This window comes from Aeromicrobium wangtongii, from assembly GCF_024584515.1.
Classification (GTDB): Bacteria; Actinomycetota; Actinomycetes; order Propionibacteriales; family Nocardioidaceae; genus Aeromicrobium; species Aeromicrobium wangtongii.
In genome coordinates, this window is record NZ_CP102173.1 from 502,775 (window position 1) to 558,379 (window position 55,605).

Below are 55,605 nucleotides of genomic sequence, written 5' to 3' on the forward strand. Positions count from 1 at the left end.
TCGGCTGACGTCCTCCGGTCCGCCCTACTCGGCCCGGATGTGCTCAGGATCGGGGCGAGCCGTGGTGCCCAGCGTGGTGATCCAGGCGAGCAGCATCGAGCCTCGTTCATTGTCCGGGCGGGCCTGCGGAGGTCAACCGAGCGGGTGGCGCGCCTGCTGCAGGTTGCGGATGAGCTCGTCGCGACTCTGTCCGTCGACGGCGTGGCTCCACATCGGCGTCCCGGGAGCGCTGCGCCACGACTGGCTGAGCGGGCTGTTGTCGACGATGTCGAAGCCGAGGTCGTCGTACAGGCGGGTCACCAGCTCGACGGCCTCCGGGTGGTCGCTGGACGCGACCAGCGCCTTGCGCTCGGGGTGCCCGGCGGGCCGGGCCAGCCGGACGATGGCCGGCTGCCGGTCCTCCGGGACGCGGATCGGATGCCGCTCGTGGAACTGGACATGGGTGAATGCCTTCACGATCTTGGAGTCCGGCAGCTGCTCCTGGCGCAGCTCGTGGATCGTCTTGCGCCCCGAGTCGACCTCGGGGAAGTGGCCGTCGCGCCACACCATGTAGTTGTTGTTGTCGATCACGACCTTGCCGGCCAGCTCCTCGACCGGCAGCCGGTGGTCCGGTGCGTACGGGAAGGCCAGGATCGCGAAGTCCGCCTCCGCCGCCGCGTCGGACGCCGACGCGGCCCGTGCCCTCGGGCCGAGCTCGCGGACCAGATCGTGCAGGGTCTGCGGGCCGCGCGAGTTGGCGATGACGATGTCATAGCCCGCCGCGACCGCGACCCGCGCGAGCGTGGTCCCGACCTGACCGGCGCCGAGGATGCCGAACGTGCTCACGCAACGTCCTGGTGATGCGTCGTGGATGTCATGACCACAGCATGCGGGCTGAGGAGCCCTGGTGAGGAGGCCCTGTCGCTCCCAGCCCTGCCGGGGCCCCGCTGGTGCCCTGTGGTCTCGGAAGCCCCCGGTAGATGGGATACTGGGTGTCACCGATTCCTTGAGCGACCAGGGGCCGACCGGGATGAATCGAAGGATCGAATGTGTCTGAGACCCGTCTGCGAGTAGAGCGCGGCGGCGAGGTCACCCAGCTCCTCGTCGCGATCCGCGAAGACCTCGAGGCCGACTCGTCGGTCATGCTGCTGCTCGACGCAACCCGCTCCGTGCTCGAGCCCGTCGCGGCCTGCGGGCTGGACGAGACGCTGCGGACGTCCGCTCGCGTGCCGCTGGGTCAGGGGTTCGCCGGCACGATCGCCGCGACGGCGGTGCCCCTGGTGCTGGACGAGGTGCGATCGGACAACGTCGTCAACCCGATGCTGCACCGTCGCGGTATCCGTTCGCTGGTGGGCGTCCCCCTGCTCTCCGACGGCATGGTCATCGGCGTGCTGCACGTCGGCTCGCTCACGCCCCGGACCTTCACGCAGGACGACATCGAGCGGTTGGCGGCGCGGGCCGAGGACCTGGCGGTGTTCGTCAAGGACCGCGCCCTCGTCGAGGAGCACGTCGCGGCCCTCGTCCTGCAGCGCAGCCTGATCCCGACGGTCCCGCCGAGGATTCCCGGCCTGGACATCGCCGGGCGCTACCTGCCGGCCGAGGGTGACCTCGGCGGTGACTGGTACGACGTGTTCTCGCTGCCGGGCGGCCGCGTCGGCATCGTGATGGGCGACGTGCTCGGGCACGGTCTCGGATCGGCCGTCATCATGGGACGCGTCCGAAGTGCCCTGCGCGCGTACGCCCTCATCGAGGAGAGCCCTGCGCGCGTCCTGGAGATGCTCGACCACAAGATCGACCACTTCGAGGCCGGCATGCTGGCCACGGTCGTCTTCGCGGTGGCGTCGGCCCCCTTCGACACATTCACGGTGAGCAGCGCCGGCCACTGGGCCCCGCTGCTGGCCGGCGACGGCGCCGTGGCCCAGGTGGACGTCCCGCACGACCCACTGCTGGGGGTGGAGCCCGCGACGCGCCGGACCGAGGTGCAGGTGTCCGTCGAGCCCGGCGAGGTGCTGTGCTTCTTCACCGACGGGATGATCGAGCAGCGCATCGATCCCGGTGCGGCGATCGATCCCGACCGGGGGATCGCGCTGGTCGCGGCGAACCTGTCGGCGGCCTTGACCGCGGAGGCCAACTGCATCTCGATCCTGGCCGGCGCGATGCCGGCGGAGCGCAACCGGGACGACATCGCGCTGCTGGTCGTCAGGCGCGACCCGGACGCCTGAGTCGTCCTGAACTGTGCACCTGCCGGGCACGATGAGACATGAGCAACCGAACGCCACGCTGCGGCCGCGTCACTAGGCGGCGGTTTCGGGAGGCGCCGCGCGGGCGGTCGGATTAGCGTGACCGGATGACGGAGAACGTGGTGCTGCTGGACGAGCACGGGCACGGCATCGGGACGGCGGCCAAGTCCGAGGTGCACCACGCCACGACGCCGTTGCACCTGGCGTTCTCCTGCTACGTGTTCGACGCCGACGACCGGCTGCTGCTGACCCAGCGCGCGGCCTCGAAGGCGACCTTCCCGGGGCTGTGGACCAACACGGTGTGCGGCCATCCGGCACCCGGTGAGGACATCGAGACCGCGGTCCGCCGACGGGCGATGGACGAGCTCGGCCTGGGGCTCGCGGACCTCCGGCTGGTCCTGCCCGATTTCCGGTACACCGCGACGATGCACGGCATCCAGGAGAACGAGATGTGCCCCGTGCTGGTCGCGCGGCCGGCCGGCGAGATCGCACCGAACCCCGACGAGGTCGGCGACGTGAGGTGGCAGCCGTGGGAGCAGTTCCGCAGTCAGGTGCTCGACGGGACGCTCGAGGTCTCGACGTGGTGCCGGCTGCAGGTGGCCGCGCTGTCCGGCCTCGGGCCGGACCCGGCGTCCTGGCGAACAGGCGATGCCCACCTGTTGCCGCCGGCGGCCCGCGCCGCGTGAGCCGTGGCTGGATCCGGCGGGGCCGCCTGAGCCGGTGCTAGCGTGAGCCAGATGATGCCGGGACGTCGCCGCCCCGCCCGGCGGCCGTCGGCCGACGAGGCGGTGGCCCGCGAGCAGTGGTCGACTGCCCACGGCGGGGTGGATCCCGAGGCATCGGTGTGGATCGCCGGCTGGCTGTCAATCGTGCACCGCCTGACCGGACGCCTCGCCGGGCGGCACATCCCGCCGGGCTGGATCACGGCCACCGGACTGGTCGTCTCGCTGCTGGTGCCGCTGCTGGCCTGGGCCGGCGACGGCTGGCCGCTCGCGGCGGCTGCGTGTGCCGTGGCGGCAGCAGTGCTCGACGGCGTCGACGGCGCCCTCGCCCGGTGGGAGGGCACGGAGTCGGCCTGGGGACGTGTCCTGGACGATGTCGCGGACCGGTGCTCGGACCTGCTGATGCTGGCGGCACTGGCATTGCTGGGGGCGCCCGTTGCGCTGTGCGCCGCCGCGGGGATCGTGACGCTGTTGCTGGAGTCGGCACGCGCATCCGCTCGCGCGGCCGGGCTGCCCGGGATCGGCGCCGTCACCGTGTGGGAACGCCCGTCGCGCGTCATCGTGGCCGCATTCGGCACGGGCCTGTGCGGAGTGGCCGGGCTCGTGTCCGCGACCGATGATGCCGTCCGGTGGATCGCGACGGCGGCCGCGGCGATCGCCGTGCTGCTGTCCGCGGCGGGACTGCTTCACCTGCTCGTCGCGCTGCGCCGCGCCCTGCGATGACCGGCTCAGGCCGGTCCGACCAGGCCGCTGACGATGCCCGCCGACATCATCACCAGCGGCAGCCCGCCGCCGGGGTGTGACGAGCCGCCGACCAGGAACAGTCCCGGCACGGGGGAGCGGTTGCTGGGTCGCAGGAAGGCCGAGCGGGCGCCGTTCGAGGACGATCCGTAGATCGCCCCACCGCCGCTGAGGGTGGCCCGCTCCAGGTCGGCCGGTGTGCGGATCTCCCGCCAGGCGATGTCCTGGCGCACGTCCAGCCCGCGTGCCGCCATGGTCGACAGGACGTGATCGGCGTACGTCTCGGCCAAACCCGGGGCGTCCCAGTCCATGCCGCCGGCGGGGTCGTGGGCGGGCGCGTTGACCAGGACGAACCAGCCCTGCGAGCGTCCGTCCGGGCTCATCGCCGGATCGTCGGGGGACGACACGTAGACCGTCGGCCCCGTGACGGGACGACGCTGGGCGCGCGGGCCGAGCACGGCGTCGAACTCGGCGTCGTAGTCATCGGTGAACAGCACGCGGTGCGGCCGGGGTTCGTGCGGCACGTCGGTCAGCGCCAGCATCAGGACGAATCCGGACAGCGAGCGGCGACGCACCAGACGCGCGGTGGTGCGCCGGGTCCATGCGCTCGGCGGAACCAGGTGGCCGTACAGCTGGGCGGCGTCGACCCCGGCCACGACGACATCGGCCGGGAGGTGGGTGCCATCGGCGAGGCGCACGCCGCTGGCCCGTCCACCCGCCGTCACGATCTGGGTCGCCGGCGTCGACAGCCGCAGCTCTGCCCCCCGCTCGGTGGCGCGGTCGCGCACTGCCTCGGCGACCCGGTGCAGCCCGCCGGCCACGTGCCACGAGCCATAGGCCTGCTCGGCGTACGGCACCGCGGCCAGTGCTGCGGGTGCCCGCCGCGGGTCCGACCCGGTGTAGGTGGCGTAGCGGTCGAGGAGCTGCCGCAGCCTCGGATCGTCCAGGTACGACGCGCCCAGGCGGCGCAGGCTCTGCCACGGGGCGACGTCCCGGACGTCCGACAGCCGCCGCGACATCCGCAGCATGTCCGCGATCGTGACGGGTGACTCCAGCACCGGCTCCCGGGTGATGCCCCAGATGCGGGCCGCCCGGGCCATGAAGCGTTCCCACTGGTCCCCGCGACCGGTGCCCAGGGCGGCGTCCAGCGCCGCCGGTATCGCCGCGAACTCGTCGGGCAGGTCCAGGATCGTGCCGTCGGGGAACCGGTACCGGCACGCCACGGGGAGCCGCTGCAGGTCGAGCACGGTCTCCACGGGGTCGCCGGTCGCCGCGAAGAGGTCGGCCAGGACGTGCGGCATCGTCAGCAGCGACGGGCCGGTGTCGAAGGTGAAGCCGCCGCGGCGCAGGACGCCCAGCTTGCCGCCGATGTCGTCGGACTGCTCGAGCACCGTGACGGTGTGCCCGAGCGCGGACAGCCGCGCGGCCGCGGACAGCCCGCCGAGCCCGGCGCCGATGACGATGACGCGGCTCATGCGCGCCCGGGCGCGACCGCCCGCCCCTTCCACTGCAGGGTGCCCCGGCGTCGGCGGCGGAACGAGTCGACCACCAGTGCCTCCAGGAGCAGGACCGACGCCGGGTGCGCCCAGGCGTCGGTGACCCGGCCACCGGTCCGCCGCGCCACGAGCGCCCGTGCGGCGACGCTCGCGGCGTAGCCGACCAGCCCGGCCCGCGACCCGCGCAACGCGGCGACCGGTGGGCCGACATGGACCAGCATCAGCAGGGCAAGCACCCCGGCCGCCGCGCCCGGCGACCCGAAGGCCGACCACAGCGACTTGCCGTATCCGTCGCGCAGCGCCGGCCAGCCGTCGTACATCCGGCAGGTCGCGACCGCGGTCCCGTCCGCCACGACACCGCGTCCGCCCGATCGCTTGACCGCTCGCAGCAGCGCGATGTCCTCCAGCACCTCGTCCCGGACAGCCGCGTGACCCCCGGCCAGGCGGTACGCAGCGGCGTCGACGCACAGCAGCTGCCCGTTCGCGGCGGACATCGACGGCCGGCCGGAGCGCTCGGCCGGGCGCAGCGGCAGGGTGCTCATCCACGACCACTGCAACAAGGGCTGGACGAGCCGTTCGGACCAGGTCGTCGCGAGCTGGCGCGGATAGGGGCACACCAGGTCCAGGCCGGACGAGCGCAACAGGTCGACCGTCGCGGACAGGGCTGCGGGACGGAGCGTGACGTCGGCGTCCACCAGCACGAGGACGCGGGTGTCGGGTGCCGCCGCCGCGGCGAGCTGGTGGCACGCCCACGGCTTGCCGAGCCAGCCCGGTGGCAGGGGCGCCCCGGTCAGCACCGTGAGGCGCTCGTCGGACGCGGCCAGGTCGGCGAGGATCTCGGCCGTGCCGTCGGTCGAGCCATCGTCGAGCACGAGCACGTCGACCGGTCCGGCGCAGGAGTCCGCGGCCCGGAGGACGGCCTCGACGCAGGTGCGGACCTGCGACGCCTCGTCACGCACCGGCAGCAGCACCGCGATGTGCTCGGTGGGTGCGGGGGCGTCGAGGTCGGGGGTGCGGATGACGCGCAGGTTGTGCGCGACCAGCCCCAGCGAGGCGAGCGACAGTGCCGCCCCGGCGCGCGCCAGGACGTCCGGGCCGCTCATCGCTGCCGCCGGTGACGCCACAGGTCGACAGCCAGCGGGATCGCGACGACCCCCATCACGATCGCGCCCACCAGCGCGACGGGTGGGCGGCCGAAGAAGGCCAGGTGGGCCAGCACCGAGGAGGCGTAGACCCACAGGAACACCGTGAAGGGCAGCGCATCACCCGGGCCGCGGCGCGGTGGGCCCACCAGCCGGTCGAGCAGCACGCACATGACCAGCGAGACGACCAGCCAGCCGGCGAAGTTGGTCAACGGGATGTCGTCGACGCCCGGCAGCGACGGAGTCGGATGGGCCCACCGCCAGTGCCCGGCGTCGACCATCTGCGGGTCCAGGAACACGTCCCACGACGTCAAGGCCCACGCCGCGACGACGGGGACCGCGGCCCGGTGCCGACCGATCAGCCGGCGCGCCACGAGCAGGGCCGGGTACGCCATCATCAGCCACGCCAGCGGCACGACTGCGGGCACGCCGATCACCTGCGGGCCCAGCGTGCCGGCATAGGCGTACGACCCGAACGGGACGCCTGTGTGCACGCCGACGGCCTCGGCGACCAGGCCTCCGCCGCCGGCGACGACGACCAGCGCGAGCAGAGCGACCGGGCCGCGGGTCACCGTGACGTGGACGAGCGAGGCGGTGGCCAGCAGCATGACGCTCAGGATCGTGAGCGTCGGCGTGCCCCCGTCGGTGAACGGGAAGATCATCTGCGCGACGATCCCCGTGGCCCCCGCGGCCCAAGCTGCCAGGACGCCGCCGGACCGGTGGTGCGGCACATGACGCGTGGACGCCGCGGCGCTCATGGCGACACTCCCCGGTACGTCCCGTGCAGGTCGAGCACCGCGAACCGGGCGAACAGCTCCTCGGCGTACCAGCCGACCGTGGCGGTCCGCCGCACGACGTCCAGGTGCGCGGGCCGCCGGTACGCGAAGTCGACGAGGGAGTCGGAGGAGTCCCACAGGCTGAACGTGCCCTGCAGCCCGATGGGTGCCTCCCCGATGCCCAGCGACATCCGCAGCCCCGGCGATCCCTGCAGATCGGTCGACACAGCAGGCACGGCGCGCCAGAACTGCAGGGCACGGGCGGTCCGGATGCGGGCCCGGGTGATCGCGACGACCGGGCCGTCGTGGTGCCCGGGCTGCGCGGTGCCGAACGGATCGGCCCCGGCCCACCTGCCCCGCGACGACAGGGCCGACATCGAGACGCGCAGCCGTTCGTGGGCGATCTCGTCCCAGGCGCCGACGAGTCGTCCGGACTCGAACGAGGTGGCCGAGGCAGCGTCGTCCCACACCGTCAACGCCGCCCAGTGGCCCGGATCGGCATCGCGAGGCGTGAACGTCTCGCCGGACCCGGTGCCCAGCAGCTTGGCGAACCGCAGCCCCGGGGTCCGGCGCAGGCCGAAGCGGTCGCGCGCCATCCGCCACAGAGCCGACGGGACGGACCGGGTGCCCCACACGTGCAGCACGACGACGGGCGCGGCGCTGCTCATGCCGGCTCCGCGTCGGGCCTGCGCAGCCGCTCGTCGACCTCGACCGTGACGACCCAGCCGACCAGCAGCACCAGGTGCAGCAGGAAGAGCCAGAACGCCGCCGCCACCGTGCCGCCCACGACGTCCAGGCCGCCGAACGGCACCCCCACGTCGACCGGGATGGACAGGAACAGCAAGAAGCCCTGCAGGAACCCGGCCAGGAACGAGGCCGTCGCCAGGCCACCCAGCGCGGCGGACGTCCACGGCAGGTACCCCGGCGCGACCTGGCGGTAGGTCCAGGCCAACGGCAGGGCCAGCGCGAGCCAGGTGATCGTGAACGAGATGACGATGCGGGCCAGGTGCGGCCACACCCCGTCGCGGGCCGCGAGGTCGACCAGCGTCGACGACAGGTGCACCGATGCGATCGCGAGCGGTGGTGCGATGACCAGCAGCGGCAGGATCGCCGCGCGGGCCCGCCATCCCGTGAAGCGATCGCTAGCGGGCAGCAGCGAGAGGCATCCTCGGCGGATGCCCTCGCCGTAGAACGTCGCCGGGATCAGCGCGGCCAGTGCGCCGACCCAGCCGAGGCCCACGCCTGCCTGCACGAGCTGCCGGAACGGTTCCCGCGCTCCCATGTCCGGCGGCACGAGCACCTGCAGGTCGAGCAGCCACGTCTCGCTCGCGGAGGCGCCGCCGAACCAGGTCGTCGACCAGCAGGCGAGCAGCAGCCAGGGGACGATCGCGATGCCGCCGAAGTAGGTCAGCTGGGCGGCGGCCACGTTGACGTCGCGGCGCCCGATCGCCCGCATCGCCGTCCCGAGGGCCTCGCGCGTCCTCGCGACGACGCCGGACCAGGACGCGCGCGCGTTCCGATCTCCCGTCGCCACGCGTCCATCGTGACCCAGCGTGGCGCCTCCTGCACCTCGTCGGCTCGACTCGCGGTGTCCGCCCGCCGCGGCCAGACTGGGACCCGGGCCGGTCGGGACGAGGAGTGGCGCATGAGGTCGTGGGTGTACGCCGCGATGCTCCTGTTCGTCCTGGTGGCGACCCTGCCGCTGGAGATCTTCCTGCGGACGCGGGTCTACGCACGAGCCCGCCGCCTGGGTGCCGTCCTGCTGTGCGTCGCCCCGCCGTTCATCCTGTGGGACGTGCTGGCGACCCGGGCGGGCCAGTGGTCGTTCGACCTGTCCCAGACGTGGGGAGTCGAGGTCATCGGGCTGCCGGTCGAGGAGCTGATGTTCTTCGTCGTGGTCCCGATCGCCTCGATCATGACGCTCGAGGCGGTCCGGTCGGTGCGCGGCTGGACCGTCGGTGACGAGCCGGGGGAGCGTCGATGACCCACACGGAGGTGTCGCTGCTGGCGATCGTGGCGACGGTCGTGCTGGACCTGTGGGTGCTGCGGACGCGGCTGCTGACCCGGCGCGTGTACTGGGTGTCGTACGCGATCGTGCTGTTCTTCCAGCTGCTGACCAACGAGTGGCTGACGTCGCGCGGGGTGTTCCGGTACGACCCCGACGCGATCCTGGGCTGGCGGATCGGTCACGCACCGGTCGAGGACTTCTGGTTCGGCTTCGCGCTGGTCACGTGGTCGATGTGCTGGTGGACGTGGTGGGGCCGCCGTGGCCTGCAGGCGGGGCCGTTCGCCGAGCCCGGGCCGCCGCGAGCAGCCGGGGTGCCGCGATCAGCAGACGACGAGGACGGGACACCGCCACCCGCTGGTTGAGGACGTCGTACCCGGCGCGCTCGACCTCGTCCAGGATGCCGCCGTAGAGCTCGAACGCGGTCCGTACGCAGTCGCGGCTCGTCCGGTGCAGCATCCCGATGCCGGGTGCCGCCCGGGCGTACAGCTCGCGGGCCCGGAGCACCTCGAAGCGCACCAGGTCACGGACCCGTTGGCTGACCGGTCCGGGCGCCAGATCGTCCGGGGTGACGCCGAAGCGGTCGAGATCCTCCAGCGGCAGGTAGACCCGCCCGCGCTGCAGGTCCTCGGCGACGTCGCGGATGAAGTTGGTCAGCTGGAAGGCCTCCCCGAGCAGCCGGGCGTGCTGCGGTGCGCGGTCGTCGACCGACCCGAGCACGGGCACCATCTGCAGGCCGATGACCGCGGCGGAGCCGTACATGTACTCGCGCAGGTCGTCGTAGGTCTCGTACGACGACACCGTGATGTCTTGACGCATGGACTGCAGGAACGCCTCGGCGTACGACAGCGGGATGTCGAACTGCCGCATCGTGTGGGACGCCGCGGCCGCGACGTGGTCGTCGGACCCCCCTGCGGCCATCGCTGCGAGGAAGTCGTCGCCCCAGATGACGAGCCGGTCCGGGTCGGGAGCGGTCAGCGAGTCCACGAAGTCGTCGGCGTACCGGGCGAAGCCGTAGAGGGCGTGCACGTGGGGGCGCTTGTGCGCCGGCAGCAGCAGCGTCGCCAGGTAGTACGACTTGCCGTGCTCGGCATTGAGCCGGCGGCACATCGCATACGAGCGGCGCAGCGCGGGGTCGTGGATGCCGGCGGCATCCAGCTCGCGGGCGCTCACGGCCACGTCCTGGACCGGTAGGACCGGTCGCGGCCGGTGATGCGCTCGGCGGCGAGCCGTCCGGAGACCAGCACCATGGGCACGCCGACACCCGGCGTCGTCCCGGAGCCGGCGAACACGATGTTGTCGCCCCAGATGTTGCGGGGCCGGAACGGGCCCGTCTGGCCGAAGGTGTGCGCAGCGGCGAACGGGGCGCCGCGCTCCATGCCCTGGGCCTGCCAGTCCAGGGGCGTCGTGACGTGCTCGACCTCGATCGCATCGCCGAAACCGGGGTAGCCGCGGCTCTCGAGCGTCTCGATGACGTGCTCGCGGTAGCGCGGTGCGAATGTCCGCCAGTCGATGTCGGCGTCGAGGTTCGGGGTCGGGAACAGGACGTAGTAGCTGTGCCGGCCGTCGGGGGCCAGGGACCGGTCCATGTGGGTCGGGACGGTGACCAGCAGCGAGGGATCGGACATCACCCGGCGCTCGTCGATCAGCTCGGTGAACACGTTCTTCCACGAGTGCCCGAACGAGATGTTGTGCAGGGCGCCGGGGTCGTAGGAGGCCGTCGAGCCGGCCAGCAGGAGATAGCAGGACGGGGAGTAGGTCAGCCGCTTCACCCGGCGCGGTGTGCGGCCGAGCAGATCCCGCCAGGCGACCGGCAGGTCCGGGTTGAGCACGACGGCGTCGCAGGCGATGCGCTCGCCGTCGGTCGTGTGCACCGCGACGGCACGGCGGCCGTCCAGCTCGACGCGCTCGGCGGTCGTGCCGTACCGGAACGTGACGCCGTGCTTCTCGGCCGCGCCGGCGAGGGCCTGCGGGACGGCGTGCATGCCGCCCTTGGCGAAGTAGACCCCGGCGACGGAGTCCATGTAGCTGATGACGCTGTAGATCGCGAGCGCGTCGTACGGCGACAGGCCGGCGTACATGGCCTGGAAGCTGTAGACCTTCTGCAGCCGCGGGTCCTTGAGGTACTGGGCGACCTTGGGGGCCATTGTGCGGAAGCCGCCGATCGCGGCGAGCCGGGCCAGGTTGGGCGTCGCGACCGACAACGGCGAGTCCATGTTGGTGTCGATGAAGTCGCGCATCTCGTAGCGGTACACCTTCGACACGAAGTCGGTGAACCGGGCGAAACCCTCGGCGTCGGCCGGGCCGCAGACCTCCCGGATCTCCTGCTGCATGCGCTGGGGGTCGGCATGCACGTCCAGCTGCGTCCCGTCGGCGTACGTCGCGCGGTACAGCGGGTCGACGGGGGTCAGGGTCAGCCAGTCCTCCAGGCGCTCGCCGACGCAGTCGAGCGCGTCGGCGATCAGCTCGGGCATCGTCAGGACGGTCGGGCCCGTGTCGAAGGTGTAGCCCTGTGTGCGTACGACCCCGGCACGTCCGCCGGGCTCTGGCTCGCGCTCGACGACCGTGACCTGGCGACCCGCACCCGCCAGGCGCAGCGCCGCGGACAGGCCGGCGAGGCCCGCGCCGACGACGACGACGTGATCGGTGGGACCGGTGACGGTGCGCATCAGGCGGTCCGGCCGGCGATGCTCAGCGCCAGCTCGGCGAGGCCCGTCGCGACGCTCTTGGGCACGGCTCCGGCCCCGATGGCCTCGACGCCCTGCTCGGTCAGCTGCGTGATCTGGCGTTCCACGTCGGCCAGGGCGCCGGTGTCGACCAGGACATCCTGCAGCTCGGCGACGGCACGATCGGTCAGACCCGGGTCGCCGAGGTGACGCTGGAGGAGGCGGCGCTGCACGACATCGGCCCGCTCCAGCGCTGCGAGCACCAGGAGGGTCTTCTTGCCCTCGCGCAGGTCGTCGCCGACGGGCTTGCCGGTGCGCGCGGGGTCGCCGAAGACTCCCAGCACGTCATCACGCAGCTGGAAGGCCTCACCGACGGGGACACCGAAGCGACGGTAGGCGTCCAGCACGTCCGCGGAGGCTCCTGACAAGGCTCCGCCGAGCAGCAGCGGGTGCTCGACGGTGTACTTCGCGCTCTTGTACCGCAGGACGAGACGGGACTCGTGGGGGCGGGTGCCGGGCCTGGCCTGCTCGAGCATGTCGAGGTACTGCCCGGCCATGACCTGGGAGCGCATGAGGTCGTAGACCCCGCGCACGGCGGTGCGCCTGGACGGGTCGACCACGGCGTGCGACAGCAGCTCGTCGGACCAGGTCAGGCACAGATCACCGATCAGCAGGGCTGCCCCGGTGCCGAAGTCGGCTGCGTCGCCGTCCAGGATCTCGTCGCGGTGCCGGGCCGCGAATGCCTCGTGCGCGGTGGACGAGCCCCGCCGGGTGGCGCTGTGGTCCATCACGTCGTCGTGCACCAGGGCCGCCAGGTGGAACAGCTCGAGCGCCGCCGCGCCGTCGATCGCCGCGTCCTGCCCGTCGCCGCCGCCGCCACGCCAGCCCCACAGGCAGAAGGACGCGCGGAGCCGTTTGCCGCCATGGGCCAGGTGACGCACCATCTCGGTCACGGGCGCCAGGTCGGGACTGACGTCCAGCAGCACCTGGCAGCGCTGCGCCACGAAGTCCTCGAGCCGGTCCTCGACCATCGCGAGGGAGCCGTCTGCGTCGGCGCGGGAGACCGGGCGGTATCCCTGGTCCGGCAGCGCGGTCATCGTGTCTCTGCCATCGGCACGGCGGATCCTCTGGTCTGACGAGGTGCGCCACAGGAGCGCACGGGGGGCGGAACTTGCCCTGAGAATCGACGGTAAGTCGCGCTCAGCGTTCCTGCATGTCGAAAATCAGCCCACGGTGATCGCTGCCGCCGACCGGAACGGCTCGTGCCGGGGCGACGGCACCCGTCGGCCCGTCGGCCAGGGCGTGGTCGAGCTGCACGCGGGGACGTGCGGCGGGAAACGTCGGCACCCGCCCGAGCGACGTCCACCCGGTCAGTAGGCGCGGCACCGCGCCCGGCAGGTTGAGGTCCCCCATGAGGACCAGCGGTCGCGGCAGGTCGGTCGCCCACGTGCGGAGCTGCCGCAGCTGCACGGCGGCTCGGCCCGGCGCGAAGGACAGGTGCGTCGTGACGACCGTCAACGTCCCCGACGGGAGGCTCAGCTCGGCGGCCAGGGCGACCCGCTGCTCGTCGCGGATGAACCACACCGGCGCCCCGCTGCCCGGCGGCAGAGGAATGGGGCGGCGTCCGCGAGCCGGCGCGAGCCGCAGCTCATGGGTCCGGACAACCGGGTGGCGGCTCAGCAGCGCCACGCCGTACGACGGCACCGCGGGCAGCGAGGCGTGCGCCGGGCGCGAGCCGTCGCCCGGGCCGGGGGTGCCGTGCAGCGCCGCGGCGAAGCGCATCTCCCAGGCCGGGCCGTCCCCTTGGACCGCCGCCTGCAGGGCCGCCGTCTGGTCGGCCGTCCCCGAGCGCGGCAGGAGGTGGTCGACCTCCTGCATCGCGATGACATCGGCCCCCAGCTCGGCCAGCGCCCGGCCCAGCACCGGCAGCCGGGTCACGCCGTCGGTGTCGCGACCCGAGGCGATGTTGATCGTGGCCAGTCGCATGCTGTCTCCCCGTGGGTCCGATCCCGTGGGGGACCCTTCGCACCTACCCCGTTCGCGGGGGCGGCAATCGGATCAGTCGTCCTGCAGCGCGGTGATCCGGACGCCGACCGTCGTGCCGTGCGCGATGCCGATTGAGACCAGCCGCTGGGCCAGCACCCCTGCGCCGATGTGGTCGTCCTCGCCGACCGACACGACGATCGTGCCGTCGTCCACGGCGACCTGCCGGCGGGGGAAGCTCAGGCCCGACATGGCCAGGTCCACGATGCCCTGCAGGCTCATCCCCGGATCGGCCGGCAGGCCGGGCACCGGCTCGTCGCCGATGATCGCGGCGACGGCGGCCTCGCGGGCACCGAGGCCGAACATGTCGGTCTCCTCGTCGCGGATGAGCGAGCGCGCCCCCGGACCGTCGCCCTCGGTCAGCCACGCCGGATCGGCTCCGCGCACGATCACCACGGGCCGGGCACCGAACTTGCCGGATGCCAGTTCGGCGCCGCCGGCGAGCTGGTCGGCGATCGCGGGGGCGGTCACGGCGAGCGGGTTGCCGTAGGGATCGGTGCGGCCCTCGTAGGAGTCGACGGGCAGCAGACCCGCGCAGCCGATCGCGATGTCGGTCTGGCCCACCCGCCAGGCCCTGCCCGCGGTGTCGCTGATGACGACAGCGACACCGACGCCGGTCAGCTCGCGCAACCGGCTGCGCAGGGCCGCGGCGGAGGCGTCCGGATCGGGCGGCAACGGGATGAGGGTGCCCGGGGCGGTGTTGCTGTTGTCGATGCCGGCGGCGGCCATCGTCAGCCCGTGGTGCGTCCGCACGATGCTGGTGGGACCGCGCCTGGCCACCACACGGTCGGTCTCGTCGGCCAGCAGCTCGTCCTTGGTGCGCGTCGTGGCCAGACCGGCGGCCTTGCTGACGATCTTGCTGGTCACGACGACGACGTCACCCGGTTGCAGGGTCGCGTGCTGGGCGATCAAGGCGGCCACGTCGTCGCCGGGGGCGACCTCGCCGATGCCGTCGAGGGGTTCGAAGATCAGGGTCATCGGGCGTCCTGCAGGGTCAGGGCGAGGTCCATGGTGTCCCGCGCCAGCTGGTCGGTCGTGTCGTCATCGCTCATCCACAGCGGGACGGCGCGCGCCGTGATCCCGAGGGACTCGATGCGCTCGGTCTGCTGCTCGTCGGTGGCGTCGATCAACCAGCCGTCGAGCAGGCCGCCGGACGACCGGGCGCCGTGGTGGGCCGCGACCCCGGTGGCGCTGATGTGGATGCCCAGACCGGTCAGCAGCTGATCGGCCATGCCCCGCACGGCGCCGCCGCCGATGATGGGGGAGACGCCGACGACCGGCGCACTCGTCGCCCCGAGCGCGGCGCGGATGCCGGACACGGCGGCGATCGGCCCGATCGAGACGATCGGGTTCGACGGCGGCAGGACGACGACGTCGGCGCCGGTGATCGCGTCGACGACACCCGGTGCGGGCGAGGCGTCGTCGATGCCGCGGATGACGACCTCCTGCACCGGGACCTGGGCGCGCAGCCGGATCCAGTACTCCTGGAAGTGGATGAGCTCGCGGGCACCGTCGCGGTCGATGCCGATGTGAGTCTGGACGCTGTCGTCGGTCATCGGGAGCAGATGGACGCCGGGCTGCCAGCGCTCGCACAGCTCGGCCGTGACCTCGCTGAGGGTGCGCCCCTCGCGCAGGCGCATCGTGCGGACCAGGTGGGTCGCGAGGTCCCGGTCGCCGAGCCCGAACCACGCCTGCTCGATGCCGTACGTCGCCAGCTCGTCCTTGGCGTTCCAGCTCTCGTCGGTGCGGCCCCACCCCCGCTCGCGGTCGATGCCGCCGCCCAGGGTGTACATGACGGTGTCCAGGTCGGGGCTGATCCGCAGCCCGAACAGGTCGATGTCATCGGCGGTGTTGGCGATGACGGTCACCTCGTCGCCGGGGCCCTTCGTCCGCAACAGGCCCTGGATGAACCGGGAGCCACCGACTCCGCCCGACAGCACCGTGATCTTCACGCGTTGATTGTCTCCCACGGTGCGCCCGGCTGCGCGAACCGGCCCAATTCAGTAACCTGCAGTTACGGTCGCGACCCGGCCGTCCTGACCGCCCCGCGACATCCCTGGACGCGGGGCGGTCAGGCGCTCAGCCGGCGGTGATCCGATCGGCCCCCGCATAGACGTTGAAGGCGCCGCCCCGGCTGAAGCCCAGCAGCGTCATCCCGGCCGATGCCGCGTGCTCGACCGCGAGGGAGGACGGGGCCGACACCGCGGCCAGCACGGGGATGCCGGCCATGTGTGCCTTCTGCACGAGCTCGAACGACGCGCGTCCCGACACCTGCAGGCAGGTGCCGCGCAGGGGTAGCCGTCCCTCGCGCAGAGCCCACCCGACGACCTTGTCGACGGCGTTGTGGCGGCCGACGTCCTCACGCAGGCACAGCAGCTCGCCGGCAGCGGTGAACAGCCCGGCCGCGTGCACGCCGCCGGTGCGGTCGAAGACCTTCTGGTGGTCGCGCAGCCGGTCCGGCAGTGAGCCGAGCAGCTCGGCGCTCCAGGTCGTCTCGTCGTCCAGCTGGCCGAAGTGGGTGGCCTTGTGCACCGCGTCGATCGACGCCGTGCCGCAGATCCCGCACGAGCTGGAGGTGTACACGTGCCGCTCGAGCCCGGTGTCCGGCGGCGGCGTGCCGGGGCTCAGCTCGGCGTCGATGACGTTGAACGTCTGCAGGCCCTGCTCGTCGGTGCCGGCGCAGAAGCGCATCGAGGACAGCTGGTCGGCCGACCAGATGACACCCTCGGAGACCAGGAAGCCGGCCACGAGGTCGAAGTCGTCGCCGGGGGAGCGCATCGTGACCGAGAACGAGCTGCCGCCCACCCGCACCTCCAGCGGCTCCTCGACGGCCAGCGCGTCCTCGCGCTGGACGGTGCGCTCGTCGGGTGCGAATCGGGTGACGCGGGTGCGTCGTACCAGGCGTCCTGCCATGCGAGTCATCTCCTCCGGCTCTGTCCTCGATCCTCGCACGAGGCGCTAGAGGCGGCTGATCTCGCGAAGCCCCGTCGAGCGGGTGCCATCGTGGAGCTGCAGCCCAGTGCGGTCGACGGCGCCGTGCACAGGCTGGGATCGCAGGCAAAAACAGTGTCGGTGGTCACGTCTAGATTGGAGATATGGCCACCACCACGGAACGCGATCTCGACGTCCTGACCGACGTCGTGCGGTGGCGGGCGCGCGCCGAGGCATTCGAGGTCGGCGCGATGCTGGACTACCGCGATCGGGAAATGGCCCGGACTGCTTCGGTGGAGCCAGCGATGCGCCGCCAGATCGAGCGGTCGGCGATCTGCCTGTCCATCGGTGAAGCCACCGGGCTCAGCGAGGGCCAGGTGCAAGGCCGCTTGGCGGCCGCCTCGTCGGTGCGCGAGAAGGCGCCGTCGGTGTGGGATGCCTTCGGCGACGGGGTGATCGACTTCGGACGCGTGCGTGACATCGCCGCCACGATTGACCAGCTCAAGCGGGAGGAGTCCATCGCCCGCCTGGACCGGCTGGTGGTCGGCTACGCGGTCGACCACACCGGCGCGGAGCTGCGGGCCTGGTTGCGGCGATTCGTCCAGCGGGTCGAGGCCGGTCTGGCTGTTGAGCGCGCCGACGACGAGCGCCGCAACCGGCACGTGTCGATACGCCACGGCGCGGACTCGATGGGGACGCTGTACGCCTATCTGCCGTCCCACGAGCTGGCGGCGATCGAAGCGCGCTTGCGCAAGGAAGCCCGCCGCACCGTCGCCCACGATGACGACCGCACCGCGACCCAGCGTGAAGCCGACCTGCTCGTCGCGTGGTGCAACGGATCAGAGGCAGCCAGCAGTGCCGTCGACGCGAACATCGCTGTGACGATTCCCGCCGACGTGCTTGCCGGGTCGATTGCCGGATTTGCTGAGTCCACCGACGGACGGTGGGCCGTCCCGGCCGCCTGGGTCACCGCAGTCGTCAGCGCCGGGAGCGCCTTCTGGCACCGGATCGTGACCGACCCGGTGACCGACGACATCCTCAGCCATGAGTACCTCGGGAGATTCAGTCCGGACACCTTGGATGTCGCGCTGCGCTTTCGTGACGGTGTCTGCCAGTCACCCGGTTGCATGGTCCCGGCCGAACGCTGCGACATCGATCATCGAGAACCCTGGCCGGTCGGCCCCACTCGAGCCGACAACCTCGGCCCGCTGTGCCGAAGACACCACCAGATGAAGGGCCACGGGGTCCTGTGCTGGTCGACCCGACCACCCAGACCACGTAAGCCGCTGGTCGTCGAGATCTGGCGAGATCCCGTCAACATCGAGTACGCCGGCTAGTCCTCTTCTTCTCGGTCGGCGGCGAGGATCTCCGCAGACCTGGCGTCGGTCTTGGGCGCCAGCACCGACACCGACTCGTCGATGCGCTCATTGGCGTAGCGCAGGATCTCCGCGACACTCGCGGCGACCGGGACGGCCAGGAAGGCGCCGGTGATGCCGAACATCGACCCACCGGCGGTGACGCTCATCAGCACGACGGCGGGGTGCAGGTTCATGTTCTTGCCCTGCAGCACCGGCGACAGGACATTGCCCTCGAGCTGCTGGACCAGGACCACGATGACCAGGGCGATCAGGGCGTCCTTCCAGTCATTGGTCACCAGGGTCACCAGGACGGCCAGGGCGCCACTGATGAAGGCGCCGACGATCGGGATGTACCCGCCGAAGAAGGTGATGACCGCCAGCGGGACGGCCAGCGGTGACCCGAGGATCGCCAGTCCGGCGCCGATGATGACGGCATCGATCAGCGCGACGAGGCTCTGCGTGCGGATGAATCCGCCGAGCGTCGACCACACCCGGGCGAGCATCTCGGTCAGGTGCGCGCCGGCGCGCTGGCCGCCGATGGCCGTGACCCAGGGCAGGAACTTGTGGCCGTCCTTGACGAAGAAGAACGTCAGCATCAGGATCAGCACGAGGTTGACGATGATCGACGTGGCCGTGGTGATCGTCGAGAACACACCCGCGCTGATGGCGGTGGCACTGGACTGCAGCTTCTCCTGCACGGCCTCGAAGGCACGGGTGATCTGCCCGTCCGACAGGTTCAGCGGCTCGCCGGCGACCCAGTCGCGCACCTTCTGCAGGCCGCCCGACGCGCCCGAGGCGATCTCGCCGGCCTGGCCGGCCACCTGGGGGGTCAGGATCGCGATGACGCCGACCAGCACGCCGATGAAGCTGATGACGACGAGCGCCGCCGCCAGCGCCGATGGCCAGCCCTTGCTGCGCAGCCAGCCGACCGGCGGACCGAGCACCGTCGAGACGATCAGCGCCATCGAGACGGGGAAGATCACCATCCAGATGTGCCCGATGCCCCAGCCGATGACATAGCCGGCCACCGCGATGACGATGATCCGGAGCCCCCACCGCTGCAGCCCGGCGAAGGCGTCGTCGATCACGACACCGCGGTCTCTGATTCTCTGCTCCTCAGCCACCGGCCCAGCCTAGTGGCCATCGGGCTCGCCAGCCGGTCAGGACTCCAGCCGCCAGTCGACCGGCTCGGCTCCCTGGGCGGAGAGCAGCTCGTTGGCACGGCTGAACGGCCGCGAGCCGAAGAAGCCGCGCGACGCCGACAGCGGGCTGGGGTGGGCGGACTCGATCGCGGGGACGTTGCCGAGCAGGGGCCGCAGGCTCTGCGCGTCACGTCCCCACAGGATCGCGACGAGCGGCCGGTCGCGGGCCACGAGTGCCCGGATCGCCTGCTCGGTCACGGCCTCCCAGCCCTTGCCGCGATGGCTGGCCGAGACGCCCGGCGTCACCGTGAGCACCCGGTTGAGCAGCAGGACGCCCTGGCGTGACCACGGGGTGAGGTCGCCCGAGGACGCCGGCGGGACGTCCAGGTCGGCCTGCAGCTCGGTGAAGATGTTGACCAGGCTGCGCGGCAGCGGGCGGACGTCGGGTGCCACGGAGAACGACAGGCCCACCGGGTGCCCCGGCGTCGGGTAGGGGTCCTGGCCGGTGATGAGCACCTTGACGTCGGCCATCGGCTCGGCGAAGGCCCGCAGCACGGCATCGCCGTCGGGCAGGTAGCCGCGGCCCGCGGCGATCTCGTCACGCAGGAAACCGCCCATCTCGGCGATCCGGTCGGCGACCGGCGACAGCGCCTCGGCCCAGTCGGGGGCCATGAGCTCGCTCAGCGGTCGGTTCATGTGCGGCTCGTCTCCTGCGGTGCGAGGGCGCGCGGAGCCAGCAGGCCCGCGGCCAGACATCCTACGATCGGCAGCGCGAACGCGGTCGTCAACGAGACCCAGTTCGTCAGCAGCCCGATGAGCGACGGGCCCGCGAGCAGGCCGAGGTAGCCCATGCTGGTCACGCGCGCCAGGTACGTGCCGGACGCCGAGGCGTCGACATTGCCGGCCGCGGAGAAGAACTGCGGCACGCAGCCGGCCAGCCCGATGCCGAACACCGCCCAGGCGGCGATCGCCAGCGCGGCATTGGGAGCGAGTGCGGCCCCCAGCAGCCCTACGGCGCCGACGAGCGCCGCTCGGCTGACGTAGACAGCCGGGCCCCACGCCGCGACGACGCGGTCGGCCACCAGGCGCACCGCCGTCATCGTGATCGAGAACGCGCCGTACGCGAAGGCCGCGATGGTCTCGCTGGAGCCGAGCGAGTCGCGCAGGTGGACGGTGCTCCAGTCGTAGGCAACGCCCTCGCCCAGCAGCAGCGCGAAGGCCAGCAGGCCGAGCAGCAGCACGCGGGACGTCCACGGGGCGCGGGTGCGTGGAGCCGCGTCGGGCTCGGGCGCCGGTGCGGCGACCAGCGAGGACCGCAGCGACAGGGCTGCGACGACTCCGACGGCGGCGGCCACGCCCAGCGTGACCCGCAGATCGACGTCCAGCGCGATCAAGGACCCGCCCAGGATCGAGGCGATCAGGCCGCCGAGGGAGAAGAAGGCGTGGAACGCCGACATGATCGGACGGCCGTAGGCCCGCTCGACCACGACGGCCTGCGCGTTCTGCGCCACGTCGACGATGCCGTTGAAGAAGCCGACGACAGCCAGGGCGAGGACGAGCTGGGTGCCGCTGGTCGCAAGCGCCGGGCCGGGCAGGGACAGCGCGAGGGCGACCGCGGCAGTGGTCACGACGGGACGGCTGCCGAGCCGGTCGATGGCCGGTCCGGCCAGCTGCATCCCGATCCACGCCATCGCGCCCAGCACCAGCAGGAAGAGGCCCAGGTCGGCCTGGTCGACACCCGTTCGATCCTTGATCGTGGGGATGTTCACGACCCACATGCCGAGCAGGAAGCCGTTGAGGGCGAACAGACCGAAGGTCGCGGTCCGGGCGCGGGTGGGTGGCATCGCCTGAGCGTATCCGGCCTCCTGCTGCCCGAGTGGCTGCCGGTAGGGTGGGGCAGCTGTGTCAGCCATCGCTTCCTACCGCGCGCTCCTGCGGATCGTCGGGCCCGCCTACATCCTCGTAGCCTTCCTCGGGCGGATTCCGCTTGCCATGAGCCAGCTGGGAGTCCTCGTCCTGGTGAGCGAGACCACGGACCGCTACGGCGTCGGCGGCGCCGCGGCCGGCATCCTGGCTGTCTCCAACGCGATCGGGGCGCCGATCTTCGGAGCGCTCACGGACCGCATCGGACAGCGTCCCGTGGTGCTCGTGCAGTCCCTCATGGGTGCCCTCGGCCTGGCCGGCATCGTCGCCGTGACGGACCCGGGCGCCTCGCAGGCGACGATCTTCGCGATGGCCGCCGTCGCCGGGTTCGCGATCCCGCAGGTCGGGCCCTTGGCGCGGGTGCGCTGGCGTCCGATCACCAAGGACAAGGGCGATCAGCGCCGGCTCGTGGACGCCGCCTTCTCGTACGAGGGCGCCGCCGACGAGGCGTCGTTCGTGCTGGGCCCCGCCGCGATCGGTGTGCTGGCGATCATCGCCGAGCCGTCCGGGGCGCTGCTGGCCGCGGCCGCCCTGCTGGCGATCTTCGGTTCGTGGTTCGCGATCCACCCCACGTCCGCACTGGTGGCCCGCCGGACCGTCACCGGTGCCGGCGGCACCGAACCGCTGTGGACCGGGGTGTTCGTGGTGCTCGTGATGGCGCAGCTGTGCGTCGGCATGATCTTCGGCAGCGTGCAGACCGGCACCACGGTGCTCGCGACATCGGAGGGCCAGCCCGGGCTGGCCGGCCTGATCCACGCGGTGCTCGGCATCGGCAGCGTCATCGCCGGGCTCGCGATCACGGGTCTGCCCGAGCGGGTGCTGTACGCGACCCGGATGGCCGTCGCATCGGTCGGCCTGCTGATCCTGACCTCGCCGCTGCTGCTGGTCGACTCGCTGCCGGCACTGATCACCGTCATCGCCCTGATGGGCTTCGCCGTGGCGCCCTACATGATCAGCAACTTCGCCCTGGCCGGCATCCTGGTGCCGGTCCGCAAGGTCAGCACCGCGATGACGATGCTCGCCGGCGCGACCGGCATCGGCTACGCGATCGGCGCGGCGCTGGCCGGGCGGCTCGCCGATGCCAACGACCACACCTCGGCCTTCGCCGTGACGGTCGCGGCCGCAGGGCTGGCGGTCGTCATCGCCCTGGTCTCGAACCGCGCCCTGCGTGAGGCCGTCCCCGTCGACCAGGGCTACTGACCCCGGGTCAGAGGGCGTCGAGCGGAGTGACGTCGAGGCCGAGGGCCTCACCGACGGCCCCGTTGACCAGGTGCCCGTCGTGGGTGCTGAGACCTCCGGCGAGAGCAGCGTCGTCGGTGACGGCCTGCTTCCAGCCCCGGTCGGCGATCGCGACGGCGTAGGGCATCGTGACGTTGGTCAGCGCGTACGTCGAGGTGCGCGGCACGGCGCCGGGCATGTTGGCGACGCAGTAGAAGATCGAGTCGTGGACCCGGAACGTCGGGTCGTCGTGCGTCGTCGCGTGTGAGCTCTCGAAGCAGCCGCCCTGGTCGATCGCGATGTCGACGAGCACTGATCCCGGACGCATCTGGGCGACCAGGTCGTCGCTGACCAGGGTGGGCGCCTTGGCGCCGGGCACCAGCACCGCGCCGATGACCAGATCGGCCTCCCGGACGGCCTTCTCGACCGCGAACGAGCTCGACGCGACCGTGGTGATCATGCCCTGGAAGCGGGCATCGACGGCACGCAGCTTGGCGACGTCCAGGTCGAGGATCTCCACCCGCGCGCCCATGCCACGTGCCACCTCGGCGGCGTTGACGCCCGAGACACCGGCGCCGATCACGACGACGTCGGCGGGATAGACACCCGGCACTCCGCCGGGCAGGACACCGCGTCCGCCGTTGCTGGCCATGAGGTGCTGGAAGCCGACCTGGGGTGCGAGCCGTCCGGCGACCTCGGACATCGGCGCGAGCAGGGGCAGCGAGCGGTCGGCCAGCTGCACCGTCTCGTAGGCGATCGAGGTCGTCCCGGCGGCCAGCAGGGCATCGGCGCACGGCCGGCTCGCGGCCAGGTGCAGGTAGGTGAACAGGGTCTGACCGCGCCGCAGGCGCCCGTACTCCTGCTCGATGGGCTCCTTGACCTTGAGCACCAGCTCGGCGGCGGCCCACACGTCGTCCGCGGTGTCGAGGATCTTGGCGCCGGCCGCGACGAACTCCGCATCCGTGATCGACGACCCGGCGCCGGCGTCCTTCTCGATCACGACGTCATGGCCGTGCCGCACCAGCTCGTGCACGCCCGCCGGGGTGATCGCGACGCGGTACTCGTGGTTCTTGATCTCGCGGGGGACACCGACCAGCATGACTGCTCCTTCGACCGTGGGCGCTTTTTTCCATGGTGAAGGAAGTGCATCGGATGCGGCAACGGCCTGAACAAGATTCTGTACAGTGGCCGAACAGCGCGTAAATACGCCGGTTCGCCGCTGCTGGAGGCTGCACCATGAAGGATGTTCGCGAGCTCGACACCATCGACGGGCGCATCGTCACCCAGCTGCGTCGTCAGGGCCGCCTGCCGAACAACGCACTGGCCGCCGCCGTGGGCATCGCGCCGTCGACCTGCCTGACCCGGGTTCGTGGCCTCGTCGACCGCGGGGTCATCGCCGGCTTCCACGCCGAGGTCGACCCGGCGTGGTTCGGCCGCCCCATCCAGGCGATGATCGCGGTGCGGCTGCGCAGTGACGCCCGCAGCGCGATCAACGAGTTCTCCGACCGGCTGGCCGCGATGACCGAGGTGCTGAACGTGTTCTTCCTGGCCGGGGCGGACGACTTCCACGTCCATGTCGCGGCCCGCGACCCCGATGACCTGCGGTCCTTCGTCGTCGACCACCTGAGCTCGGCGCCCGAGGTGGCCCTGACCGAGACCAACCTGATCTTCGAGCACAAGCGAGGCCGCCTCGCGGAGTGAGCCTCAGTCCGAGAGGTCGATGTCCTTGAACCAGGAGTCGGTGGCGTAGTCGGTCGTGAATCCCAGTGCGAGGTACAGCTGGTCGGCCTTGGTGGGGGAGTCCGCGTCGACCTCGAGCCCGACCCGGTCACGGCCGCGCCGGGCAGCATCGGCGATCACGGCGCCCAGCAACGACTTGGCCACCCCACGGCCCCGCGCGGCCCGGTTGACGCCGATGTACTCGACGTACGAGCCCTCGGCACCGCCTTCGGGCGCCGACAGGACCGAGCACACCACGGAGCCGGCGGGCACCGGCTGGCCGCCGTCCTCCGGCTCGACATAGGCCAGCCACCAGTGGTCCCAGCTGTGACCGGGATCCTCGCGCAGGCGCTGGACGAACTCCGGAAAGCTCTCGCGATAGGAGTTGAAGTGGTCCTCGAAGGACTCCTCGAGCATCTGGTGGACGATCTGCAGGTCCGCCGCCACCGGCAGCCCGTTCTCGTGCCGCTCGACCGGACGGACGATGACGCCGGCGCGGGGCTCGAGCTCGGCCTCCTCGGGAGTCACCGGCCGCTCCATGTGCAGCCAGGTGCGCTTCTTGGCGTACCCGGCCAGCGCGAGCCAGCCGGCCTGGCGGGTGTCCTTGGCGAACGGGCTCTCGTCGAGGCGGGTCTCGGTCACGCCGCGCAGGCGGGCCATCGCGATCGCCGCCTCCTCGGCCCAGGCGTAGAAGGCGTGGGCGATCGAGTCGATCTCGGGGACGTCGCGGTCGAAGTAGCCCCACACCAGCGCGCGTCCGGCGGCCCGGTCGTGCACCGTGATCCAGGCGCGCGGGACGTCGTCCGCGCCGACCGCGACCAGCTGGCGCCGGGTCCACGAGGCCTGCCCGGCCACCTCGGACTCGATGCCCGCCGGGTCGACGTGTGCCCCGCCGGTGCCCTGCAGCTCGTCGAGGCGACGCAGCTCGACCAGCGCGTCGATGTCGTCGTAGACGGGGACGCGGGCACGCCACGCTCCGGGCAGCTCGGGCAGGTCCGGGGTGGGTTCACTCATGGCATCGGTCATCGGGGCCATTGTCTCCGATCGGGTGCGACGCTCTGTCACGGGTCCAGCCGGGCCCGCAACGCGGCGCGTGCCGCCGGCCACTCGTCATCGATCATCGAGAACTGGACGGTGTCGCGCCAGGTGCCGTCGCGGCGGATCCGGTGCTTGCGCAGGACCCCCTCGCGCTGCGCGCCGAGACGGGCGATCGCGGCCTGCGATCGCTGGTTGAAGATGTCGGTGTGCCACACGACGCGGACGCAGCCGAGGTCGTCGAAGGCTCGGGTCAGCAGCAGCAGCTTGGACTCGGTGTTCAGCCCGGTCCGCCAGTGCGCGGAGCCCAGCCAGGTGAAGCCGATCGCGACGGTGCGCAGGGTCGCGTCGACGTCGTAGAACGTCGTCAGGCCGGCCACCCGGCCCGTGGCGGTGTCGATCTGAGCCCACGCAACCAGCGCGGGATCGCCCAGGTAGCGGTCGACGAGCGCGCGGGCGGCGGCCAGGTCTCGCGGGCGCTCGAACGACAGCCACCTGAAGACCTCGTCGGAGTCCGCCGCTGCGAGCACCCCCTCGGCATGCTCGGGTGTCAACGGCTCCAGGCGGACGAGCCGGCTGGTCAGGGGCGCGGGATGATGGAAGTCCGGCATGGGGTCAGTCAGCGTGGGTAGAGGACGCGGAAGCGTTCCAGGACGATCGGCATGGTCGGGTCGAAGCCGCGGTCGTGGCTCGCGTGCTCGGTGAAGAACTGCTCGTGCACGGTCCGCCAGTGATCGAGCGAACGGTCGCCCTCACCCTCGAGGTGGGCGTGCTCGGCATCGACGTCCTCGAACGGCACGACGTCGACCCTCGTCACCTCGATGAGTGCGCGGGGCTGCTGTGCGCCGTCGAGGATGATCGCGAGGTCACCCACGCGGGGCAGCTGCTCGCCCTCGTGCTCGTAGTCCCAGGCGGCCCCGGCCGTGGCGGTCTTGGTGCCGTCCAGCACCAGGGCGATGAGCTCGTCGGCCTGCTCGGGCGTCGCGCCGAAGGCCCATGCCGGCGGGACGAGGGCCTCCCCGGAGAACGTGCCCAGGTAGCCGGGCACCGGATTGGTGCGGGTCTGGTGGCGCGCCACTGACCAGAAGGAGTCGAGCTGCTCGGCGGTCATTCCGTGAGCGTATCGGCCCCCGGCCGGGGCGGGCGGGAGAGCCGGTCGAGGAAGGCGGTCAGCAATGCCTCCCGCAGGGCCGGGGGAGCGACGTCCAGCAGGGCGTTGACCGGGGCCATCCGCTCCGGAGCCGTGACCTGCCCGGTCCCCGAGCCGAGGCCGGCCAGGGCCAGCAGGCCGTCGAACGCCTCGTCGTCCAGGGTGGCCGGGTCCAGCGACGAGGCCGCCGCGCGCAGGCCCTCGTCCACGACGATCGGTCCGGCCCCGACGGCGACCGCCACCGACTCGCCGAGTGCGACCAGGAAGTCGGGCACGGCGTCAGCGGTCGCCGCCGAGACCGTGAGATGCAGCGAGGCCGGCATGTCGCGGAAGCTCATCTGGGGCTGCACGAACCAGCCGCGGGTGAGCATCTCGTCGCTGATCGTGAACACGTCGCACGATCCATCGGTCTGAAGTGTCACCAGGGTCGAGTCGGGGCGCGTCACCAGCCGCACGTGGTCCTGTGCCTCGATGCCGGCGACCAGCGCCGCCGTGCCGTCCAGGGCGGTCCGGACCAGATCGAGGTAGCCCTCGTCACCGATCAGGTTCACGACGGCCCAAGCCGCGGCCAGCGGCCCGCCCGACTTCGTGGACTGCATTGTGGCGTTGAGCATCGTGTAGCCGGGCCAGTCGGCGCTGGCGAAGTACTGCGAGCGCCGCAGCGCCGCCGTGGCGTGCAGCAGCAGCGAGACGCCCTTCGGCGTGTACGCGTACTTGTGCAGGTCGGCCGAGATGCTCGTGACGCCCTCGACCCGGAAGTCCCACGGCTCGACGTCGTGGCCCAGCCGCTCAGCCCACGGCAGCACCCAGCCGCCGATGCACGCGTCCACGTGGAAGCGGATCCCACGCGCGGACGTCTCGGCGGCGATCGCCCCGATCGGGTCGACGACCCCGTGCGCGTACGACGGCGCGGACGCCGCCACGAGCACGACCCGGTCGCCGAACGTGTCCATCGCCGTGGCCATCGCGGCCGGCTCGGCACGCTTGGTCACCGCGTCCACGTCGACCGCGACGCGCTCGACGCCGAAGTAGTGCGCGGCCTTGGCGAACGCGGCGTGGATCGTGGTCGGCACGATCATGACCGGTGCGACGACATCGGGTCGGGCGTCGCGCGCTCCCTGCACGGCCAGCAGGATCGACTCGGTGCCGCCGGAGGTCACGGTGCCGACGACCTGCTCGGCACCGTGGAACCGGTCGCGGGCGAAGGCGACCAGATCGGTCTCCATCGCCAGCAGGCTCGGGAACGCCGTGGGGTCCAGACCGTTGGTCGACGCGTACATGGCCAGGGCCTGCTTGCCGAGTTCGTCGGCGTCGGCGAGCCCTGAGTCGTAGACATAGGCCAGGGTCCGTCCGCCGTGCGTCGGCAGGTCGTGCTCGCGCAGCTGCTCGAGCCGGCGCAGGATGTGCTCGGTCGGCACGTGCCCTCCTAGGGGTGGGTCGTCAGGTCGGCGTCCAGTGCGTACCGCCGCAGGAACAGCATGCTGGCCGCGATCAGCACGGCGGGGACGACCGAGAAGCCCAGCGCGATCGCGGTCAGCGCGCTGTCGGGCTGCTCGGCGCTGCCGTCGGTCGAGGAGACGTAGCCGCCGATGGCCAGCACGAGGGCGAACAGCCCGGGGCCGATCGCCAGTCCGAGGGTCTCGCCCGCGGTCCAGACACCGGTGAACACCCCGATCCGGTTCTCGCCGGACGTCAGGGCGTCCTCCGCCGCGACATCGGGCAGCATCGCCATCGGGAAGACCTGGGCGCCGGCGTAGCCGATGCCGACGATCGCCGCCGCGACGTACACGACCGCGGTCAGCTCGGCGCGGGCCACGAGGAGCAGCAGGGCGCCGACCACCAGGAACGTCGAGGCGATCAGGTAGCCCGATCGCTTGCCCCGCCGCGCCGCGTGACGTTCCCACAGGGGCGTCACGAGCAGTGCCGGCCCGACGAAGGCGGCGAACAGGATCGTGGACGCCGCGGCGCTGTCGAGCAGGTCGTCGGCGACGTACGCGACCCCGGCCAGCATCGCGCCGACCCCCATCGCCTGGAGCACGAAGGTCAGCAGCAGCACCCGGAAGTCGCGGGACGCCGAGACCAGGCGCAGCTGATCGCGCAGCGTCCCACCCGCCGTCTCGACCCGGTGCTCGGGCGCGTCGCGGGTCCCGCGCCAGGCCCCGACGACACCGACGACCAGGATCAGCGCGACGTAGGCGCCCATCACCCGGTAGCCCGCCGGTGTCTGCTCGTCACCGAAGGCGTCGACCACGGCGGGCGCGGTCGCTCCCGAGAGCAGGATCGCCAACGCCAGGACCGCGACCCGCCACGTCATCAGCCGGGTGCGCTCGGCGTAGTCCAGCGTCATCTCGGCCGGCATCGCGACGTACGGCACCTGGAAGAAGGCATAGGCCGTGGCGCAGGCGAGGAACCACACGACGACCCAGGCGGCGGCCAGCGCCGGCGGACCGGTGGGACCGGCGAACAGCAGCGCGAAACAGACCGCCAGGGCGAGGCCGCCCTTGAGCAGGAACGGGCGCCGCCGCCCGCCGGGCGCGGGCGACCGGTCGCTGATCCGGCCGGCGATCGGGTTCAGCACGACGTCCCAGGCCTTGGGCACGAACACGATGACCCCGGCGACCACGGCCGCGATCCCCAGGGAGTCGGTCAGGTAGGGCAGGAGCAGCAGTCCGGGCACGGTGCCGAAGGTGCCGGTGGCCACGCTGCCGAGGGCGTACCCGCGCCGTACCCCAGGGGTGAGCGTGTCGGCCATGACCCATGTCTAGCGGACCCGTGGGTCGCCTGTGGGACGATTTCGGGATGAGTGCCACCCTGGTCGCGAAGGCCCTGTCCGGGGGACATGCCCACCGAACCCTGTTCGAGGATCTCGACCTGACGGTCGCTCCCGGCGACGTCGTGGGGGTCGTGGGCGCCAACGGTGCGGGCAAGTCGACCCTGCTGAAGATCCTGGCCGGCGAGATGGCGCCCTTGGCGGGCACGGTCTCCGCAGCGCCGTCCGATGCCTTCATCGGCTGGCTGCCGCAGGAGCACGAGCGGCGCGAGGGCGAGACGGTCGCCGAGTACCTGGCCCGGCGCACGGGTGCCGCCGCCGCTGCCGAGGCGATGGAGGCCACCGCTGCTGCCCTGGGGTCCGGTGATCCCGCGGCCGACGACGCCTATGCCACGGCCCTGGACCGCTGGATGGCGTCCGGCGCGCCGGACCTGGAGGACCGTGTGCCGGCGGTCCTGGGTGACCTGCGCCTCGACGTCGACGGCGATGCGCTGATGACCTCGCTGTCGGGTGGCCAGGCCGCCCGTGTCGGCCTGGCCGCGCTGCTGCTGAGCCGGTTCGACGTGGTGCTGCTGGACGAGCCGACCAATGACCTGGACCTCGACGGGCTCGAGCGGCTCGAGCGACTGGTCACCGGGATGCGGGCCGGCATCGTGCTCGTCTCGCACGACCGCGAGTTCCTGGCCCGGTGCGTGACGCGGGTCGTCGAGCTCGACCTGGCCCAGCACCAGGTGCGCGTGCACGACGGCGACTACGACAGCTTCCTGGCTGAGCGCGCGGTCGCCCGGCGGCACGCCCGCGAGGCGTACGAGCAGTTCGCGGACACGAAGGCCGATCTGGTCTCGCGGGCCCGGACGCAGCGGGAGTGGAGCTCGCAGGGCGTCCGCAACGCGATGAAGAAGAATCCGGACAACGACAAGATCCGCCGCCGCGCGCAGAGCGAGTCATCGGAGAAGCAGGGCCAGAAGGTGCGCCAGATGGAGTCGCGCATCGCCCGGCTCGACGAGGTGGAGGAGCCGCGCAAGGAGTGGGAGCTGCGCTTCGACATCGCCGCGGCACCCCGATCCAGTGCCGTGGTGGCCACCCTGGACGGCGCGGTCGTGCGGCGTGGGGACTTCTTGCTGGGGCCGGTGTCCGCCCAGGTCGCGGCCGGCGACCGGATCGGCATCACGGGCCCCAACGGTGCCGGCAAGACGACGCTGCTGAAGCTGCTGCTCGGTGACCTGGCGCCCGACGAGGGCAGGGCATCCCAGGGGGTCTCGCTCTCGGTGGGGCAGATCGACCAGGCGCGGTCCGTGCTGCCGGACGACCAGACCCTCGGGGACGCCTTCGAGGCAGCCGTCCCCGACCTGTCGCCTGCCGACGCCCGCACCCTGCTCGCCAAGTTCGGCCTCAAGGCCGATCAGGTGGGCAGCCTGGTGGGACGGCTCTCGCCGGGGGAGCGGACGCGCGCGGCGATGGCGTTGCTGCAGGGTCGCGCCGTCAACGTGCTGGTCCTGGACGAGCCCACCAACCACCTCGACCTGCCCGCGATCGAGCAGCTCGAGCAGGCGCTGGCGGCCTACGAGGGCGCGTTGCTGCTGGTCTCGCACGACCGGCGGCTGCTCGACAACGTCAGCCTCGACCAGCGCTGGCACGTCGAGGGCGGACGGGTCACGCTGTCCTGACCGGAGCTCAGACCGGGCGCGGGTTCTTCTCGTGCAGCTCGCGGTCGGCCGTGAGCTCCTCGAGGAAGTTCGACGCCCACACCTCGATGTCGTTCTCCATGACCTGCTTGCGCATGGCCTTCATCCGGCGGCTGTTCTCCCGCGGGCTGGCGTTGATCGCGGCCAGCATCATCTGCTTCATGCCGTTGATGTCGTGCGGGTTGACCTGGTAGGCCTGCTTGAGCTCGGACGCGGCGCCGGCGAACTCGCTGAGCACCAGCGCGCCGCGGTCGTCGTAGCGGCAGGCCACGTACTCCTTGGCGACCAGGTTCATGCCATCGCGCAGCGGGGTCACGACCATGACGTCGGCAGCCCGGTACAGCGCCGCCATCTCGTTGCGGGGATAGGACGCGTGCAGATAGGTCACGGGCTGCTGGCCGATGCGGCCGACATCGCCGTTGATGCGCCCGACCAGCCGGTTGATGTCGTCGCGCAGCAGCTTGTACTGCTGCACGCGCTCGCGCGACGGGGTCGCGACCTGGACGAACACGGCATCGTCGACGTGCAACGATCCCTCCTGGATCAGCTCGCCGAAGGCGCGCAGCCGCTGGCGCAGGCCCTTGGTGTAGTCCAGCCGGTCGATGCCCAGCAGGATCGTCTTGGGATTGCCCAGGCTCTCGCGGATCTCGGCGGCCCGGGCGATGACCTCCGGTGTGCGGGCGAGCTCCTCGAAGCCCGCGGCGTCGATCGAGATCGGGTACGCCTTGGCCAGCACCGTGCGCCCGTCGGGCAGGTAGACCATGTCGCGGTGGGTCTTGTGCCCGACGCGCTGGCGCACCAGACGGACGAAGTTCTGTGCCGCCCCGGGCATCTGGAAGCCGACCAGGTCGGCGCCCAGCAGGCCCTCGAGGATCTCGCGGCGCCACGGCAGCTGCTGGAACAGCTCGGCGGGAGGGAACGGGATGTGCAGGAAGAAGCCGATCCGCAGATCGGGCCGCATCTCGCGCAGCATCGCCGGGACGAGCTGCAGCTGGTAGTCCTGCACCCACACCACGGCATCGGGCTTGGCGACCTCCGCGGCCTTCTGGGCGAAGCGCCGGTTGACCCGGACGTAGGAGTCCCACCACTCGCGGTGGAACTCCGGGGGAGCGACGACGTCGTGGTACAGCGGCCACAGCGTCGCATTGGAGAAGCCCTCGTAGTACTCGGCGATCTCGGTCTCGGACAGCGGCACGGGCACGAGGTGCATGCCGTTGTGCTCGAAGGGCGCGACCTTCTCGTCGGGCGCTCCGTGCCAGCCGATCCAGGCGCCGCCGTTGCGGATCATGACCGGCTCGAGGGCCGTGACGAGTCCGCCGGGGGAGGTGCGCCACAGCGTCTTGCCGGTCGGACTCGCGACACGGTCCACGGGGAGACGATTGGCGATCACCACGAAGTCTGCGCTGCCGGCCACCATGGTGCTCACCCTAGCGCCGATCGGCGCGCGTCACCGGGCGGCGACGCCCACCTGACGAAGGATCTCGTCCATCTGGCGCTGGATCGAGACCGTCTCGTCCAGGGGGAGCAGTGGCGACTCGGTCAGTCCCGCGCGCAGGCAGGCCGCGACCTCTTCGATCTCGTGGGCGTAGCCGCGGCCCGTCACGGGAAGCTCGGTGGTCTCCCGCTCGTCCCCGCGCACAAGGGTGAAGCCGTGGGGCTCGTGGAACCGGCCCGGTACCTGGATGCTGCCCGCGGGGCCCGCGACGACGGCGGTGTTGTCGCCCTGGGCGACCTGGGTCCAGGCGATGCTGGCCACGGCGCCGGACGCATAGGTCAGGGTCGCGCCGCCGCTGATGTCGATGCCCTGGTCGGACAGGACGCCGGCTGCCGCGATGGTCTCCGGCTCGCCGAGCAGCATGTGCACGAACGACAGGGGGTAGATGCCCACGTCGAGCAGGGCGCTGGCGCCCAGCGCCGGGTCCCACAACCGGGCCTTGTCGGTCGGCGCGACGAAGCCGAGCTCGGCCCGCACCTGCCGGACGTCCCCGATCGCGCCGGCGGCCACGATCTCACGCAGCCGGCGGACATTGGGATTGGTGCGGGCCCACATCGCCTCGGCGAAGAACACCCCGTGCCGGCGGGCGTCGGCGACCAGCGCTGCGGAGTCGTCGGCGTTGAGCGTCAGCGCCTTCTCACACAGGACGTTCTTGCCGGCCTCGAAGCACGGGCGGACGTCCAGGAGATGGCGCCCGTGAGGGGTGGCGACATAGATGACGTCCACGCCCGGATCGTTCACGAGCTCCTCGTACGAGCCGTGGGCGCGCGCCGCCCCGTGCCGGGCGGCGAACTGTTGGGCCGCCTCCAGACGCCGGGAGCCCACCGCGGCGAGCTCATTGTCCGGCACGAGGGCCAGGTCCGCGGCGAACTTGTCGGCGATCGAGCCCGTGGCCAGGATTCCCCATCGGACAGGTGCTGTGGTCGTCATGACACCCACTGTGCCATTGCGCCGACCGAATGACATGGCTGTTATTCATGCCCTAGGATGCTGGGCATGAGCGCCGTGGAGAAGTCAGATCCCCAGGGCTCCGCCGTCGCACAGACGTTGTCGGAGCGCGACCGGGAGATCCTGGCGCTCGAGCGGCTCTGGTGGCAGTACGCCGGTGCCAAGGAGCAGGCGATCCGCGACAAGTTCGACATGTCCGCGACCCGCTACTACCAGGTCCTCAACGCGCTCATCGACCGCGAGGACGCCCTGGCGTTCGACCCGCTGCTGGTCAAGCGCCTGCGACGCCTCCGTGCGCAGCGCCAGCGCAGCCGCTCGGCCAGGCGCCTCGGCATCGATCTCTGATCGCGAGATGGTGGCGCATCGCAAGAACGTGACTCCCGGCAAGGCCTACGTTCCCTCGAGCTGGTTCATCGTGCTGACCGTGATGGTCCTGATCGGCGGAGCCGGCTGGCTCGGCTGGCTGGTGCTGGACGACGACTCGTCGCCCAGCAGCTCCTCGCCGGCGACGGCCGCGCCCTCGGCGCCGGTCGAGTCCAGCGAGCCGACCAAGAAGTCGACCCAGAAGCCGTCCAAGCCGGCCGCCACCCCGAAGGCGGACCAGACCCCGAAGCCCTCGCAGGACACTCCCGCCGCGCCCCAGCGGACGGCACGGGTCTCGGTGCTCAACAACTCCGGCGTGGTGGGGGCCGCCCGGGCGTTCTCGGCCAAGGTCGCCGCCGCAGGCTGGCAGGTCAGCGGCGTCGGCAACTGGACCGGATCGATCCCGGCCAACACCGTGTACTACCCGGCAGGCCTGGAGGACCAGGCCAGGCTGCTGGCGTCCGAGGTCGGAATCCAGCGCATCCGCCCCAGCGTCGCGCCCATGCGGATGGACCGGTTGACCGTCATTCTGTCGGGCCAGCAATGATCGGAGCATGACCTCGTCCTCAGATGTTCGTGATGCTGTCGTCGCCGATCCCGCCGGAACGCTGCTGGCGCTGGACTTCGACGGCACGCTGGCGCACATCGTGGACGACCCGACGCGCGCCTTCGCCCACCACGACTCCGTCGAGGCGCTCGCACGGCTCGGCTCGGTGCTGGGACAGATCGCGATCATCACCGGTCGGCCGGTACGCCAGGCACTCGCCCTGGGCGGATTTGAGGGGCTCTCGGGCCTCGGGAACCTGGTGATCCACGGGCAGTACGGCGCCGAGCGCTGGGCGGCCGCCGACGGTGCGCTCACCCAGCCGGAACGGCCGCGGGCGATCGTCGAGCTCGCCGCGATGCTGCCCGACTGGCTGGACGAGCGCGGCGCCCACGGCGTGCGGCTGGAGGACAAGGGCATCGCGATCGCGATCCACACCCGCGGCATCGATCCCGGTGTCCTCGGCGAGCTGGCCGAGCCGGTCGCCCGGCTCGCGGCGGACCTGGGCCTCGCGGTCGAGCCGGGGCGCCAGGTCATCGAGCTGCGCGCGCCCGGGCACGACAAGGGCGACTCGCTCCGCGCGATCGTGGCGGACGTCCGTCCCCGGCAGGTGATCTTCGGCGGTGACGACCTCGGCGACCTGCCGGCCTATGACGCGGTCGACGAGTTCCGCACCCATGGCGGCGCGGGGCTGCTGATCTGCTCGGCCTCTGAGGAGCAGGACGCGCTCGTGGCGCGCGCGGACCTCGTGCTCGACGGCCCCGACGCGGTCGCCGAGTGGCTCCAGGCCCTCGCCGACGACATCGCCCCCTCCTGACCCACCCCCGCGCCCCCGGGGCCCGCGGTTTACCACGGTCCCTCGGCAAAGCTCGTCCGCCCACGGCAAATTTCCCGTGGGGGGACGCGGCTTGCCTGTGGCGGACGGCCGCCCGCCAGCTATCGGCCGAGCCGACGTCCTCCGCCAGCGCTGCCGCGCGTCCTCCCACCGCAAACTGGGTCCGCCCACGGGAAATTTGCCGTGGGCGGACGCAATTCGCGGAGGGACCGTGGTAAACCGCCGCCGCGGGGTCCGGATGGTGAGCGGGCGGTGTCCACGATGTGGACCGAGTGGACGCATCGTGAGACGCGCGCGTACGCTGACATCACTCATCCAGAGGGGTACAGGGACACGGCCCGACGACACCCCAGCAACCAGTCGCAGCACGCGACCAGGTGCTCAATCCGTCCCGGACGACAGTCGATCCGGGAAAGATGACCAGGAGACTCGCGTGAGCACGACGACCGCCCAGACATCCACCCGCACGATCCGCGACGGCGCCTTCGGGCACGCCACCGGGCTGGCCTGCCGCGAGTGCGGTGCGACCCAGGACCTCGGCCCGTACTACGTCTGTCGGGAGTGCTTCGGCCCCCTGGAGATCAGCTACGACTTCCCGGCCATCACGCGCGAGCAGATCGAGGCCGGGCCCGCCAACATCTGGCGCTACAAGGCCCTGCTGCCCGTGCCCGCCGACATCGAGCTCAGCCCCAACATGGAGCCGGGCTATACGCGCCTGCTGCGGGCCGACAATCTCGGCCGGGAGCTGGGCATCGCCCGGCTGTGGGTCAAGGACGACAGCACCAACCCGACCAACTCCTTCAAGGACCGGGTCGTCGCCTGTGCGCTCAGCGCCGCCCGCGAGCTTGGCAGCACGGTCTTCGCGTGCCCGTCGACCGGCAACCTGGCCAATGCGGTCGCCGCAGCCGGGGCGCGCGCCGGCATCAAGACCGTCGTGTTCATCCCCAGCAACCTGGAGACCCCCAAGCAGGTCAACTCGGCGGTCTACACCGAGAACCTCGTCGCGGTCGACGGCAACTACGACGACGTCAACCGGCTCGCCGGTGAGATCGCCGGCGAGGAGGACGGCTGGGCGTTCGTCAACGTCAACGTGCGTCCGTTCTACGCCGAGGGCTCCAAGACCCTCGGCTACGAGATCGCCGAGCAGCTGGGCTGGCGCCTGCCGGACCAGATCGTCATCCCGGTCGCGTCCGGCTCGCAGCTCACCAAGGTCCACAAGGCCTTCCAGGAGCTCATCAAGCTGGGTCTCGTGGAGGACAAGCCGGTCAAGGTGTTCGGCGCCCAGGCCACCGGGTGCTCGCCGGTGTCGGCGGCCTTCCGCGAGGGCTGGGACGCCGTCAAGCCCGTCCGGCCGGACACCATCGCCAAGTCGCTGGCGATCGGCAACCCCGCCGACGGCGTGTACGTGCTGGACATCGTGCGCGAGACGGGCGGCGCGATCGCCGATGTCTCCGACGACGAGGTGCGCGATGCGATCGTGCTGCTCGCGCGCACGGAAGGCGTCTTCACCGAGACCGCCGGCGGCACGACGGTCGGCGTGCTCAAGAAGCTCGTCGAGACCGGTCAGCTCGATCCCGAGCTGGAGACCGTCGTGATCAACACCGGCCACGGCCTCAAGACGCTCGACGCCGTCACCGACCGCGTCGGTGCGCGCGCGACCATCGCGCCGACGTACGACGCCTTCGTGGCCGCCGGCATCGCCTGAGCGCCCATCCATCGTCTGAACCGCAGTAGCCGTCAAGGAGCATCATGAGCATCAACGTCCGCATCCCCACGATCCTGCGCACCTACACGCAGGACCAGTCCCAGGTGGCCGCCGAGGGCGCGACCCTGGTCGAGGTCCTCGACTCGCTCGAGTCGAGCTTCCCCGGCATCCGCGCCCGCGTCGTCGACGACGAGGGCAAGCTGCGCCGCTTCGTCAACATCTACGTCGCCGAGGAGGATGTCCGTTTCTCGGAGGGCCTGGACACGCCGACCCCCGACGGCTCCCAGGTCTCGATCATCCCGGCCGTCGCCGGAGGATGCTGAGCTCGAGAGGACAAGACCCGGCGCTGGTGGAACGGTGCTGATCTCGCGATAGGCTCATCGCATCGGGCCCTCGGCAGGTGGCCCGTTCATGTTCAAGGTGGGAGTGGCGGCATGGTGCAAGGCACCGTCAAGTGGTTCAACGCTGACAAGGGCTACGGGTTCATCGAGGTCGAGGGTCAGGACGATGTCTTCGTCCACTGGTCCAAGATCGCGTCCGATGGCTACAAGACCCTCGAGGACGGCCAGAAGGTCGAGTTCGAGGTCATCGACGGCCCGAAGGGTCGCGAGGCGCAAGAGGTCATCGGACACTGAGTCCAGCACAGCCCGGTCCGGGGGGACCGGGTTTTTTTGGTGCCGGGCCAGACGCCAGCCGTGTAACTGACAGTTGCAATGAGACATCGCCGGTGACATACTCCCGGTATGTTCATCTCAGCAGCGGATCCCGAGAGCACTCCGGTCGGTGGTGCCGAGCTCCAGCAGGTCGTGTGGCTGTCGGTCGCCGCGACGGTCGTGACGATCGTCCTGCTGGTCGTCGCCTGGGCCCATCGCACGCATCGCATCGAGTGGTTCGACCGGCTCGGCCGGCGCCTCGGTGCACGGCACGACGAGCCGGGCTGGTCGACGATCCCCACGATGTTCGTGGCGAGCTCGTTGATCGTGGCGCTGCTGGGATTCATGTGGGACGTCAGCCTGCACGCGGGCCGTGGCCGTGACGCCGGACCGCTGGCGAACCCGGCCCACTACCTGATCCTGTACGGGCTGTTCGCCCTGTTCGTCGCCGGCATGGCGGCGATCGTCTACCCCCGCGACGGGGAGAAGCCCGGCGTCGCGGCGGTGCGCATCACCCGGCACTGGTACGCCCCGGTCAGCGGCATCTTCATCGCGGCGTGCGGACTGTACGCCCTCATCGGCTTCCCGTTGGACGATGTCTGGCACCGCCTGTTCGGCCAGGACGTCACGCTGTGGGGCCCCACCCACCTGATGCTGATCGGCGGGGCGGGTCTGTCCACGGCCGGCATCATCCTGCTCAACCGTGAGGCCGAGATCGCGATGCGGCTGCGCGGCAAGGCCGTGCCCACGTGGCTGCGGACCATCATGACGTCCACCGCCTTCGGTGCCCTGCTCATCGGGCTGTCGGTGTTCCAGGCCGAGTTCGACTTCGGCATCGCCCAGTTCCGCATGGTGTTCGCGCCGATGATGATCGTCGCGGCGGCGGGCCTGACGCTGGTCGCGGCACGGCTGTACATCGGACCCGGAGCCGCGATCGGTGCCGCGATCTTCTTCCTGCTGATGCGCGGCATCATCTCGTTCATCGTCACCGACGTCATGGGCGAGGCGCACCACGTGTTCCCGCTCTACCTGGGCAGCGCCGTGCTGGTCGAGCTCCTGGCGATCTCCCGGCTCCGGAACCGGCCGCTGGCCTTCGGAGCGGTGGCCGGACTGCTGATCGGCACCGTCGGCCTGGCCATCGAGAAGTTCTGGAACGACCGGGTCTTCCAGTTCCCGTGGAGCCAGGACATGTGGGTGGAGGGACTGGTCATGGCGGTGCCCGTCGCGATCGCCGCCGGCCTGTGCGGCTCGCTGTTCGCGATGGGCCTGCAGGGTCGCCTCCCGGCCAAGAACGTCGGGCGGGTCATCGTCACGGCCTCCGTCGTGGTGCTGGCCGCCGGGGTCGCGAACGGCCTGCACGCCACGGTGCCCAAGGACGCCACCGCGTCCTTCGAGCTGACCCAGGTCGGCACGACCGAGGAGCCCGCGGTCTCGGCGCAGGTCACGCTCTCGGACGGGGTCGTGGACGACGACCCGACGTGGGTCCAGATCACGGCCTGGCAGGGCGGCGGCGCCGGTGTCGTCACCGACCGCCTCCGTCGCACCGGCGAGAACACCTTCGAGTCGACCAAGCCGGTCCCGGTGGGCGGCAACTGGAAGACCCTGCTGCGCGTCCAGGACGGCCGCACGCTCGCCGCCGTCCCGATCTTCCTGCCCGCCGACGCGCCGCTCAAGGCCAAGGAGGTGCCGGCCGAGGCCTCGTTCACCCGCGACTTCGTCCCGGAGATCGACATCCTGCAGCGCGAGCGCACCGACGAGCACCCGGCGTGGATCTGGGCCGCGGCCAACATGGTCGTCCTGCTGTGCAGCCTCGGGATAATCCTGGGCATCTGCGTCTCGGTCTCGCGGGTCGCCCGCTCGATCGAGGAGCACGAAGCAGCCGACGGCGCCGAGCGTGCCCCTACCCTGACGTCATGAGTCCCGGGGATCAGCTGCTGGCCCACCACGTCGCCCTGCTCGCCATCCCGGCGATCGTCCCGGCGGTGATCGTGGTCGGGATCGTGCTCTACATCGCCCGCAAGGACCGGCGGGAGGAGCGCGAGGAGCGCGAGCTCCTCGACCGCGCCTTCGAGTCCGACGACCTCGACGACCCCGACGACAAGGAGAACCCGTGAAGACCTTCGCCGCCGTATGTGCCACCGCCCTGCTGCTGGCAGGTTGCGGTGGCTCGTCCGACGACGAGCCGTCCGCCGACCCGACGGCCCCCGCCCCGACGGCCGCCGCCCCGACGGCCGCCGCCCCGACGGCCGCCGCCCCGACGGCCGCCGCAGCGGCGCCGACGTCCCGGCCGGCCGAGGGTGACGACGCCGAGACCGGCGTCGTCGACATCGTGATCAAGGACGGAGCGGTGACCCCGCAGGGCGGTCGGGTCGAGGTCAAGGTCGGCCAGGAGGTCACCTTGAAGATCACCTCGGACGCCGCCGAGGAGATCCACGTGCACTCGGACCCCGAGCACAGCTATGAGGTCGCGCCGGGCGAGTCGCTCACCGAGTCGTTCACGCTGAAGACGCCGGGACAGGTCGCGGTCGAGGCCCACCACCTCGGCGTGACGGTCGTGCAGCTGGTCGTCCGACCGTGACGGTGCCGTCGCTGGTCGGCGGCGGCCTCGCGGCCCACGGTGTCGGCGGGTCGACCGATCTGCCCATCCCGTTCATCTACGCGATGGTGGGCGCCTCGTGGGCGCTGACGATCTCGTTCGCCGTGCTGGCGCTGGCTTGGAAGACCCCGCAGTTCGCCGACGAGCCGGAGCCGAAGCCCCTGCCGCCGCGTCGTCCGTGGCTCGCGGCACTCGGGCTGGTGCTGGCCGCGTGGGGATTGGTGGCGCTGTTCGGCGGCCCCTCCGACGCCTCCAACGGAGGGCTGCAGGGGTTCTACATCTTCGTCTGGGTGGGTCTGGTGCCGCTGGCGCTTGTGGCCGGGCACGTCTGGCGAGACCTGTCGCCGTGGCGGACGTTGACCGGGCGTGGGATCTGGGAGTACCCCGAGCGCCTCGGCTACTGGCCGGCAGCGGCCGGTCTGTTCGCCTTCGTCTGGCTCGAGCTCGCCTCGCCCGATCCGGGCGATGTCGGGGCGGTGCGCGCGTGGGTCGCGCTCTACGCCCTCGCGATGCTGGCCGGCGGCATCGCCTTCGGGCCACGCTGGTTCGACCGGGCGGACCCGTTCGACGTGTACAGCGCCGTCGTGTCCCGGCTGTCGCCGTTCGTGCGGGACGGCCGCTGGACGCTGCACAACCCGCTGCGGACGCTGCCGCAGGTGCCGGTCGCGCCGGGCCTCGTCGCCGTGCTGGCGGTGCTGCTGGGCTCGACCGCCTACGACAGCTTCTCGGCGTCGTCGTTCTGGCAGGCCAGGACGCTGTCGACCGTGCAGCAGACCGCGACGCTGCTCGGGTTCTGCGCCGTGGTGGGCGTCCTGTTCGTCGCGGCGGCATCGGCCACGGGGGGAGTGACCCGCGCGCAGCGGCGTGCTCTGCCGGGGCTGCTGGCGCACTCCCTGGTGCCGATCGTCGTGGGATATGTGTTCGCGCACTACCTGACGTACCTGGTGGAGAAGGGCCAGACGGCGTTCTTCGCCCTGCTGGACCCGCTCGGGCGCGGATGGGCGCCGTTGGGCTCGCCCGATCCGAGCTACTTCCTGTCACAGCACACCTCGACGCTGGCAGCGCTGAAGGTGACCTTCGTGGTCATCGGCCACGTGCTCGCCGTGATCGCGGCGCACGACAAGGCCCTCGCGCTGCTGCCCCGGGCGCACCGGCTGAGCGGCCAGCTGGCGATGCTGGTGCTGATGGTCGCCTACACGTTCACGGGTCTGTACCTCTTGTTCTCCGTCTGAGGCTCGTCCTACCGTCGACTCCATGGCGACGATCTACAACACCGCGACGACGCTGGACGGCTTCCTGGCCACGACCGACAACTCCCTGCAGTGGCTGTTCGACGTGCCGGGCGCCGACGACGAGGAGGGCGGCATCGAGGGCTTCCTGTCCGGCATCGGAGCCATGGCGATGGGCGCGACGACGTACGAGTGGGTCGTCGAGCACGAGTCGCTGATGGATCGGCCCGCGACGTGGACGGCTTGGTACGGCGACCGTCCGGCGTGGGTGTTCACGCACCGCGACCTGCCGGTCGTGGCCGGCGCCGACATCCGGTTCACGCAGGCGCCGATCGAGCAGGTGCACGCCGAACTCGTCGCGGCGGCCGGCGATCGCGACGTGTGGCTGTTGGGCGGTGGCGACCTGGTGGGACAGTTCGCCGATGCCGGCCTGCTCGACAAGATCACGGCCACCATCGCGCCCGTGACGCTCGGGGCAGGTGCCCCGCTGTTGCCGCGTCACCTGGGCGCGGACCGGCTGAGCCTCACGTCGGTGACGCAGCGCGGCCAGTTCGCCGAGCTGACCTACGACGTGAGTTCGTGATCCGATTGCGCGACGTGGATTAGCACTCGTATAGTGAGAGTGCTAGACAAAGCACCAGTACCTCGATCAGGTCGATGAGGTTGTGGGTCGCGGCGAGAAGGGTTCGCCAACACCGCAATCGTCCGTCGCGGGCATCACCTGATCAACCCCCCACGTGGACAACAAGTCGGAGAAACGTACACATGGCAAAAACCATTGCTTTCAACGAGGAAGCCCGTCGCGGCCTCGAGCGCGGTATGAACCAGCTCGCCGACGCCGTGAAGGTGACGCTCGGCCCGAAGGGTCGCAACGTCGTCCTGGAGAAGAAGTGGGGAGCCCCCACGATCACCAACGACGGTGTCAGCATCGCCCGTGAGATCGAGCTCGAGGATCCCTACGAGAAGATCGGCGCCGAGCTCGTCAAGGAGGTCGCCAAGAAGACCGACGACGTCGCCGGTGACGGCACCACGACCGCCACGGTCCTGGCCCAGGCCCTCGTCCGCGAGGGTCTGCGCAACGTCGCGGCCGGCGCGAACCCGATGGGGCTGAAGAAGGGCATCGAGACCGCCGTCGAGGCCATCAGCGCGCAGCTGCTCAGCATGGCCAAGGACGTCGAGACCAAGGAGCAGATCGCTTCGACCGCCTCGATCTCCGCCGCTGACACCACGGTCGGCGAGATCATCGCCGAGGCGATGGACAAGGTCGGCAAGGAAGGCGTCATCACGGTCGAGGAGTCGAACACGTTCGGCATCGACCTGGAGCTGACCGAGGGCATGCGCTTCGACAAGGGTCACCTGTCGGGCTACTTCGTCACCGACCCGGAGCGTCAGGAGACCGTCCTGGACGATCCCTACATCCTGATCGTCAACTCCAAGATCACCTCGGTCAAGGACATGGTCCCCGTCCTCGAGAAGGTCATGCAGTCCGGCAAGCCGCTGGTCATCATCGCCGAGGACATCGAGGGCGAGGCCCTCGCGACGCTGATCGTCAACAAGATGCGTGGCACCTTCAAGTCCGTCGCCGTCAAGGCCCCGGGCTTCGGTGACCGCCGCAAGGCCATGCTGGCCGACATCGCCATCCTCACCGGTGGCGAGGTCATCAGCGAGGAAGTCGGTCTCAAGCTCGAGAACGCCGACCTGACGCTGCTCGGCACGGCCCGCAAGGTCGTCACGACCAAGGACGAGACCACGATCGTCGAGGGCGGTGGCTCCGACGACCAGATCGCCGGCCGCGTCAACCAGATCAAGGCCGAGATCGAGAACAGCGACTCCGACTACGACCGTGAGAAGCTCCAGGAGCGTCTGGCCAAGCTCGCCGGTGGCGTCGCCGTCATCAAGGTCGGCGCTGCGACCGAGGTCGAGCTCAAGGAGCGCAAGCACCGCATCGAGGACGCCGTCCGCAACGCGAAGGCTGCCGTCGAGGAGGGAATCGTCGCCGGTGGTGGCGTCGCCCTCGTCCAGGCTGCTGCCGCTGTCTTCGAGAAGCTCGAGCTGACCGGCGACGAGGCCACGGGTGCGAACATCGTGCGCGTCGCCGCTTCGGCCCCGCTCAAGCAGATCGCGATCAACGCCGGCCTCGAAGGCGGAGTCGTCGCTGAGAAGGTCACCAACCTGCCCGACGGACACGGCCTCAACGCCGCGACCGGCGAGTACGTCGACCTGATCGCGGCCGGCATCATCGACCCGGCCAAGGTCACCCGCTCGGCGCTGCAGAACGCAGCCTCGATCGCGGCACTGTTCCTCACCACCGAGGCCGTCGTCGCCGACAAGCCGGAGCCTGCTCCGGCCGGCGGAGGCGCCCCGGACATGGGTGACATGGGCGGTATGGGCTTCTAGTCACTCGTTGACCGAAGAACCACCAGCACCAGCGAAGGCCCCGCAGGACGCGCAAGCGTCCAGCGGGGCCTTCGTCGTCCCGCCACAGCACCCCGCGAGTGGCGCAAACCCACCCGCGAGTGGCGCATTGTGGACAGAATGAGACGGCGTGTCGTCCCAATCTGCGCCACTCGCGGGTGGGTTTGCGCCAGTGGCGGGATGATGGGGGAGTGCCTCGCGTCGTCGGACTCCTGCTCGCTGCTGGTGCAGGCCGGCGCTTCGGCGGTCCCAAGGCGCTCGCGCGAACCGATGGGGAACCGTGGGTCATCAGGTCCGCCCGCGTGCTGCGGGACGGGGGATGCGATCCGATCGTCGTGGTCGTCGGCGCAGCGCGGGACGACGTCGCCGCCCTGCTCGACGACACCGTGACGGTCATCGACGCACCGGACTGGGCTGCCGGCATGGGCGCCTCGCTCCGGGCGGGAGTCGCGGCCGTCGTCGCGCTCGATGCCGACGCCGTCCTGGTGCACCTCGTGGACCTGCCGGACGTCGGCGCCGATGTCGTGGGTCGTCTCGTCGCGCACGCGGCACCCGATGTCCTGGCCCGCGCCGACTACGGGCACGGGCCAGGACATCCTGTGCTGATCGGCCGTGACCACTGGGTGGGCGTCGCAGACGCCGCGACCGGTGATCGGGGTGCCCGCGACTACCTGGCCCGTCACGCGGTGACCCGTGTGGACTGCTCGGACCTCGCGGACGGCACCGATGTCGACGCGCCGCCACCTATGCTGGGCCGATGACGAGGCAGCGCCGTGCGTGACGTGATCGCCGAGCTGCTCGCCGCCTGGGCGGACGGCTCCACGGTCGGCCTGGCCACCGTGGTCGGCACGGAGCGCTCGGCCCCGCGTCCGGCCGGAGCGGCGCTGCTGGTGCTGGCCGACGGGACCGTGTGCGGATCGGTCTCCGGCGGGTGCGTGGAGGGCGCGGTGCACGAGCTCGCGACGGAGGTGATCGCGTCCGGCCGTCCGATCCTGCAGCGATTCGGCTACAGCGATGAGGACGCCTTCGCGGTGGGACTGACGTGTGGTGGCATCGTCGACATCTTCGTGGAGCCCGTCTCGGCGGAGGTCTTCGCCGAGCTGGCCGGGGTCGCGGACGACATCGCGGCAGGTCGCCCGGTGGCGGTGGCGACGGTCATCGAGCACCCGGACCCGGATCGCGTGGGCCGGCGGCTCGTCGTGCGGTCCGATGCCGCCGAGGGCGGCCTGGGTGACCCGCGCGCCGACGACGCCGTGACCGACGACGCCCGCGGGCTGCTCGCGGCGGGCACCACGACCGTGCTGACCTACGGCCCGGACGGGCAGCGGATGGAGACCGGGATGCGGGTCTTCGTGCACTCCTTCCAGCCCCGCCCCCGCATGATCGTGTTCGGCGCGATCGACTTCGCGGCGGCGCTCACCCGGCAGGGCGGGCTGCTCGGCTACTCCGTCACGGTGTGCGACGCCCGCCCCGTGTTCGCGACGGCCGCGCGGTTCCCGGGCGCAGACCAGGTCGTCGTGGCGTGGCCGCACCGCTACCTGGCCGAGGAGATCGCAGCCGGCCGCATCGACCGCCGGACCGTGCTGTGCGTCCTGACGCACGATCCCAAGTTCGACGTGCCGGTGCTCGACGTGGCGCTGCGGCTGGACGGCGACCGGCGGCCGGCGTTCATCGGTGCGATGGGCTCCCGCACGACGCACGAGAAGCGGCTCGCCCGGTTGCGGGAGACCGGGCTGGCCGACGAGCAGCTCGCCCGGCTGTCGAGCCCCATCGGCCTGGATCTCGGCGGGCGCACGCCTGAGGAGACCGCCGTCTCGATCGTCGCCGAGATCATCGCGACGCGCTGGGGCGGGACGGGTGCCCGGCTCGGCGACACCACCGGCCGGGTGCACCACGACGGGTGATCCCGACGGTCACAGCCGGGTGCGGACGTCCAGGAGCTCGGGGAAGAAGGTCAGCTCGAGGGCCTTCTGCAGGAAGTGGACACCCGACGACCCGCCAGTGCCCCGCTTGAAGCCGATGATCCGCTCGACGGTCTTGAGGTGGCGGAAGCGCCACAGCTGGAAGCTCTCCTCGACGTCGACCAGCTCCTCGCACATCTCGTAGGCGTCCCAGTGCTCGTGCGGGGACGCGTAGATGCGGCGCAGCGCCTCGGTCACGCCCGGATCCGCGGCGTACGGCTGGGAGACGTCCCGGTCCAGCACCCGCGCAGGGATGTCGTGACCGCGCCGGGCCAGGAAGTGCAGGAAGGCGTCGTACAGGCTGGGCGCCTCCAGATCGGCCTGCAGCGCATCGTGCAGCACCGGGTCGTGGTCGAAGACCGCCAGCATCTGCGCATTCTTGTTGCCGAGCAGGAACTCCACGGTGCGGTACTGCGGCGACTGGAAGCCCGATGCCCTGCCCAGCACATCGCGGAACTGGACGTACTCGACGGGCGTCAGCGTCTCCAGCACCGACCACTGCTCGAACATCTGCCGTTGGATCGCCTTGACCCGCGCCAGCCGCTTGAGCGCGGGGGACAGGTCGTCGTGCGTCACCAGGTCGATCGCCGAGCGCAGCTCGTGGATGAGCTGCTTGAGCCACAGCTCGGTGACCTGGTGCTGGACGATGAACAGCATCTCGTCGTGGTGGTCCGAGATCGGCTGCTGCGCCGACAGGAGCGTCGGCAGCTGCAGGTAGCCGGCGTAGGTCAGCTCGCCGCGCAGATCGGTCGCGACTCCGTCCTCGATCGGCCGGACGACCCGTTCGTGCTCACGATCAGTCATGTCAACCACGGTATGCCCCGTCCGTCCGTGGCAGGGTGGGCGCATGGCGCTCATCGAGGCTCGGTCGCTCGGCAAGTCGTTCGGCACCCACCGGGCGGTGGAGGACCTCTCGTTCACGGTCCGTCCCGGTAGCGTGACCGGGTTCCTGGGGCCCAACGGATCGGGAAAGTCCACCACGATGCGCCTCATGCTGGGGCTGGACCGGGGAGAGGGCGTCACGACGTACGACGGCCTGACCTTCGGCGAGCTGGACCACCCCATGCGGCACGTCGGGACGCTGCTGGAGGCCAAGCCGTTCCATCCCACCCGCTCGGCGCGCAATCACCTGCGGATGCTCGCGGCACCCAACCACATCCCCGACCGCCGGGTCGACGAGGTCGTCGAGATGGTCGGCCTGACCGGCGTCGCAGGCGGCAAGCCGGGCAAGTTCAGCCTCGGGATGGGACAGCGGCTGGGCATCGCCGCGGCGCTGCTCGGCGATCCGGGCACCCTGATCCTGGACGAGCCGAGCAACGGGCTGGACCCGCAGGGCATCACCTGGCTGCGCAACCTGCTCAGGTCCCTGGCCGCCGAGGGGCGCTCGGTGTTCGTGTCCAGCCACCTGCTGCAGGAGATGGGCGTGCTGGCCGACCAGCTGGTCGTGATCGGCCGGGGCCGGATGCTGGCCAACGGCCCGGTCCGGGACTTCGTGTCGCACAGCAGCCTCGGCTCGGTGACGCTGCGCACGCCCGACGCCGCGCTGTTGCGCCCGGCCCTGGACGCGATGGGTGCCACGACCACCCCAGACGGGGACGACCTGGTCGTCCGCGGCGTCACCGCCGAGCAGGTCGGCGATGCGGCGCAGGCCGTTGGAGCCCGCATCCACCAGCTCACGACCCGGCAGGCGACGCTCGAGGAGGCATTCCTCGAGGCGACCGGGCTGTCCGAGGAGTTCCGCGGGACCCAGGGGGAGCCGTCATGAACGACGCGCTGCGCTACGAGTACCTGCGCCTGCGGACGATCCGGTCGACGTACTGGCTGATCGGCACCGCGCTGGCGCTGCAGCTGGTGTTCGCCGTGCTGATCGCCTGGTCGCTCGAGCGCTCCACGACGTTCGCAGGCGGCGACGAGACCTTCCGGGTGCTCGCGACGATCGGCGGCTCGACCGGCGCCCCGCTGCTGATGGCCTACGTCGTGGGCCTGCTGGGGGTGTTCTCGACCGGCCACGAGTACCGGCACGGCATGATCCGCGCGACCCTCACGGCGATCCCCAACCGTACGCACGTCTTCTGGGCCAAGGTGATCTCGACGGCCGTGATCGCCGCCGTGACGGCGGTGCTGTGCGTCATGATCGGGCTGCTGTGCATCGCCGTCTACGGGCTCGACATGCCCAGCAGCGCGGCCTTCGTGGAGACCACCGCCGGCATCGTGCTGTACACCGCGCTGTTCGCGCTGTCGGGCCTGGCGTACGCCGCGATCGTGCGCAACCAGACCGCGGCCGTCGCGCTGCTGATGCTGGTGCCGAGCCTGCTGGAGTTCATCATCCAGAGCATCGTGGTCATCATCAAGACCAACTCCGCGGACCCGCGCGGCTCGGGCGGCATCACCGAGATCCTCAAGTACCTCCCGTACGACGCCGGCAGCCAGATGTACGTCCAGTCGTCGATCGACGGCTTCGTGCAGCAGGCCCTCGGTGCCGAGCCGTTCGGAGCCCTGGGCGGTGGGATCGTCATGGGGGTCTTCGTGGCGGCCCTGCTCGCGACGGGATACACCCTGTTCCTGCGCCGCGACGCCTGAACCGGCGGCCCGGTGGCGGGTCGCGGAAGCCGCGCCGGGATGATGCGAGGGTGCATCCGACCGCGAACCCGGCCCTGACCCCCGCCCACCGTGAGCGGTTGCGCTCGGCCGGCGTCGAGGCGGCCGCGCTCGACGGCCAGGAGTGGACGCGCCTCACCGAGGGCCTGCCGGACTGGTGGCACGACCTGGGCAACGCCCTGTACCTGGCGGACCGGGCCTGGCTGCCCGAGCACGTCGTGGCCTCGCTCGGGATCTTCCCGGTCAAGGACGTCCTGATCGTCGTCGGGGCCCCCATGGAGTGGCTGTCCTCCCTGTTGGTCGGCGGCGACTCCGCGACGGTGTTCTTGGGCCGTGACGTCGTGCTGACCGCCGGTGAGCTGTACTGCGGCGTGAGCTCGGCCATCGTCCTGCACGGTCCGGTCGTCGGCACCCGCAGCGCGATCGTGGACGCCCGCAACGGCGGGAGCGTCGTCGCCGGGCCCGATCAGCTGTGGGCGGCCAACGTCTACATCGCGACCGACGACATGCACCGGCTCGAGGACCGCTCCACGGGTCAGCGCCTCAACCCGTTCGGTGCGGACATCCGCCTCGGCTCGCACGTGTGGCTGGGCCGGGAGGCCGTGGTGACCGGGCACGTGCAGATCGGCGACGGATCGGTCGTCGGGATGCGCAGCCTCGTGCGCGGCCAGAAGGTTCCCGCGCACACCGTCGTGGCCGGCACACCTGCCCGGGTCGTCCGCGAGGACGTGACCTGGAGCCACGACGACGTCCCGTGACGGCGTCGTGGCTCCAGCAGCACTCAGGCCAGACGGCTGCGGTACCGGTCGCGCTTCTTGCGGAAGTTGCCCCACCGCTTGTACATGATGTCGCGCTCCCAGGGGTGTACGTGCGGGACGCGGGTGATCGACTCGAAGTGCCACAGGACGACATCGGCGAGCCACACGATGCGGCGCCCGGTGCGGGCCACCTTCAACGAGAAGTCGATGTCGTTGAAGTTCATCGGGAGGATCTCGCTGAACCCGCCGATCTCGTGGAAGAGCTCGGAGCGGATCGCGACGCAGGCCCCCGTGACAGCCGTGACCTCGCGGTTGATCCGCAGCTCCGGGTCGTGGGTCCCCTCGTCGAGGACCTTGTAGTGCATGTGCGAGATGTCGCCGTCGCCGTAGGCGACGCCGGCGTGCTGGATGCGTCCGTTCTCGAACAACAGCTTCGGCCCGGTGAGGCCGACACCCTCCTCCCGCAGCGGCGCGATGAGGTGCCCGATGGTCTCGTCGGACTCGGCCTGCACATCGTCGTTGAGGAACAGGAGCACCTCGCCCGAGGCGTGCAGGGCACCGACATTGCACTTGGCGCTGAAGTTGAACGGCTCGGCGAAGTGCACCAGGACCAGGTTGACGTCCGGCACGGCCTGCAGCTCGGCCAGGACCTCCGGCGGGGTGTCGGTGTCGTAGACGATGACGAACTCGAGCGCCTCGTGGCGGGTGTTCTCGCGGACCGAGCGGACCGCCTCGACCAGGAAGTTGCGGGTCGAGCCCCACACCCGTCCGCTGGTGCCGCGGGTCGGGATGATGATGCTGGTGGGAGTGGTCAGGTCGGGCTCGCGCTCGACCCGGTAGTGACCGATGTCGACCTGGCGGGAGACGGTGCCGGGGATGCCGAGCCGGTCGAGCTGGTCCTGCACCGCGCGCATCCCCGCCGTCACGGCGTAGGGCTTGGCGTCCTCGTCGCCCGCGGCGGAGCCGGGGATCATGCGCCAGTGGTACAGCACCTGCGGGATGTGGTGGATGCGTCGTGCGCGCTCGGTGACCCGCAGGACGAGGTCATGGTCCTGGGAACCGTCGTAGCCGGGGCGGAAACCGCCCACCTCGCGCACCAGGTCGGTGCGCAGCACCGAGAAGTGGCAGGTGTACATCCCGTGCCGGAGCCGCTCGGGTGACCAGTCCGCCTTGGTGAACCGGTGCGCCAGGCGCCCGCCGGGCAGCATCTTGTCCTCGTCGCTGTAGAGGTAGTCGATGTCGTCCGGATGGGCGCGAATGGCCCTGGCCATCTCGGCGAGGGCGTTGGGGGTCAGCAGGTCGTCGTGGTCCAGCAGGGCGATGAACGGGGCGGTCGCGGCGGCGACCCCGTCATTGGAGGCCGCGACGATCCCGCCGTTCTGCTCGCGCAGCACCAACCGGATGCGGGGGTCGCGGGCCGCCTGGGCCTTCAGCTCGGGAACGACCCGCTCGTCGGGGGAGCGGTCGTCGACGAGGATCCACTCCCAGTCGCCGAATCGCTGGGCCAGCACCGAGTCGACGGTGTCGCGGAAGACGTCGACGGGGACGTTGTAGACCGGGGTGACGATCGAGAACAGGGGCGTGGCCTGCCCGCTCATCGGCGACGCTTCCGGCCGAGCGGCGCGAAGGGGCGCACGACCTGGCTGCCGACCCGCCACGAGGTGGATGCCTTGACCGAGGTCAGCTGCTCCTGCAGTCGCAGGGCTCGCTCCTTGTGCCGTCGTGACTCGCGCTGCGCGCGTGCCAGCCGGTCGCGCAGCGCCTCGAGCTGGGCCACGAGGCCGACGGTGTGATCGCGGTGGGTCAGGGCCATCCGTCGCTGCTCGAACCGCAGCGCCTCGTTCTCGGCGCGCAGATCGGCGTTCGCGGCGGACAGCGACTCCACGACCTCGCGCAGGGTCTGCGGCGTGTCCGCCGACTCCACGGATCCGGAGTCCTCGGGCGGGATCATGTTGCTGAGAGAGCTCACGCTGTTCCGTTCTCTTCGTGCTCTGGCCGGCTGGGGATGACGAGGTGTCGTCGGCCAGACGTGTGACATGTGGATCGACTCTTGGTCGAAGAAGGTGCGGAGCCAGTCCGCCGGCGCGTCCGGCTGGGCCAGCCGCAGGAGGAAGTCGGCCGACTCGCCGATCGTCGTGCCGCACAGCCAGACGGGACGCCGGGACGTCACCAGGTCGTAGGCCAGCCAGAAGGCTCCTCGACGGCGGACCAGGTCGCCTGCAGCCGGCGTCGGCTCCAGCTCCCACTCCTGGTCGAAGGCGGCGAGCTCGCCGTCCTCGCGGATCAGGACGTTGCGCGGGATCAGGTCCCACGGCACCGGCTGCTGGTCGCTCGTGGACCGCTCGACGAGCGAGCTCCACCCACGGATCAGGTCGCGCGCCGCGTCCAGGTCCGTGCAGTCGGCCAGCGCCTGGGTCAGGGGCGTCCCCCGCATGAGCGGCTCGGTGTGCGGACGCAGGCGCAGGGGCCCGTCGACGGGCGGCGCGTCCGGGAACGTCAGGCTCCGCTCGACCACGGGCCCGGAACCATCGCCTGGCAGGACGCGGTTGGTGGCCGACAGGCTCGCGCGCCGGCCGAGCGACCAGAAGGTGGCAGCGGCAGGCAGCGCCGGCTCTGCGGCCGAGGCGATGGCCACGAAGCCGTTGACCGACTCCCCGGCGGTGCCGGCGTCGACGGCGGCCGACCACAGGCGCCCCTCGGCGGTGTCGTTCGCGCGAGGCCCGTCGTACGTCGGGCTCGGGAAGCTCGGCAGCACGCGCAGCATGCTCGGGGCGAGGGCCTCGAGCCGCTCGACGTCGAGCAGCGTCCGGGCGGTGCGGTGGTCGGGGAATGCGCCCAGGACGACCGATGTCATTCCGGCGCCTCGGACGGCCCGCTCGATCTCGTCGCGTGACGCGCGGGGCAACCGGTCGTCGCCCGACGGAGCCAGGGTCGGTGTGGCGTCGCCGGCCAGGAACCGGACCCCGTCGGTGTTGTCGACCGCCAGGACCAGACGCCCGCCCGGCGTGAGGAGTGATCGGCACTGTTGGATGAACGAGGCGAGGTCCGCGCCGCGTCGCTGCACCTCGCCGAGCACGTCGACGGCCACGATGAGGTCGTACCGGGGCTCCGTGGGGACGTCGTCGATCCAGCCGACGCGGACGTCGACCGACGGCAGGTCCGAGCACCGGTGGGCGACCACCGCTGCCAGCGCCGGATCGGGCTCGATGGCATCGACCATCGCGCTCGTCTCGCCCAGGTGCCGCGTCACGGCTCCGGCACGGGCTCCGACCTCGAGCACGATGGCGTCACCGTGCGGTGGCAGCGCGCGCAGGATGTTGGCCCGGACGGTCGACAGGTGGTACCTCTCGTGCCAGGTCGTGCAGGCCAGCTCGATCTCGTCGCTGGCGGTCGACAGGTCCGTGCAGGACCTGAGCAGGTCCAGCAGGTGGGCGGCATGGCTGCCTGCGTCGACGTCGTCCTGTGAGGGCGACCTCAGGGTGGCTGAGCTCAGTGGTGTCGCCGCGGTCATGGCCCCTCCCTCGGTCTGCCGGAGCCGGATGTCGGGTCAAAACTATACTGTTGGCCGACCGTACGACGCGGCGACGGGCATTCCGGGACGATCCAGCACCTCGGACCCACCCCGAGGACAGGACTGAGCAGTGCTCCATCACGCCCGACGATCCAGAACGACTGTCTCCGCAGTCGTCCTGGCCTGCTGCTCCCTGCTGCTGGCCGCGTGCAGCGGCGGCTCCGGCTCCGATGCACCGCCACCCCGTCCGACGCCGGTGAAGGGGCCCTTGTCGATCCTGCTGGTCAACGACGACGGCTGGGACGCCCCCGGCATCACGGCTGCGTACGACGCGCTGACAGCGGCCGGGCACGAGGTCACGATGGTGGCACCCGCCGCGAACCAGAGCGGGCGCAGCATGGCGTCCGGCGTCGAGTCGCTCACCGTGACGCAGCCGGATCCCGGACAGCCCAAGTACGCCGTCGACGGCACACCGGTGGACTCCCTGAACGTGGGGCTGTTCGGGGTGCTCGCGAACGACCGGCCCGACCTGGTCGTGTCGGGCATCAACCTGGGCGCCAACGTCGCGGCCAACACGAACTACTCCGGCACGGTCGGAGCGGCCTCCGCCGCGGCGGAGGCGGGCGTCCCGGCCGTGGCCGTCAGTGCCGACACCGACACCGACGGTCGGGCGGACTTCGCCGATGCGTCTCGAACCGTCGTCGAGCTGGTCGACTCCCTCGCCGCGGACGGCTTCGACGGGCTGGGCCGGGCGGGCTTCCTGAACGTCAACGTCCCCGCCGAGACCGCCACCCGCAAGGCCCCACGGGGCATCCGGGTCGCACGTCTGGCGGCCGGTGGTCCGCGGACGGTCAGGTACGAGCAGTCCGGCCCGACCACCTGGACGCCGCAGTTCACCTACGACCCCCGCGTCGGGAGCCCGTCGGCCGATGCCGAGGAGCTGGCCGATGGCTGGACGACCGTGACGTGGCTGACGGCCTCACGGGTGTTCCCGGACTCGCGACGCAAGCAGGTCGACAGGCTCGTGGACCAGCTGGAGGAGTGAGCTGGGCGCGAGACCGTGACCTGAGTCACATCGCCACCTAGACTCGGTGGCATGGCCGCACCCCACGATCTCGCGATGCCCCCCGGCGCGGATCCGGCGGCGCTGTCGCAGTACCTGAACCGGGCGCACGACACATTCGTCACCACCGGATCGGCCGACCCGGCGCTGCGCAGGCTGGTGCGTGAGTCCTGGCGGCGCAGCGTCGCCGGCGGGCTGGATCCCGAAGGGGCCTTGGCCAGCATCCGGCTGGACGAGGAGGCCCTCGGGGCGATCCGCGATGCGCATCCGCTGGCCGTGGGCATGCCGGTCATCCGACGGCTGCTGGTCGACAGCGCCGCCGATGCCGGCCTGCTGGTCGCGGTCAGCGACGCCGCGGGACAGCTCTTGTGGGTCGAGGGTGACGGTGCCCTGCGCGCGCTCGCGGAGGGCATGCACTTCGTGCCGGGCGCGGACTGGAGCGAGTCCAGTGCCGGCACCAACGCTCCCGGTACCGCGCTGGCGCTGGATCGTCCGGTGCAGATCTTCGGACCCGAGCACCTGGCCCGGCAGGTCACGCCGTGGAGCTGCTCGGCCGCACCGATCCACGATCCCGACACCGGCGCCGTGCTGGGGGTCCTCGACCTGACCGGCGGGGACGAGGTCGTCACCCCGCAGAGCCTCACCCTGGTCCGTGCGACGGTCGCTGCCGTCGAGGCCGAGCTGCGGATCGCCCGGCTGAGCCCGCCGGCCCACGATGTGCTGGCCCCCGTCGCGTGGACGTTGCCGGGCCTGGACGTGCTCGGCGGTCACGGCGCGACACTGCGCCACGGCGCGACCACGACCCGCCTCAGCCTGCGCCACAGCGAGATCCTGCTGCTGCTCACCGAGTCGGCCGACGGCCTGACCACGTCGGAGCTCGGTGTCGCCCTCAGCGACGACGACCAGGCGCAGGTCACGGTGCGGGCCGAGCTCTCCCGGCTGCGCTCGGTCCTGGGTCCCATCGAGCTGGCTTCGCGGCCCTACCGCCTCGCGACGTCGGTCCAGACCGATGTCGCGTCGGTGCGCCGCGACCTGGCCGACGGGCGTCTGCGGCGGGCGGTCGCCCGGTACCGAGGCCCGGTCCTGCCGACCTCCGTTGCGCCGGCGGTGGAGCGTCTGCGCGACGAGCTGCACATGCACGTGCGGTCGTCGCTGCTGGTCAGCGACGACGCCGATGCTCTGCTGTCGTTCGCCGACACGACCCACGGCCGTGACGACTTCGAGGTGTGGGAGCGGGCGCTGTCGATCCTGCCCGCCACCTCGCCGCGCTACGCGCAGGTCCTGGCCCACGTGGAGCGCCTCGACGACGAGCTGGGGTGAGCCGGCGGCGCAACGTTGCGGCAACGGGGATGTGACTACCGTCACGTCGTCCCCACGAACCGCAAGGAGCTCTCATGACCGTGTACGCCCAGCCAGGCACCGAGGGAAGTGTGGTGTCCTACCAGTCCCGCTACGACCACTGGATCGGCGGCGAGTACGTCGCCCCGGTCAAGGGCCAGTACTTCGAGAACGTCTCCCCGGTCACCGGAAAGGTCTTCACCGAGGTGGCCCGCGGCACGGCCGAGGACATCGAGGCCGCCCTCGACGCCGCCCACGCGGCGGCACCGGCCTGGGGCAAGACCTCGGTGGCCGAGCGCTCCAACATCCTCAACCAGATCGCCGACCGCATCGAGCAGAACCTGGAGATGCTCGCGGTGGGCGAGACCTGGGACAACGGCAAGCCGGTGCGCGAGTGCATGGCCGCCGACCTCCCGCTGGTGGTCGACCACTTCCGCTACTTCGCCGGCGCGATCCGGGCCCAGGAGGGTTCGCTGTCCCAGCTGGACGACCAGACCGTGGCGTACCACTTCCACGAGCCGCTGGGCGTGGTCGGCCAGATCATCCCGTGGAACTTCCCGCTGCTGATGGCGACCTGGAAGCTGGCACCGGCGCTCGCGGCCGGCAACGCCGTGGTGCTCAAGCCCGCCGAGCAGACGCCGGCGTCGATCATGCTCCTGATCGATCTCATCGGTGACCTGCTGCCGCCGGGTGTGGTCAACATCGTCAACGGCTTCGGCGTCGAGGCCGGTGCGCCGCTGGCGTCCAGCTCGCGCATCCGCAAGATCGCCTTCACCGGCGAGACGACGACGGGGCGCCTCATCGCCCAGTACGCGAGCCAGAACCTCATCCCGGCCACCCTGGAGCTGGGCG

General features: G+C 71.3%; 56 protein-coding genes, 1 pseudogene and 1 riboswitch (2 of these 58 only partly in view). Of the genes and pseudogenes, 30 read left to right on the top strand and 27 right to left on the bottom strand.

The annotated features are described in order from the left end of the window. A protein-coding gene (locus NQV15_RS02585) for a nuclear transport factor 2 family protein (protein WP_232398043.1) crosses the window boundary here: on the top strand, positions 1-8 show its end. 394 nt of this gene lie to the left of the window's left edge; 8 of the gene's 402 nt are visible here — the last part of the coding sequence; its start codon lies beyond the left edge, outside the window; the stop codon is at positions 6-8. A gap of 124 nt (positions 9-132) precedes the next feature. Here the strand turns inward: NQV15_RS02585 and NQV15_RS02590 are convergent, their stop codons facing one another. Further along, a complete protein-coding gene (locus tag NQV15_RS02590; RefSeq protein ID WP_232398044.1) occupies positions 133-825 on the bottom strand; it encodes an NADPH-dependent F420 reductase in 693 nt (230 codons plus the stop codon). 203 nt (positions 826-1,028) lie between these two features. Here NQV15_RS02590 and NQV15_RS02595 point away from each other — a divergent pair, with 203 nt between their 5' ends. The 3 genes from NQV15_RS02595 to NQV15_RS02605 all read left to right on the top strand — a co-directional run bounded on the left by NQV15_RS02595 (position 1,029) and on the right by NQV15_RS02605 (position 3,664). After that, positions 1,029-2,201 (top strand): PP2C family protein-serine/threonine phosphatase, encoded by a 1,173-nt coding sequence (locus tag NQV15_RS02595; protein ID WP_232398045.1) that lies wholly within the window; start codon positions 1,029-1,031, stop codon positions 2,199-2,201. A gap of 125 nt (positions 2,202-2,326) precedes the next feature. Then, complete coding sequence (gene idi, locus NQV15_RS02600; RefSeq protein WP_232398046.1) at positions 2,327-2,905, top strand: isopentenyl-diphosphate Delta-isomerase; 579 nt, start codon at positions 2,327-2,329, stop codon at positions 2,903-2,905. Positions 2,906-2,956: 51 nt separating this feature from the next. Next, complete coding sequence (locus tag NQV15_RS02605; RefSeq protein ID WP_232398047.1) at positions 2,957-3,664, top strand: CDP-alcohol phosphatidyltransferase family protein; 708 nt, start codon at positions 2,957-2,959, stop codon at positions 3,662-3,664. Positions 3,665-3,669: 5 nt separating this feature from the next. Here the strand turns inward: NQV15_RS02605 and NQV15_RS02610 are convergent, their stop codons facing one another. Genes NQV15_RS02610 through NQV15_RS02630 form a run of 5 tightly spaced genes read right to left on the bottom strand, consistent with a single transcriptional unit; the run spans position 3,670 to position 8,630 of the window. Next, positions 3,670-5,157, bottom strand: coding sequence for a phytoene desaturase family protein (locus NQV15_RS02610; protein WP_232398048.1), 1,488 nt, complete (start codon positions 5,155-5,157; stop codon positions 3,670-3,672). Beyond that, entirely contained in the window at positions 5,154-6,281 is a 1,128-nt protein-coding gene (locus NQV15_RS02615) for a glycosyltransferase (RefSeq protein WP_232398049.1), read from the bottom strand. Before NQV15_RS02615 ends, NQV15_RS02610 begins: the two co-directional genes overlap by 4 nt. After that, positions 6,278-7,078, bottom strand: a complete 801-nt coding sequence (locus NQV15_RS02620) for a carotenoid biosynthesis protein (RefSeq protein ID WP_232398050.1) — start codon at positions 7,076-7,078, stop codon at positions 6,278-6,280. The genes NQV15_RS02615 and NQV15_RS02620 overlap by 4 nt, the downstream gene beginning before the upstream one ends. Continuing rightward, positions 7,075-7,764 (bottom strand): hypothetical protein, encoded by a 690-nt coding sequence (locus tag NQV15_RS02625; RefSeq protein WP_232398051.1) that lies wholly within the window; start codon positions 7,762-7,764, stop codon positions 7,075-7,077. Before NQV15_RS02625 ends, NQV15_RS02620 begins: the two co-directional genes overlap by 4 nt. Further along, complete coding sequence (locus tag NQV15_RS02630; protein ID WP_232398052.1) at positions 7,761-8,630, bottom strand: YhjD/YihY/BrkB family envelope integrity protein; 870 nt, start codon at positions 8,628-8,630, stop codon at positions 7,761-7,763. The genes NQV15_RS02625 and NQV15_RS02630 overlap by 4 nt, the downstream gene beginning before the upstream one ends. Before the next feature lie 111 nt (positions 8,631-8,741). Between NQV15_RS02630 and NQV15_RS02635 the strand changes: the two genes are divergently transcribed. Both NQV15_RS02635 and NQV15_RS02640 read left to right on the top strand, forming a co-directional pair. Beyond that, positions 8,742-9,080, top strand: a complete 339-nt coding sequence (locus NQV15_RS02635; RefSeq protein WP_232398053.1) for a lycopene cyclase domain-containing protein — start codon at positions 8,742-8,744, stop codon at positions 9,078-9,080. Further along, on the top strand, positions 9,077-9,466 hold the full coding sequence (locus NQV15_RS02640; RefSeq protein WP_232398054.1) for a lycopene cyclase domain-containing protein: 390 nt from the start codon (positions 9,077-9,079) through the stop codon (positions 9,464-9,466). Before NQV15_RS02635 ends, NQV15_RS02640 begins: the two co-directional genes overlap by 4 nt. A 28-nt stretch (positions 9,467-9,494) precedes the next feature. On the opposite strand, the pseudogene NQV15_RS02645 reads toward NQV15_RS02640, so the two are convergent. The 7 genes and pseudogenes from NQV15_RS02645 to fdhD all read right to left on the bottom strand — a co-directional run. Next, positions 9,495-10,211: pseudogene (locus NQV15_RS02645) on the bottom strand (phytoene/squalene synthase family protein); the annotation flags it as partial. A gap of 59 nt (positions 10,212-10,270) precedes the next feature. Next, positions 10,271-11,770: a phytoene desaturase family protein gene (gene crtI, locus NQV15_RS02650; protein WP_232398055.1), complete on the bottom strand. Its 1,500-nt coding sequence runs from the start codon at positions 11,768-11,770 to the stop codon at positions 10,271-10,273. Then, the gene (locus NQV15_RS02655) at positions 11,770-12,864 is read right to left on the bottom strand and encodes a polyprenyl synthetase family protein (RefSeq protein ID WP_232398056.1); all 1,095 of its coding nucleotides are present in this window, start codon (positions 12,862-12,864) and stop codon (positions 11,770-11,772) included. The genes crtI and NQV15_RS02655 overlap by 1 nt, the downstream gene beginning before the upstream one ends. A 103-nt stretch (positions 12,865-12,967) precedes the next feature. Continuing rightward, on the bottom strand, positions 12,968-13,753 hold the full coding sequence (locus NQV15_RS02660) for an endonuclease/exonuclease/phosphatase family protein (protein ID WP_232398057.1): 786 nt from the start codon (positions 13,751-13,753) through the stop codon (positions 12,968-12,970). A gap of 72 nt (positions 13,754-13,825) precedes the next feature. Further along, a complete protein-coding gene (gene cofE, locus NQV15_RS02665) occupies positions 13,826-14,788 on the bottom strand; it encodes a coenzyme F420-0:L-glutamate ligase (RefSeq protein ID WP_232398058.1) in 963 nt (320 codons plus the stop codon). Beyond that, on the bottom strand, positions 14,785-15,762 hold the full coding sequence (gene cofD, locus NQV15_RS02670; protein ID WP_232398059.1) for a 2-phospho-L-lactate transferase: 978 nt from the start codon (positions 15,760-15,762) through the stop codon (positions 14,785-14,787). Before cofD ends, cofE begins: the two co-directional genes overlap by 4 nt. Before the next feature lie 127 nt (positions 15,763-15,889). Then, complete coding sequence (fdhD, locus tag NQV15_RS02675; protein ID WP_232398060.1) at positions 15,890-16,723, bottom strand: formate dehydrogenase accessory sulfurtransferase FdhD; 834 nt, start codon at positions 16,721-16,723, stop codon at positions 15,890-15,892. A 182-nt stretch (positions 16,724-16,905) separates the two neighbouring features. Here fdhD and NQV15_RS02680 point away from each other — a divergent pair, with 182 nt between their 5' ends. After that, a complete protein-coding gene (locus NQV15_RS02680; RefSeq protein WP_232398061.1) occupies positions 16,906-18,078 on the top strand; it encodes an HNH endonuclease signature motif containing protein in 1,173 nt (390 codons plus the stop codon). On the opposite strand, the gene NQV15_RS02685 is transcribed toward NQV15_RS02680, so the two are convergent. The 3 genes from NQV15_RS02685 to NQV15_RS02695 form a co-directional block, all read right to left on the bottom strand. Further along, positions 18,075-19,187, bottom strand: a complete 1,113-nt coding sequence (locus NQV15_RS02685; RefSeq protein WP_257125085.1) for an AI-2E family transporter — start codon at positions 19,185-19,187, stop codon at positions 18,075-18,077. The two genes, NQV15_RS02680 and NQV15_RS02685, sit on opposite strands and share 4 nt — an antisense overlap. 72 nt (positions 19,188-19,259) lie before the next feature. Beyond that, the gene (locus NQV15_RS02690; protein WP_232398063.1) at positions 19,260-19,937 is read right to left on the bottom strand and encodes a uracil-DNA glycosylase; all 678 of its coding nucleotides are present in this window, start codon (positions 19,935-19,937) and stop codon (positions 19,260-19,262) included. Then, positions 19,934-21,085 (bottom strand): MFS transporter, encoded by a 1,152-nt coding sequence (locus NQV15_RS02695; protein ID WP_232398064.1) that lies wholly within the window; start codon positions 21,083-21,085, stop codon positions 19,934-19,936. Before NQV15_RS02695 ends, NQV15_RS02690 begins: the two co-directional genes overlap by 4 nt. Positions 21,086-21,143: 58 nt before the next feature. Between NQV15_RS02695 and NQV15_RS02700 the strand changes: the two genes are divergently transcribed. Then, positions 21,144-22,364 carry an MFS transporter gene (locus NQV15_RS02700; protein WP_232398065.1) on the top strand — a complete coding sequence of 407 codons (1,221 nt, stop codon included), beginning with the start codon at positions 21,144-21,146 and terminating at the stop codon, positions 22,362-22,364. Positions 22,365-22,371: 7 nt separating this feature from the next. Here NQV15_RS02700 and ald read toward each other — a convergent pair whose 3' ends face one another. Continuing rightward, complete coding sequence (gene ald / locus NQV15_RS02705) at positions 22,372-23,481, bottom strand: alanine dehydrogenase (RefSeq protein WP_232398066.1); 1,110 nt, start codon at positions 23,479-23,481, stop codon at positions 22,372-22,374. Positions 23,482-23,618: 137 nt separating this feature from the next. Between ald and NQV15_RS02710 the strand changes: the two genes are divergently transcribed. Further along, positions 23,619-24,083: an Lrp/AsnC family transcriptional regulator gene (locus tag NQV15_RS02710; RefSeq protein WP_232398067.1), complete on the top strand. Its 465-nt coding sequence runs from the start codon at positions 23,619-23,621 to the stop codon at positions 24,081-24,083. Between the two features lie 3 nt (positions 24,084-24,086). On the opposite strand, the gene NQV15_RS02715 is transcribed toward NQV15_RS02710, so the two are convergent. Genes NQV15_RS02715 through NQV15_RS02735 form a run of 5 tightly spaced genes read right to left on the bottom strand, consistent with a single transcriptional unit; the run spans position 24,087 to position 29,038 of the window. Then, the gene (locus NQV15_RS02715; protein ID WP_232398068.1) at positions 24,087-25,115 is read right to left on the bottom strand and encodes a GNAT family N-acetyltransferase; all 1,029 of its coding nucleotides are present in this window, start codon (positions 25,113-25,115) and stop codon (positions 24,087-24,089) included. 47 nt (positions 25,116-25,162) lie between these two features. Beyond that, positions 25,163-25,747, bottom strand: coding sequence for a GNAT family N-acetyltransferase (locus tag NQV15_RS02720; RefSeq protein ID WP_232398069.1), 585 nt, complete (start codon positions 25,745-25,747; stop codon positions 25,163-25,165). 8 nt (positions 25,748-25,755) lie between these two features. After that, positions 25,756-26,247 carry an ASCH domain-containing protein gene (locus NQV15_RS02725; RefSeq protein ID WP_232398070.1) on the bottom strand — a complete coding sequence of 164 codons (492 nt, stop codon included), beginning with the start codon at positions 26,245-26,247 and terminating at the stop codon, positions 25,756-25,758. Continuing rightward, a complete protein-coding gene (locus NQV15_RS02730; RefSeq protein WP_232398071.1) occupies positions 26,244-27,704 on the bottom strand; it encodes a pyridoxal phosphate-dependent decarboxylase family protein in 1,461 nt (486 codons plus the stop codon). Before NQV15_RS02730 ends, NQV15_RS02725 begins: the two co-directional genes overlap by 4 nt. 8 nt (positions 27,705-27,712) lie before the next feature. Continuing rightward, positions 27,713-29,038, bottom strand: coding sequence for an MFS transporter (locus tag NQV15_RS02735; RefSeq protein ID WP_232398072.1), 1,326 nt, complete (start codon positions 29,036-29,038; stop codon positions 27,713-27,715). Between the two features lie 47 nt (positions 29,039-29,085). Between NQV15_RS02735 and NQV15_RS02740 the strand changes: the two genes are divergently transcribed. After that, on the top strand, positions 29,086-30,723 hold the full coding sequence (locus NQV15_RS02740; RefSeq protein ID WP_232398073.1) for an ABC-F family ATP-binding cassette domain-containing protein: 1,638 nt from the start codon (positions 29,086-29,088) through the stop codon (positions 30,721-30,723). Between the two features lie 7 nt (positions 30,724-30,730). Here the strand turns inward: NQV15_RS02740 and NQV15_RS02745 are convergent, their stop codons facing one another. Further along, positions 30,731-32,167 carry an alpha,alpha-trehalose-phosphate synthase (UDP-forming) gene (locus tag NQV15_RS02745; protein ID WP_372490343.1) on the bottom strand — a complete coding sequence of 479 codons (1,437 nt, stop codon included), beginning with the start codon at positions 32,165-32,167 and terminating at the stop codon, positions 30,731-30,733. A gap of 21 nt (positions 32,168-32,188) precedes the next feature. Continuing rightward, a complete protein-coding gene (locus tag NQV15_RS02750) occupies positions 32,189-33,166 on the bottom strand; it encodes a Gfo/Idh/MocA family protein (protein WP_232398075.1) in 978 nt (325 codons plus the stop codon). A gap of 66 nt (positions 33,167-33,232) precedes the next feature. Between NQV15_RS02750 and NQV15_RS02755 the strand changes: the two genes are divergently transcribed. The 14 genes from NQV15_RS02755 to NQV15_RS02820 all read left to right on the top strand — a co-directional run bounded on the left by NQV15_RS02755 (position 33,233) and on the right by NQV15_RS02820 (position 45,428). Continuing rightward, positions 33,233-33,529 carry a DUF3263 domain-containing protein gene (locus NQV15_RS02755; RefSeq protein ID WP_232398076.1) on the top strand — a complete coding sequence of 99 codons (297 nt, stop codon included), beginning with the start codon at positions 33,233-33,235 and terminating at the stop codon, positions 33,527-33,529. Positions 33,530-33,536: 7 nt separating this feature from the next. Next, entirely contained in the window at positions 33,537-34,094 is a 558-nt protein-coding gene (locus tag NQV15_RS02760) for a LytR C-terminal domain-containing protein (RefSeq protein ID WP_232398077.1), read from the top strand. Positions 34,095-34,101: 7 nt separating this feature from the next. Then, entirely contained in the window at positions 34,102-34,908 is an 807-nt protein-coding gene (otsB, locus tag NQV15_RS02765; protein ID WP_232398078.1) for a trehalose-phosphatase, read from the top strand. A 326-nt stretch (positions 34,909-35,234) separates the two neighbouring features. Beyond that, positions 35,235-35,349: riboswitch (SAM riboswitch) on the top strand. Positions 35,350-35,359: 10 nt separating this feature from the next. Then, positions 35,360-36,631, top strand: coding sequence for a threonine synthase (gene thrC / locus NQV15_RS02770; protein WP_232398079.1), 1,272 nt, complete (start codon positions 35,360-35,362; stop codon positions 36,629-36,631). Between the two features lie 44 nt (positions 36,632-36,675). Beyond that, the gene (locus NQV15_RS02775) at positions 36,676-36,954 is read left to right on the top strand and encodes a MoaD/ThiS family protein (RefSeq protein ID WP_232398080.1); all 279 of its coding nucleotides are present in this window, start codon (positions 36,676-36,678) and stop codon (positions 36,952-36,954) included. A 111-nt stretch (positions 36,955-37,065) separates the two neighbouring features. After that, complete coding sequence (locus NQV15_RS02780) at positions 37,066-37,266, top strand: cold shock domain-containing protein (RefSeq protein ID WP_232398081.1); 201 nt, start codon at positions 37,066-37,068, stop codon at positions 37,264-37,266. Positions 37,267-37,374: 108 nt separating this feature from the next. Beyond that, the gene (locus NQV15_RS02785) at positions 37,375-39,201 is read left to right on the top strand and encodes a hypothetical protein (protein WP_232398082.1); all 1,827 of its coding nucleotides are present in this window, start codon (positions 37,375-37,377) and stop codon (positions 39,199-39,201) included. Beyond that, positions 39,198-39,398: a hypothetical protein gene (locus NQV15_RS02790; RefSeq protein WP_232398083.1), complete on the top strand. Its 201-nt coding sequence runs from the start codon at positions 39,198-39,200 to the stop codon at positions 39,396-39,398. The genes NQV15_RS02785 and NQV15_RS02790 overlap by 4 nt, the downstream gene beginning before the upstream one ends. Continuing rightward, positions 39,395-39,862: a cupredoxin domain-containing protein gene (locus tag NQV15_RS02795; protein WP_232398084.1), complete on the top strand. Its 468-nt coding sequence runs from the start codon at positions 39,395-39,397 to the stop codon at positions 39,860-39,862. Before NQV15_RS02790 ends, NQV15_RS02795 begins: the two co-directional genes overlap by 4 nt. After that, the gene (locus NQV15_RS02800) at positions 39,859-41,112 is read left to right on the top strand and encodes a hypothetical protein (protein WP_232398085.1); all 1,254 of its coding nucleotides are present in this window, start codon (positions 39,859-39,861) and stop codon (positions 41,110-41,112) included. Before NQV15_RS02795 ends, NQV15_RS02800 begins: the two co-directional genes overlap by 4 nt. Positions 41,113-41,134: 22 nt before the next feature. Continuing rightward, positions 41,135-41,692, top strand: coding sequence for a dihydrofolate reductase family protein (locus NQV15_RS02805; protein WP_232398086.1), 558 nt, complete (start codon positions 41,135-41,137; stop codon positions 41,690-41,692). 182 nt (positions 41,693-41,874) lie between these two features. Further along, positions 41,875-43,506: a chaperonin GroEL gene (gene groL, locus NQV15_RS02810; protein ID WP_232398087.1), complete on the top strand. Its 1,632-nt coding sequence runs from the start codon at positions 41,875-41,877 to the stop codon at positions 43,504-43,506. Between the two features lie 209 nt (positions 43,507-43,715). Beyond that, positions 43,716-44,285 carry a nucleotidyltransferase family protein gene (locus NQV15_RS02815; RefSeq protein WP_232398088.1) on the top strand — a complete coding sequence of 190 codons (570 nt, stop codon included), beginning with the start codon at positions 43,716-43,718 and terminating at the stop codon, positions 44,283-44,285. 12 nt (positions 44,286-44,297) lie between these two features. Continuing rightward, positions 44,298-45,428 carry an XdhC family protein gene (locus tag NQV15_RS02820; protein WP_232398089.1) on the top strand — a complete coding sequence of 377 codons (1,131 nt, stop codon included), beginning with the start codon at positions 44,298-44,300 and terminating at the stop codon, positions 45,426-45,428. 9 nt (positions 45,429-45,437) lie between these two features. Here the strand turns inward: NQV15_RS02820 and kynA are convergent, their stop codons facing one another. Beyond that, positions 45,438-46,289 (bottom strand): tryptophan 2,3-dioxygenase, encoded by an 852-nt coding sequence (kynA, locus tag NQV15_RS02825; RefSeq protein ID WP_232398090.1) that lies wholly within the window; start codon positions 46,287-46,289, stop codon positions 45,438-45,440. A 43-nt stretch (positions 46,290-46,332) separates the two neighbouring features. On the opposite strand from kynA, the gene NQV15_RS02830 reads away from it, so the two are divergent. Genes NQV15_RS02830 through NQV15_RS02840 form a run of 3 tightly spaced genes read left to right on the top strand, consistent with a single transcriptional unit; the run spans position 46,333 to position 48,841 of the window. Continuing rightward, the gene (locus NQV15_RS02830) at positions 46,333-47,250 is read left to right on the top strand and encodes an ATP-binding cassette domain-containing protein (RefSeq protein ID WP_232398091.1); all 918 of its coding nucleotides are present in this window, start codon (positions 46,333-46,335) and stop codon (positions 47,248-47,250) included. Next, on the top strand, positions 47,247-48,065 hold the full coding sequence (locus NQV15_RS02835; RefSeq protein ID WP_232398092.1) for an ABC transporter permease subunit: 819 nt from the start codon (positions 47,247-47,249) through the stop codon (positions 48,063-48,065). The genes NQV15_RS02830 and NQV15_RS02835 overlap by 4 nt, the downstream gene beginning before the upstream one ends. Before the next feature lie 50 nt (positions 48,066-48,115). Continuing rightward, on the top strand, positions 48,116-48,841 hold the full coding sequence (locus tag NQV15_RS02840) for an acyltransferase (RefSeq protein WP_232398093.1): 726 nt from the start codon (positions 48,116-48,118) through the stop codon (positions 48,839-48,841). Between the two features lie 23 nt (positions 48,842-48,864). Here NQV15_RS02840 and NQV15_RS02845 read toward each other — a convergent pair whose 3' ends face one another. Next, complete coding sequence (locus tag NQV15_RS02845) at positions 48,865-50,439, bottom strand: glycosyltransferase family 2 protein (protein WP_232398094.1); 1,575 nt, start codon at positions 50,437-50,439, stop codon at positions 48,865-48,867. Continuing rightward, entirely contained in the window at positions 50,436-52,352 is a 1,917-nt protein-coding gene (locus NQV15_RS02850) for a methyltransferase domain-containing protein (RefSeq protein WP_232398095.1), read from the bottom strand. Before NQV15_RS02850 ends, NQV15_RS02845 begins: the two co-directional genes overlap by 4 nt. Before the next feature lie 130 nt (positions 52,353-52,482). Between NQV15_RS02850 and surE the strand changes: the two genes are divergently transcribed. From surE to adh, 3 genes are all read left to right on the top strand, one after another. Then, complete coding sequence (gene surE, locus NQV15_RS02855) at positions 52,483-53,397, top strand: 5'/3'-nucleotidase SurE (protein ID WP_232398096.1); 915 nt, start codon at positions 52,483-52,485, stop codon at positions 53,395-53,397. 51 nt (positions 53,398-53,448) lie between these two features. Continuing rightward, the gene (locus tag NQV15_RS02860) at positions 53,449-54,735 is read left to right on the top strand and encodes a GAF domain-containing protein (RefSeq protein ID WP_232398097.1); all 1,287 of its coding nucleotides are present in this window, start codon (positions 53,449-53,451) and stop codon (positions 54,733-54,735) included. Between the two features lie 74 nt (positions 54,736-54,809). After that, positions 54,810-55,605, top strand: partial view of an aldehyde dehydrogenase gene (adh, locus tag NQV15_RS02865; RefSeq protein ID WP_232398098.1) — the 5' portion only. It continues 728 nt past the right edge of the window; the window shows 796 of its 1,524 coding nt (coding positions 1-796); it begins with the start codon at positions 54,810-54,812; its stop codon lies beyond the right edge, outside the window.

Excerpts from the sequence above, each read along its gene's own strand:
- NQV15_RS02715 (WP_232398068.1), bottom strand. The coding sequence starts at position 25,115 with ATGAGTGAACCCACCCCGGACCTGCCCGAGCTGCCCGGAGCGTGGCGT.
- NQV15_RS02660 (WP_232398057.1), bottom strand. The coding sequence starts at position 13,753 with ATGCGACTGGCCACGATCAACATCGCCTCGGGTCGCGACACCGACGGC.
- NQV15_RS02735 (WP_232398072.1), bottom strand. The coding sequence starts at position 29,038 with ATGGCCGACACGCTCACCCCTGGGGTACGGCGCGGGTACGCCCTCGGC.
- NQV15_RS02750 (WP_232398075.1), bottom strand. The coding sequence starts at position 33,166 with ATGACGACCACAGCACCTGTCCGATGGGGAATCCTGGCCACGGGCTCG.
- NQV15_RS02830 (WP_232398091.1), top strand. The coding sequence starts at position 46,333 with ATGGCGCTCATCGAGGCTCGGTCGCTCGGCAAGTCGTTCGGCACCCAC.
- NQV15_RS02615 (WP_232398049.1), bottom strand. The coding sequence starts at position 6,281 with ATGAGCGGCCCGGACGTCCTGGCGCGCGCCGGGGCGGCACTGTCGCTC.
- NQV15_RS02605 (WP_232398047.1), top strand. The coding sequence starts at position 2,957 with ATGATGCCGGGACGTCGCCGCCCCGCCCGGCGGCCGTCGGCCGACGAG.
- NQV15_RS02695 (WP_232398064.1), bottom strand. The coding sequence starts at position 21,085 with ATGCCACCCACCCGCGCCCGGACCGCGACCTTCGGTCTGTTCGCCCTC.
- NQV15_RS02620 (WP_232398050.1), bottom strand. The coding sequence starts at position 7,078 with ATGAGCGCCGCGGCGTCCACGCGTCATGTGCCGCACCACCGGTCCGGC.
- cofE (WP_232398058.1), bottom strand. The coding sequence starts at position 14,788 with ATGACCCTGATCTTCGAACCCCTCGACGGCATCGGCGAGGTCGCCCCC.
- NQV15_RS02625 (WP_232398051.1), bottom strand. The coding sequence starts at position 7,764 with ATGAGCAGCGCCGCGCCCGTCGTCGTGCTGCACGTGTGGGGCACCCGG.
- NQV15_RS02760 (WP_232398077.1), top strand. The coding sequence starts at position 33,537 with ATGGTGGCGCATCGCAAGAACGTGACTCCCGGCAAGGCCTACGTTCCC.
- NQV15_RS02835 (WP_232398092.1), top strand. The coding sequence starts at position 47,247 with ATGAACGACGCGCTGCGCTACGAGTACCTGCGCCTGCGGACGATCCGG.
- NQV15_RS02775 (WP_232398080.1), top strand. The coding sequence starts at position 36,676 with ATGAGCATCAACGTCCGCATCCCCACGATCCTGCGCACCTACACGCAG.
- NQV15_RS02755 (WP_232398076.1), top strand. The coding sequence starts at position 33,233 with ATGAGCGCCGTGGAGAAGTCAGATCCCCAGGGCTCCGCCGTCGCACAG.
- NQV15_RS02850 (WP_232398095.1), bottom strand. The coding sequence starts at position 52,352 with ATGACCGCGGCGACACCACTGAGCTCAGCCACCCTGAGGTCGCCCTCA.
- ald (WP_232398066.1), bottom strand. The coding sequence starts at position 23,481 with ATGCTGGTCGGTGTCCCCCGCGAGATCAAGAACCACGAGTACCGCGTC.
- otsB (WP_232398078.1), top strand. The coding sequence starts at position 34,102 with ATGACCTCGTCCTCAGATGTTCGTGATGCTGTCGTCGCCGATCCCGCC.
- NQV15_RS02845 (WP_232398094.1), bottom strand. The coding sequence starts at position 50,439 with ATGAGCGGGCAGGCCACGCCCCTGTTCTCGATCGTCACCCCGGTCTAC.
- NQV15_RS02740 (WP_232398073.1), top strand. The coding sequence starts at position 29,086 with ATGAGTGCCACCCTGGTCGCGAAGGCCCTGTCCGGGGGACATGCCCAC.
- NQV15_RS02680 (WP_232398061.1), top strand. The coding sequence starts at position 16,906 with ATGGCCACCACCACGGAACGCGATCTCGACGTCCTGACCGACGTCGTG.
- fdhD (WP_232398060.1), bottom strand. The coding sequence starts at position 16,723 with ATGGCAGGACGCCTGGTACGACGCACCCGCGTCACCCGATTCGCACCC.
- NQV15_RS02805 (WP_232398086.1), top strand. The coding sequence starts at position 41,135 with ATGGCGACGATCTACAACACCGCGACGACGCTGGACGGCTTCCTGGCC.
- NQV15_RS02635 (WP_232398053.1), top strand. The coding sequence starts at position 8,742 with ATGAGGTCGTGGGTGTACGCCGCGATGCTCCTGTTCGTCCTGGTGGCG.
- NQV15_RS02710 (WP_232398067.1), top strand. The coding sequence starts at position 23,619 with ATGAAGGATGTTCGCGAGCTCGACACCATCGACGGGCGCATCGTCACC.
- NQV15_RS02790 (WP_232398083.1), top strand. The coding sequence starts at position 39,198 with ATGAGTCCCGGGGATCAGCTGCTGGCCCACCACGTCGCCCTGCTCGCC.
- NQV15_RS02860 (WP_232398097.1), top strand. The coding sequence starts at position 53,449 with ATGGCCGCACCCCACGATCTCGCGATGCCCCCCGGCGCGGATCCGGCG.
- NQV15_RS02640 (WP_232398054.1), top strand. The coding sequence starts at position 9,077 with ATGACCCACACGGAGGTGTCGCTGCTGGCGATCGTGGCGACGGTCGTG.
- NQV15_RS02785 (WP_232398082.1), top strand. The coding sequence starts at position 37,375 with ATGTTCATCTCAGCAGCGGATCCCGAGAGCACTCCGGTCGGTGGTGCC.
- NQV15_RS02610 (WP_232398048.1), bottom strand. The coding sequence starts at position 5,157 with ATGAGCCGCGTCATCGTCATCGGCGCCGGGCTCGGCGGGCTGTCCGCG.
- NQV15_RS02655 (WP_232398056.1), bottom strand. The coding sequence starts at position 12,864 with ATGACCGCGCTGCCGGACCAGGGATACCGCCCGGTCTCCCGCGCCGAC.
- crtI (WP_232398055.1), bottom strand. The coding sequence starts at position 11,770 with ATGCGCACCGTCACCGGTCCCACCGATCACGTCGTCGTCGTCGGCGCG.
- NQV15_RS02720 (WP_232398069.1), bottom strand. The coding sequence starts at position 25,747 with ATGCCGGACTTCCATCATCCCGCGCCCCTGACCAGCCGGCTCGTCCGC.
- NQV15_RS02725 (WP_232398070.1), bottom strand. The coding sequence starts at position 26,247 with ATGACCGCCGAGCAGCTCGACTCCTTCTGGTCAGTGGCGCGCCACCAG.
- groL (WP_232398087.1), top strand. The coding sequence starts at position 41,875 with ATGGCAAAAACCATTGCTTTCAACGAGGAAGCCCGTCGCGGCCTCGAG.
- kynA (WP_232398090.1), bottom strand. The coding sequence starts at position 46,289 with ATGACTGATCGTGAGCACGAACGGGTCGTCCGGCCGATCGAGGACGGA.
- NQV15_RS02780 (WP_232398081.1), top strand. The coding sequence starts at position 37,066 with ATGGTGCAAGGCACCGTCAAGTGGTTCAACGCTGACAAGGGCTACGGG.
- NQV15_RS02690 (WP_232398063.1), bottom strand. The coding sequence starts at position 19,937 with ATGAACCGACCGCTGAGCGAGCTCATGGCCCCCGACTGGGCCGAGGCG.
- idi (WP_232398046.1), top strand. The coding sequence starts at position 2,327 with ATGACGGAGAACGTGGTGCTGCTGGACGAGCACGGGCACGGCATCGGG.